The sequence below is a fragment of the Micromonospora sp. NPDC050187 genome (assembly GCF_044459745.1).
In the GTDB taxonomy this organism is placed as follows: Bacteria; Actinomycetota; Actinomycetes; order Mycobacteriales; family Micromonosporaceae; genus Micromonospora.
The window spans coordinates 393,311-446,805 of sequence record NZ_JBITJH010000003.1 but is presented as its reverse complement, the minus strand read 5'-3'; the positions used below and the strand labels follow the sequence as shown (position 1 = coordinate 446,805).

Genomic DNA, 53,495 nt, shown 5'->3' with positions numbered 1-53,495 from the left:
GGGCGCGGGCGGGGGGGGGGGGGGGGTGCGCCCCCCCCCCCCCCCCCCCCCCCCCCCGGGGGGCGCCCCCCCCCCCCCGGGGGGGGGGGGGGGGGGGCCCCCCCCCCCCCCCCCCCCCCCCCCCCGACGGGTGGTGCGCTCAGGTCAGCCGAGGCTGCCCTTCATGGCGCCGATCAGCTCACCGTTGCTGGTGTCGCCGGAGAGTTCCCAGAAGAACGCCCCGCCGAGGCCCTGGTTCTTCGCGTACGTCATCTTGCCGCCGATGGTGGCCGGGGTGTCGTAGCTCCACCAGTTGCTGCCGCACTTGGCGTACGCCGTGCCGGCGACGGTGCCGGTCGACGGGCAGGTGTTCTTGAGCACCTTGTAGTCCTCGATGCCCTGCTCGTAGGTGCCCGGCGCGGGGCCGGTGGCGGTGCCGCCCGGGGCGGCCTGGGTGACGCCGGTCCAGCCCCGGCCGTAGAAGCCGACACCGAGCAACAGCTTGTTGGACGGGATGCCCTTGCCCTTGAGTTTCTGGATCGCCGCGTCGGCGTAGAAGCCCTGCGTCGGGATGCCGTTGTACGAGTGCAGCGGCGAGTGCGGGGCGGTCGGCCCCTGTGCGTTGAACGCGCCGAAGTAGTCGTAGGCCATCACCATGATCCAGTTGAGGCTCCCGGCGGCACCGGCGTAGTCGGCGGCGTCGATCTTGCCGCCGTTGGTGCCGTCGGCGGTGATCGCGGCGGTGACCAGATTCGAGGAGCCGAACTTCGACCGCAACGCGGAGGCCACGTTCTTGAACGCGTTCGGACCGCTGTTGTCACAGGTCAGGCCGCAGGCGTTCGGGTACTCCCAGTCGATGTCGATGCCGTCGAAGACGTCCGCCCAGCGCGGGTCCTCGACCAGGTTGTAGCAGCTCTCGGCGAACGCGGCCGGGTTCTGTGCGGCCTGGGTGAAGCCGCCGGACCAGGTCCAGCCGCCGAAGGACCAGACCACCTTCAGGTGCGGGTACATCTTCTTGAGCTTGCGGAGCTGGTTGAAGCTGCCGCGCAGCGGCTGGTCCCAGGTGTCCGCCACGCCGTCCACGCTCTCCGCGGCGGTGTACGCCTTCTCGTAGTCGGCGTAGCTGTCACCGATCGTGCACCGGCCCCCGGTGGTGTTGCCGAAGGCGTACATGATGTGGGTCAGCTTGGCGGCCGAGCCGCTGGTGTGGATGTTCTTGACGTGGTAGTTCCGGCCGTAGACGCCCCACTGGGCGAAGTAGCCGACGAGCTTCTTGTCCCCGGTCGGCGGCGGCGTGGTGGGCGGCGGGGTCGTCGGGGGCGGGGTGGTCGGCGGGGCCGTGGTGGGCGGCGTGGTGGTCGGCGGCGGGGTGCCACCGCCACACGGGGCGCCGTTGATCGTGCAGTTCAGCGGGGCCTTGTACGCCCCGGTGCCGTTGTAGCCCCAGCTGAAGGTGGCGCCGGGCGCGATACCGCCGGCCCAGCTCTTCTTCACCGCGACGTACCGGTTGCCGCTGCGGGTGACGTCGGCGTCCCAGGAGCTGCTGACGCTGGTGCCGGAGGGGAGCTCGAACTCGATACGCCAGGTGCTGACCGCAGCGTCCGAACCGTTGGTGATGGTCACCCGCGTCTCGTGACCGGTGCCCCAGTCCGAGGCCTTGGTGAAGCTGGTGGTCACGCTGCCGGCGCCGAAGGCCGAGGTCATCGGGACCGCAGCGACGGTCACGGCGACCACGGCGCTGGCCCAGAGGGCCCGGCGGAGTGATCTTCTCATGCGGCGTCTCCCTAAACAGTTAGGAAACTTTCCAGATGGTGGTTGAGACGCTACTCACGCCGTCATCACTTCGTCAAGATGCGCATCTATCGATTTACATCTCGGATCCCCGCCGGTCAGCGGGGCGCGCCCGTCCCGTACGGCGTGTCGACTCGCCGTCACCCGGGGTTCACCGTTCCGGTCGGCCCGTCGCCTGCCGGCGTACGCCTACGCGGCGCTAACCTCGCCGGCATGAGCGTCTTCGACATCGAGATCAACGCCCTCGCCGGCGGTACGGCCAACCTCTCCGGCCACCGGGGGCGTGCGCTCCTCGTGGTGAACGTGGCCTCCCGCTGCGGCCTCACGCCGCAGTACGCCGGCCTGCAGAAGCTGTACGACGCCTACGCCGGACGCGGGCTGGTGGTGCTCGGGGTGCCGTGCAACCAGTTCGCCGGGCAGGAGCCGGGCACGGCCGACGAGATCGGCGACTTCTGCCGGATCTCCTACGGGGTGACCTTTCCGCTGACGGAGAAGGTCGAGGTCAACGGTCCCGGCCGGCACCCGCTGTACGCGCTGCTCACCCAGGCCACGGACACCGACGGCCACACCGGCGACATCCGCTGGAACTTCGAGAAGTTCCTCGTCGCGCCGGACGGCACGGTGGCCGCGAGGTTCGCCCCCACGGTCGAGCCGGACGCCCCGGAGCTGCACGCGGCGATCCAGCGGGTTCTGCCGGCGGCGGACTGAGCCGGGCCAACCCCTACACCCCGCCTCGACCGTGTCGAGGACTTGCCCGTCCACACTGCGGACCGAACGCCCGCACATCGGACGACCGGGAGCGCCATGAAACCGACCAGCCGGCCCATCGGCTACTGGCTACGACACCTGCACGACCTGATCGAGGCGCAGTTCGAGGCCGCCCTCGCCGAGGACCGGCTCGGCCGGCGGCACTGGCAGACCCTGCACCTGCTGCACGAGGACCCACGGACGGCCGCACAACTGGACGCCGCCCTGGCTCCGTTCGGCGCCGACGGCGGCAGCGCCGTGGACGATCTGACCCGACACGGGTGGGTGGTCCGGAGCGACGACGATCGGCTCCACCTGACCGGAGCCGGCCGGATCGCCCACACCCAGGTGGCCGCCCGGGTCGAGGCGGCCCGCGATCTGCTGATGCGCGGTCTCACCACCGAGCAGTACGTGGAGACGGTACGGGTGCTCGCGGTGATGGCCGGCAACCTGGAGTCGACCCGGCCGACACTTGCGACCCCACCGGCGACCAGCGTGGGGGCGAGTTCCCCGCCGGCGGCGACAGAGGACCGGTAGGGGTGTACCGACGCACCGGGCCCGCCGCGACGGTACGCGGCGGGCCCGGTGCGGACGAGGCTCCGGTTCAGCCCGCGACGGAGCGGAAGACCGGGTAGTTGCCGCCGGACTGGCCGGCCGCCGTCGGGTGGTACGACACACCGATGTCGAGGACGTTCAGCGCGTGCAGCCACTTGGTGCCGTAGCTGCACAGCTGGTGCCCGACAAAGGCGCTGCGCACGTCGGCGAAGCGGAAGCCGTGCGAGGTGGCCCGGCTGCGGATGATGTCGTCCACCAGGTTGATGCCCTCGTTGATCTTCGCCCGCGCGGTGTCGGTGAGCCCGACGCAGGGGGTGTTCAGCTGGTAGAAGACCGGGTAGCCGACGACCACCACCCGGGCGGAGGGGGACCGGGTCTTGATGCCGTTGTAGACGTTGTCCAGCAGTCGCGGCAGGTCGTTGCGGGCCTTGACCATGGCGGCGTCCACCGAGGCCACACACTGGCTCGTGCCGTAGAGCACGCAGGTGGTCATGATGTTGGCGAAGCCGACGTCGTTGCCACCGACCTGGACGCTGACCAGAGTGGTGGTCGACGTGAGCGCCGAGAGCTGGCTGTTGATCACGCTCGTGGTGGTGGCCCCGGAGCAGGCGACCGACTTGTAGGAGGCCGGCTTGATGTTGGCGGCGTACAGCGCGGGGTAGGCGTTGGTGCTGCGCTTGCAGCTGCCACTCTCGCTCGTGTAGCTGCCGGCACCCACGCCGGAGGCGTACGAGTCGCCGAGGGCGACGTACCGGTCGGTGGCCGCCGCCTGGGCGGGAACGGCCGTCACGATGGTGGCGCCGAGAGCCGCTGTGAGGCTCAGGGCGAGGGTTACCAAGCGGGATCTCCGCACGTCGCACACTCCCGGGGGCTAGGAGAAAGATCAGCAAGAGATAGATATCACTTAATAGCTCTGCCCGGAAGAGCAGATAGGGGTAGACGTCAATATTTTCCAAATCGGAACCCCTAGTCGAAGGTCGTCGCCACGCTGCGCGACCCTCCGCTCCCCCTGAGCCGGATTCCGGAGACGCCCCGACCGGCTTTCCGTGCCCCGCACCCGGCCGACCCTGCCCGTCCACACAGGAGGCACTACGGTCTGTTCGGCCGCGTTTCGCCGAGGAGTCGACCCACCATCCCGGTCGGGCTGGCGACCCCCGGCGACCGGGACGCGGCAGCACGTCCCCCATCCCTCTTCCAGGAGCAGCACAACGTGATCAACAAGTACGCCGGCTACTGCGCCGGGTGCCACCAGCGGGTCGAGGCCGGAGCCGGGCAGCGGCTCAACGTGGCAGGTAGCTGGAGCACCTACCACCCCGGCTGCGCACCGGCCCGGACCGCACCGCCGCGCGGCACCCACCCCGGCTGGCACGATCTGCCGCTGGTCGGCTTCGACCTGGAGGGGACGCTTCCCGCGCCGATGCGCACCCGGATCGTCTCGGCGGCGCTGACCCACCCCGACGGCACCGAGGACACCTGGCTCGTTGACCCGGGCGTGCCGATCCCACCCGACGCCACCGACCGGCACGGCATCACCGACGAGATGGTCCGGGCGAACGGCCGCCCGCCCGCCGAGGCGCTGGCGGAGATCGGCAGCGCCGTGGCGAAGCTGATCGCCGACTCGACGCCGCTGGTGGCCTTCTGCGCCTCCTACGACGTCACCGCCCTGCACACCGAACTCGCCCGGCACGGCCTGCCGTCGATCCCCTGGGAGCGGGCGATCGTCATCGACCCGTCCGTCCTGCACCGGCAGGTCGAGCCGCGCTGGTACGGCGGCCGTCAACTCGGCGACCTCTGCCCCTACTACGAGGTCGAGCCCGGCACCGCCCACGAGGCAGCCAGTGATGCCCGCGCCGCCGCCGGCCTGGCCCGCTCCATCGCCGCCCGGCACGAGCGGATCGCCCGGATGGACCCGCACGACCTGCACCGGGCCCAGATCGACTGGTACGCCGAGCAGGGCCGCGACCTCCAGCGCTACTTCGACGGCAAGGGCCTGCGCCGGACAGTGAGCCTGGAATGGCCACTGGAGACGGAAGACCGCGACTGACCATCCGTCCCGTTCACCCGGCATTTTGTCAATCTTGGACAGTTACCGTCGTATCCGAACGGCAACTGTCCAAGGTTCACCGTCAGTGCTCGAACCGGCCCGGCGGAACGCGCCCGTCCGTAGAAGCACGGTCCTACCCGTGTCGGATATCGGCCGACGGCATGGCAGCTCGTTGGTAATCTTCCTCTCCCGGCACGCGAACAGCCTTGGAGACGTTTGTGGCGACGTTCCATCAACAGCACCAGACGGTCCAGTATCAGATCAACGGTGAAACGGTGCACGTCAACGAGGGCCACCGCCGTCTGGTCGAGAAGATCGACGAGCTGATCACGCAGGTGGGTCGGGCCGAGAACGCGGACGAGCTGGTGCCGGTCATCGGCTGCCTGGAGGAGGCCCGGGCGGCGTCGGTCGACGGTGACCCGGGCCGGGCGGTCGCACTGCTGCGGCGGGCGGCGGAAGTGGCCGGTCCGGCCGCCGCCATCATGACCGGCATCTCTGCCGTGGTGCAGAGTTTCCAGTGAGCGATCCGGACGCGTACGACCTGGTCTTCGATCAGACCGGTCAACAGGTCGACCTGCAGTACAACGCAGAGGCGATCATGGTCGTCAACCACATCGCCGACGGCCGGAGCGGCAAGCGGTGTCCCCGGTGCAACGCCGCGCCGATGCGGCAGACCAGCATCGTCTGGGACGAGAACACGCGGCGGGTCGACCGGGGGACCATGGTCCTCAACTATCTCGCGCTGCGGGTGGCGCCGCCCCGACGTCCACGTGAACGGCACCACGCTTTTCCCCTCCGGTCGTATCTGCGCGGCTTCGGACTCCTGCTGGGGCTGTCACTGGTGTCGACCTTCTTCGGTCGGATGGGCGACATCGTCATGACGTTGGCGATAGCGGGTGTCGTGGGCCTGGCCATCTGGGCCGTCCGCGGATACCTCAGGTTCCGGGCCGCACGCGAGGCCGACCGGCAACGGTGGGAGAAGAACACCACCCGCTACCGGCGAGATCGGGATCGCTGGCGGCAGAGCTGGTTCTGTAGCGCCTGCGGGGCGAAGGCCGTGGAGCGGAAGCCGAACCACCGGCAGCCCGCGCACTCCGGCTCCGCGTCGACCAGCCAGCGGGGCGACGCCCCCTCCCGCCGTCCGGCCAGGCCCCGCCAGCGCAACCGGCGTCCGTCGGGTACGGACTGACCGACCGGGGCGGCCCCACGTGGTCGCCCCGGTCGGCGTGGCGGTCACGCGGCGGCCAGTTCCCTCCTCCGCGCGCCCTCCCGGCGCCGGGTCAGCAGGGCGTCCAGCGACCAGCGGCCCGCGCCCACGACCGCGATGAGCAGGAACGACCAGCAGAACAGCGCGGCGAGTTCCCCCCGGTTGTTCATCGGCAGCAGCGCGACCGGCTGGTGCACCACGAAGTAGGCGTAGGCCATCGATCCGGAACAGATCACGGCGGCGGGCCGGGCCCAGAGACCGACCAGGACGAGCAGACCCCCGACGAGCTGGATCAGTGCGGCCCACCAGTTCGGCCAGAGGCCGACCTCGAGGGCTTCGCCGCCGCCCTGGCTGCCGCCGAAGACGCCGAATATCGAGGACATACCGCGTGTCAGGAACAGCAGTCCGACAACCATGCGGAACAGGCTGATCACCGGGTGGGCAAGGCGGTTGACAGTCACGATCGTCCCTCTCCGTCGACAGGTACCTACGGGCGTTGCACGGACCGGTGCCGGCTCCGGTGGCACCAACGGATCTCCCGCCCACTCCCCCACGCCACGGGTGGCACCCGGCTGCGGCCCGGCACTACGGAAGGAGTCGACTTTTGACTGAGCAAGAAGTCCGCTAAACCCTTTATGCTCTATTGATGGCGCTAAGTCAATAGATGTCATACGGAGGGTTGCGAAGCCCGCCCCCGGGGGCAGGACGAGCGACCACGACGGGTCGGAACAGCTCCCGGTGACACGTACGAACGGAGTGGACGGAACGGTTCAACGTTCAGGACCGCGACCTCAGCGGACGCCGTCGCCGGCCGACCGTCGGCAAGTTCCGGGGCGGTCACCGGGCATCCGATGCCAGCCCGTCCGGGAACTGGGTCCTACCGACATGCCGGATTCGCTCGTTGTCACCCCACGAGCGGGCACGGGCGAGAGGGGTCAATCACCCCGACTCAGGCGGTAACCCCGACAGCGGCGCGCATACCGCCCGTGGCCGGACCGGTCCGACGAGGGTGGTGCGGCCCCGATCCCGGCACGACCACGCCAGACGAGGCAGGCGGCACGTGCGCCGGAGCCGAGGGCAGGGTCAGGTGGCCTGCGCGGCCAGCTCCCGGGCCCGGTCGCGGGCCGCTTCGAGGGCGGCGAGCAGCGCCGCCCGTACGCCGTGCTTCTCCAGCTCGCGTACGGCGGAGATGGTGGTACCGGCCGGCGAGGTGACCGCTTCGCGGAGCTTCACCGGGTGTTCGCCGGAGTCGCGCAGCATCACCGCCGACCCGATGGCGGTCTGCACGATCAGCTCGTGGGCCACCTGGCGGGGCAGGCCGAGCAGGATCCCGGCGTCGACCATCGCCTCGACCAGCAGGTAGAAGTAGGCCGGACCGGAGCCGGAGAGGGCGGTCACCGCGTCCTGCTGCGACTCGGGCACCCGGATCGTCGCGCCCAGCGGCTTGAACATCTCCTCGGCCAGGGCGAGGTGTTCCCCGGTGGCGTGCGCGCCGGCCGAGATCGCGGTCATCGCCTGGTCGACCAGGGCCGGGGTGTTCGTCATGACCCGGACGACCGGGGTGCCGGCGGGCAGCCGCCGACTGAAGAAGCCGGTGGGCAGGCCGGCGCAGAGCGAAATGACCAGCTTCCCGTCGGGGACCCTGGGGCCGATCTCGTCGAGCAGCACCCCCGCGTCCTGCGGCTTGACCGAGATCGCGAGCACCTCCGCGTCCCGCACCGCGGTCAGGTTGTCGACCACCCGAACGCCGTAGCGGGTGGCGATCTCCTCGGCGCGTTCCCGGCGCCGCGCGGTGGCCAGCAGCCGGTCGGCCGGCCAGCCCGAGCGCAGCAGCCCGGAGAGCATCAGCTCGCCGATCTTGCCCGCGCCGATCACCGCGACCGTGTGCACCCCAGTCGACATCCCGCCGTACCCCTCTCCTGTCCCGCCCGCGCCGACGGCGACGCCGTCGGGTCGCGACGACCCGGTGCGCGGGGCGGCGGACGTCGGGACGTCCGCCGCCCCACCCGGTCAGCTGCCGAAGAAGACCTCGGCCTCGGCGTACCGCTCCAGCGGCACGGTCTTCAGCTCGCGGGTGGCGTCGGCGAGCGGGACCCGGACGATGTCCGTGCTCTGCATGGCGACCATCTTGCCCCAGTCGCCCTCGTGCGCGGCGTCGATCGCGTGGAGGCCGAGCCGGGTGGCGAGCACGCGGTCGAAGGCGGTCGGGGTGCCGCCGCGCTGGATGTGGCCGAGCACGACGGTGCGGGCCTCCTTGCCGGTCTTGGCCTCGAGCTGCTCGGCCAGCCACTGGCCGATACCGCCGAGCCGGACGTGCCCGAAGGCGTCCAGCTCCTGGTTGTGCAGGACCATCTGGCCGTCGAGCGGCTGCGCGCCCTCGGCGACCACGACGATCGGGGCGTACTGGTGCTGGAAACGCTTCTCGACGTAGCCGGCGACCTGCTCGACGTCGAACTGCCGCTCCGGCAGCAGGATCACGTTGGCGCCACCGGCGAGGCCGGCGTGCAGTGCGATCCAGCCGGCGTGCCGCCCCATCACCTCGACGACCAGCGTCCGGTGGTGGCTCTCGGCCGTGGTGTGCAGCCGGTCGATCGCCTCCATGGCGATGTTGACGGCGGTGTCGAAGCCGAAGGTGTAGTCGGTGGCGCCGAGGTCGTTGTCGATGGTCTTCGGCACGCCGATGACGTTGACGTCCAGCTCGTGCAGCTTGGTGGCGACACCGAGGGTGTCCTCACCGCCGATCGCGATCAGGGCGTCGACGCCCTGCGCGGCGAGGTTCTCCTTGATCCGCTCGACACCGTTCTCGATCTTGAACGGGTTGGTGCGGGACGAGCCGAGGATGGTGCCGCCCCGGGGCAGGATGCCGCGGACCTCCGCGATGCCCAGCGGACGGGACAACCCCTCCAGCGGGCCCTTCCAGCCGTCCCGGAAGCCCACGAATTCGTGGCCGTAGCTGGCGACGCCCTTGCGGACCACCGCCCGGATAACCGCATTGAGACCGGGGCAGTCGCCACCGCCGGTGAGCACGCCGATACGCATGATCTGCTCATCCTCCTGGAGCCTCGGTAAGCCCAACAAAGCCCCAGGATATGGGTCAGATCCGACCATCGGCGCCGTTGCCGGCCCGGGGCGGGCCGTCAGAGCGCACTGTAGTCGGCACGCCTGTGCCCCGACAGCGCGCCCCGGAAGGTGTCCACCCACCGCCCCGTGCCGTTCACGGGTCAGTAACCGACCGCGCGGTTGTCGCCGGGTCGGGGCGGCCGGCCGGTCACCGCCGCCCGGGCGGCGCCGAGCAGATTGACCACCGTGCTGCCCGGCGAGTCCCAGTACTCGGCCGAGCTGGCGTGCACCCTGATCAGAGTCAGTCCGGGCGTGTCCGGCCCGTCCGGGAACCACACCCGCAGCGCGGGTTGCCAGAGCCGCTCGACGTCGGCCCGGCCGTTCTCCTCCCGCGCGGTGCCGGAGACGGAGATCCAGGTGTGTCGCCGCTGGTCGCCGAAGGCCGCGTTGACCTCCGGGTTGACCCGGATCTGCCGGACCTTGGCCGAGTCCGTCCGGGCGAAGAACCACAGGTCGCCGTCGAACTCCGCCTCCTGCAACACCATCGGGCGGCTGACCTGCCGCCCGTCGACGGCGATCGTGGTGAGCATGCAGACGCGCGCGGCGCGGATCAGTTCGGTGACCCGGTGCCGTGCCTCGGTGTCCGTGGTCGGCTGAGGACTCATGGTGGCACTCCCTCGCGTCGGTTCCACGCGGGCCGGGGTGCGGTGCCCGGCACCGGCTCGAGAACCGGTGCCCGGGACGGAACCGCCCAAACCTGTACGACGGAACCGGCGCCGGGACGACCGGAGGTCCCCGCCGGCACGAGCGGTGGGGGTCCGGTTCAGTCGCCGGTCATCGCCCGCCACCGGGCGAGGTTGTGCCGGGCGTCGACCAGCGCGTCGTGCCGGGCCGCGTCGGCGGACGGCAGCGGCGGACGGCCCCGGTCGTCCCAGAGCTGACGGAGCTCCTTGGTGAACCGGGGGATCTCCCGGGGCAGGGTGATCATCGAGCCCCAGAGCTGGGCGAGCACCACGTGGTCGTAGGCGGCGTACCACGCCCAGAGTTCGATCTGCTCGCCCGACCGGCCACGCACCGGTTCGACCAGGAAGTCGAGCAGGTCCTCCCGGATGCGCTCCCGGGACCGCCAGGCCCGGTCGGCGGGCGAGGGCAGCTTGTCGAGCACGTTGCGACGCACCCAGGGCACCGCGCGGGAGTCGTCGAACTCGGTGGAGACCGCGTAGAACTCACGGCCGTACTCGTCGACGACGCCGATCGACACGAGGTCGATGGTGCGGCCGTCCTCGATGAACTCGCAGTCGTAGAAGTAGCGGTAGACCATCCCGGTCATCCTCGCGCACCATCCCGGCGGGCCGACCGGCGGGGGCGGCGGGAGCAGGACCGCCAGCCGGCGGCACGACCCCGACGACCCGACGTCGGGAACCCGGGAGGGCAGACCCGGCGACCTGTCGCGACCGTGCGACCCCGGCGACCCGGCCCCGCGGCCGGACGGTCGGCGCGAGGGTGGTCCCGCCCCCCGCGCCGGCCGGTCGCGGCGGTCCGCGATCCGCTCCACCGCGCCCCCCGTGCGGTCGCCGCCCGACGGTGGACCTCTCCTCTCACCTTGGCATCCTTCGCAGCTCAGGATTGTCACGGAAGTGATTTCAGGGGTGTACAGCAAGCGACAGGGACGTCATGATCTGATGTGTACCGCTACCGGACGCCGAACCGGTGTCAGTTCACCTCCACCCGGGGGCTGTCAGGTTCACCCGGCTGCGAGTTGTGGTCCTTGACCGGGGAGGGGTTGGGCCGTGGAGATGCGCCTGCCGGAGCCGGGTGACGCGCTCACGGGAGTCGAGATGTTCGCCGGCCTGGAGCCGGAGGTCCGCCAGCGGGTGATCGCGGCGGCGGTACCGCGCACCTACCGCAAGGGGCAGCTGCTCTTCGTGGAGAACGACCCCGGTGAGTCCCTGATCGTGCTCCGCCGGGGCGCGGTCGCGGTGTTCCGCACCGCCCCGACCGGGGAGCGGGCCGTACTGTCGGTGATCCGACCGCCGGACGTGCTCGGCGAGGTGTCCCTGCTCGACGCCTCGACCCGGTCGGCGTCCGCCGAGGCGATCGAGGACTGCAGCGCCCTGGCGCTGTCCCGACCGGCCTTCATGGAGCTGGTGCACTCCAACCCGCGCATCCTGGACGCGGTGATGCGGTCGCTGGGCGGCCTGATCCGCCGGCTGACCGAGCAGAACGCCGACCACGTCTTCCTCGACCTGCCCGGCCGGGTGGCCAAGACGCTGGTCCGCCTGGCCGGGGAGAGCCAGGCTCCGATGATCACGATCGAGCTGAACCAGTCCCAGCTGGCGGAGATGGCCGGGGGCTCGCGGCAGAGCGTCAACCAGGCGATCGGCTCGTTCGCCAGCCGGGGTTGGCTGCGGACCGAGGGACGCCGGATCGTGGTGACCGACGTGGCGGCGCTGCGCCGCCGGGCAGGCATGGCCGACCGCTGACCGGGTCGGGGGCCACGCGTCGCCCCCGTCATCCGGTACGTGTTCCGGGAACACGGAGCCACGCTCCGCGCCGCACCCGGGCGGCTACGGGTGCCGCCCGCACGCCGGAGGCGGACACGACGGTGCCCCGCAAGCCGGGTGGCACGCGGGGCACCGTGTCGAGTGCGTCGGTCAGGGCTTCGTGCTGGTCGGCCCGACCCACTCGGTGGTCGCACCGCCGCCCGACTTCGGGACCTCGGTGACGATGCCAGCGGCCTGGAGCTCGGCCAGGGTCGCGGCGTCCACGTCGACGGTCTCCCCTGCGGCGTGGTTCACGCCGTCGCCGTCGGTCCACTCCGATTCCAGCCGGACGTACACCATGGAATTCTCCCCCTGTGTGATCGAATCTGGGCTGACTGAATGTAGCCGTTGCCGGCAACAAAGACACTGTCCGTAAGCCAACAGGCGGGTACCCGACAGCAGCTTGTTACCGGGATACTGACGGTGGACGGTCCCCGTGGGCCGTCGACGGCCACTTTCGGTCACCGCCGCGCCGACGCGACACGCCCGGCCGGCTCGCTCAGCTCGGATCGTCCCGGGAGGTTGGCATCGCCGCCCACTGTGCCCAGTGCGGCCGACCCACCGCGCCCGACGACCGCTTCTGCGGTGGCTGCGGTGCGGAACTGGCCCTCACCTGCGAACACTGCGACCGGCCGCTCGCCTCGGACGCGGCCTTCTGCACCGGATGCGGCCGGGCCCGCACGGGCCGCGACACGCATCCGGCGGTCCGGGGCGGGGGCCCCACCCCGACCGCACCGCCGCAGGAGGACCGCCGCCGGGTCAGCGTCCTTTTCGTCGACCTGATCGACTTCACCCCGTACGTCGAACAGTCCGATCCGGAACTGGTCCGCGGGTTGCAGACCGGCTTCTTCTCCGCCGCCCGCCGGGTGATCGGCCAGTACGGCGGAGTGGTGGAGAAGTACATCGGGGACGCGGTCATGGCGCTCTTCGGCGCGCCCGTCGCGACCGAGACCGACGCGCTGCGCTGCGTCCGGGCCGGACTGGAGCTGCAACGGGTGCTGGCCCGCTTCGCCCCGATCGGCGCCGACGGACTCCGCTTCCGGGTCGGGGTGGCCACCGGCGAGGCACTGGTGGACGTGGCTGCCGCGCACCACGGCGGTCAGGCCATCGTGGCCGGCGACGTGGTCAACACCGCCTCCCGTATGCAGTCGGTGGCCCCGCCCGGCGGCGTGCTGGTCTGCGGCACGACGTACGGGCTCACCCGGGGTGCGGTCCGGTACGAGCAGCAGCCGGCGGTCACCCTCAAGGGACGTTCGTCGCCGACCGAGGTGTGGCTGGCGCTCGGCGCGGCCCAGCGGCGACAGCCGGACCGGGAACCGGACGCCACCCCGCTGATCGACCGGGAACACGAACTGGGCCTGCTGGTCAACGCGCTGGACCGGGCGACCCGGGAGCGGATGCCGCAACTGGTGACCGTGTTCGGCCGGGCCGGGATCGGCAAGAGCCGACTGGTCCGGGAGCTCTACCGGCACACCCGCGCCGGCGCGGACGGGTCGCTGACCTGGCGTACCGGCCGGTGTCCGCCGTTCGGCGAGAACGTCACGTTCGCCGCGCTGGCGGACATCGTCAAGTCCGAGGCCGGCATCCTCGACACCGACCCGGCCACCGCCGCCGCGCCCCGGCTGCGGGCCGCGGTGGCCGACCTGGTCGGGCCGGGTGAGGCGGACCGGCTGGTCGACGCGCTGCGCCCGCTGGTCGGCCTGCCGGGCCCGACGCTGCCGGCCGAGGAGACCCAGTCCGCCTGGCGGCGGTTCCTGCTGGCGCTGGCCGCTCGCCGCCCCACCGTGCTGGTCTTCGAGGACCTGCACTGGGCCGACGACAAGATGCTGCGCCTGGTCGAGCTGCTCGGGGCGTCCGCGCGGGACGTGCCGCTGCTGGTGCTCTGCACCGCCCGACCGGAGCTGATCAACCGCGACCCCACCTGGGCGGGCACCATCAGCGGGTCGCTGACCATCACCCTGCCGCCGCTGCGTCCGAGCGGGATCACCTCCCTGTACGCGCACCTGTTCGGCCAGTCCGCCTTCTCCCCCGACCTGATCAACCCGCTGGTCGAGGTCGCCGACGGCAACCCGCTCTACGCCCACGAGTACGTACGGATGCTGATCGAGCAGGGCTTCCTGCGCCAGTCGGGGCGGGGTTGGCTGCTGAAGAAGCAGGACGGGCTGCCGATCCCGGACAACGTGCACGCGGTGATCGCCAACCGAGTCGACCTGCTCGACCAGGCCGACCGGGCGGTGCTGCTGGCCGCCTCGGTGGTCGGCACCCAGTTCTGGCCCGGCGCGGTGGCCGCCGCGCTCGGGCAGCCGGTCGAGGCGGTGGAGCGGGCGCTGCGCCGGCTCGGGCAGCGCGACTTCGTCGTCGAGCTGCCGGCGTCCACCATGGCCGGTCAGGCCGAGTACCAGTTCCGGCACGTGCTGGTCCGGGACGTCTGCTACCAGCGGCTGCCCCGCACCGAGCGGGTCGCCCGGCACGAGCGGACCGCCGACTGGATCGACGCGCTCGCCCGGGGGCGGGACACCGACCTGGCCGAGGTGCTGGCCAACCACCGGTGGGCGGCGCACGAGATCGCCCGTACCCTCGGGCTGGACACCCGCCGGTACGCCGCGTCGGCGCGCGAGGCGCTGCACCGGGCGGCGCGGCGGGCGTACACCCTGCACGCCCTGGACGCGGCGGCGCACCACACGACCCGGGCCCTCGGCCTCGCCGACGACGCCGACCCGTTGGGCCGGCTCCAGTTGGAGTTGCTCGGCGCGGAGATCTCGTTCTTCCGCGACGGCGCGGCGTTCCTCGACGCCGGCGGCACCGAGACGCTCACCGACCTGGCCGAACGGCTCTTCACCCACAGCGACGTCGGCTGTGCCGCACGGGCGTGGACGTTGCTCGGCCGATCGGCGTGGATCCGCACCGACCGGGACACCGCGCTGGGCCGGCTGGCCCGGGCGGTGCAGCTGTTCGAGGGGCTGCCCGACAGCGAACAGAAGGCGGACGCCTACGCCGAGCTGGGGCGGCTGCACATGCTCAACAACGAGAGCGCCGAGGCGGTGGCGGCGGCCAGCACCGCCGCCGGGATCGCCGAGCGGCTCGGCCTGGTGGAGGCCCGGGTGGACGCGCAGATCACCGCCGCCACCGCCCGCTACCAGGCCGGGGACCGGACCGGGGTGGACGAGCTGCACGCGGCGTTCGAGACCGCGCGGACGCAGCAGTTGCTCGCCCTGCCCCGGGCGATGCAGAACCTCGCCTACGTGGTCTGCGAGGAGGGCGACTGGGTCCGCTCCAACGAGCTGCTCACCGAGGCGGCGGAGCTGTCCGGCTCACCCGGGCTGACCACCGGGTACTCCGGCGAGGCGATGCGGGCGTACTTCGAGGGCGAGTTCGCCGCGCTGCTGACCGCGGCGGACGCCTTCGTGGACACCCCGACCGGCCGGTGGGACATGCAGGTACGCGGGCTCCGTGCCGGCCTGCGGATCCTACGCGACGAGCCGGTGCCGGGCGAACGGGGCGGGCCGGTGCCGGGCGAGCGGACTGGCCGTCCGGGCGGGTCGGGGCCGGTGCTGACCGCGGTCGGACCCCGGCCGCCCCGGCCGGTCGACGACGTGAGCGACGCGTTGGACACCGCCCGGCGCAGCGGGTTCCGGCGGCTGCACTGGACGACGCTGGGCATCAGCGCGCTCTGCCGGGCGCTGCAGGGGCGTACCGGTGAGGCCGGGGAACTGCTGACGGAGCTGGACGACTCGTGGTCCGCGGTGCCGGCGCTACTCAGTGGTGAGTGGATCGCGGCGGCGGCGTACGCGGCGGTGCTCTGCGGACGGGACGCGGCGGTGCGGGTACGCGGGATGCTGGAGCGGGCACCGCACCGGACCCCGTGGACCGACGCCGCCCGGCAGACCGTCACCGCGGCGCTGGCCGCGACCGACGGCGACCACGCTCGGGCCGGGCAGCTCTACGGTGCCGCGGCCGAGCTGTACGGACGGATCCCGGCGGTGACCGACCGGATGCTCGCGCTCGCGTTCGCCGCGAAGGAGCTGGAGCGGGCGGGCGACCCGGCGGGAGCGGCCACCGTGCTGGGCGAGGTACGCACGTTCGCCCTGCGCAACCGCGCCCCCGGCCTGCTCCGCCTCGGCGACCCGGACGTGCCCACCTACTCCTCCCCCACCCTCGCCTCCTGACCTCGCCCCGCCCCGAGGAACGAGGTGGGGGCGGGCGGGGCGTCAGGCGGGGACGGGGGTCGCCGGCTGGTTCTTGACCTTCTGGGCGTAGATGTCGACGTACTCGCGGCCGGAGAGTTCCATCAGCTCGTACATGATCTCGTCGGTGACCGCGCGCTCGACGAAGCGGTCACCGGCCAGGCCGGCGTACCGGGAGAAGTCGAGCGGGGCGCCGAACCGGATCCGCACCTGGGCGACCTTGGGGACGAGCTTGCCCGGGGGCTGGATCTCGTCGAGGTTGAGCATGACCACCGGCACCACCGGGGCGCCGCTCTCCAGGGCCAGCCGGGCCACGCCGGTCTTGCCCCGGTAGAGCCGGCCGTCCGGGGAGCGGGTGCCCTCCGGGTAGATGCCGGCGACCCCGCCGGACCGGAGCACCGCGAGCTGCGCGTCCAGCGCCGCCTGGGCGGCCCGGCCGCCGGAGCGGTCGATCGGCAGAGTGCCGGTGCCGACGAAGAACAACCGGGTCAGCCAGCCCTTGATCCCCTTGCCGGTGAAGTACTCCGCCTTGGCGACGAAGGTCACCCTCCGGGGGACGATCAGCGGCAGGAAGATCGAGTCCGAGAAGGAGAGGTGGTTGCTGGCCAGGATCACCGGCCCGGTGGCGGGCAGGTGCGCGAAACCCTCGACGTGAGGTCGGAAGATCAGCCTCAGCCAGGGACCGAGGATGACGTACTTCATCAGCCAGTACAGCACCGCTGTCCTTCCCGAAGGGGTCCGTGACGGCACCGCCGGAGCGTCCGGGGCGAACGCCGCGCGTCGGCCGAGGGCCCACGAACCGTCGGCCCTGAGCCTACGAACCGGAAGCCAAGCCTCACAACGCGCGCCCGGAACCAACGGGGACGGGTAGGTCACACCGGACGTCTCGCTCCCGCCGCGTGCTCGCACTTCCCGCACAAACAGACAAAAATCCATGGCCCCGACCTGCGGCGGCGTCGTTGACTTTCGGCAACGCGCCACAACGCACTCCCGGAACCGGGGGCGGACGTGTCACGATTCAGGACACGGCGTGCGGGCGGGGGCGCCGGAGGACCTGCGCCGCGAGGTGCGAGGAGGAGGACGCCGGTGTCAGCGGGTGGGGCACGCCGGGGACGGCGGGACAACGGGCTCGACGCGAGCGAGTACGCCGTGGCGGGCGACGTGGATCCACGTGTCGGTGAGCACCTGCTCGACGTGCTCGCCGCCGGCGGCATCGCCGCCTACCTGCAACCGTCGGCGGACATGAACCCGGTGACCCGGACGACCACCGTTCCCGCCCGGCCGGTCGACCGGCTCTACGTCGACCGTTCCCACCTGACCACCGCCCGGGACTACCTCACCCAGCTCAGCGACGAGGGCATCAGCGGGCAGACCCGCCCCGGCGAGCCCGACGTCGAGGCCGAGTGGGCCCGCATCGTCGCCGGCTTCCACCGTGACCCGACCCCCGGTCCCACGCCCTGGCCGGCCGCCGAGGAACTGGACGAGCCCCCGCAGACGCCGGGCGGCACGCTCGGCCGCACCGAGGAGGGGACCGCCCCGACCGTCACCGGGGTCCGTCCGCTCCCCTCCGCCACCGACTTCTCCGGCGTCTCGGTCGGCCGGCGGCACGACGAGCCGTCCCTGCTGGACGGCCTGGACACCTTCGGCGCGGACCTGCCCGACGACCCGGACGACGAGGGCGGCTACACCCCGCCGCCGCCCCCACCGCTGCCCGCGGTCTCCAAGTACGCCGTGGCCGGCGTGCTGTCCGTCATCGTGGGCTTCGTGCTCTTCCTCTTCCCGTCGGTCCTACCGGCCGACAGGGCGGTGGTGACCCTGCTCGGCTTCACCGGCATCCTCGCCGGTTTCGTCACGTTGATCTGGCGGCTGCGCCCCGGCGACCCGGAGGACCACGACCCGGACGACGGCGCGGTCGTCTGATCGGTTCCGGCCCCCTGCACGGTTCCACCGAGACGTCCGGATGACGGGACGGCCACCACCCCACTCTGGGAAGTAACAGTGGTGTAACTTACGGTCAGTAGGAATACGGCTGTAACGTCACTTCCCTCGCTGGCTGCCCGTTTCCTCCCCGCGCGGGCGGTCATCCCTCGGCAGATCGGAACGACCGAGATGCGACAGAGTTCCCTCGTGGTGGTGGCCAACCGCCTTCCCGTCGACAACAGCGTGGCGCCCGACGGCGCCTGCGAGTGGCGTCGCAGCCCCGGCGGCCTGGTGAGCGCCCTGCACCCCCTGCTGAAGCACACCCCCGCCACCTGGATCGGCTGGGCCGGCGGCACCGGTCCGGCCCCCGCCCTGCCCGACGTGGACGGCGTCCGGCTGCACACCGTTCCGCTCACCCCGGAGGACTTCCGGGACCACTACGAGGGTTTCGCGAACGCGACCCTCTGGCCGCTGTACCACGACGCGGTCGAGCAGCCCGAGCACCACCGGCGCTGGTGGGAGGCCTACCAGCGGGTCAACCGGCGGTTCGCCGAGGCCGCCGCCGCGGTGGCCGAGCCGGGCGGCGTGGTCTGGGTACAGGACTACCACCTGCAACTGGTACCCGCCCTGCTCCGCGAACTCCGCCCCGACCTGCGGATCGGCTTCTTCCTGCACGTGCCGTTCCCGCCGCCCGAGCTGTTCATGCAGCTCCCCCGCCGGGCCGAGCTGCTGCGCGGCATCCTCGGCGCGGACCTGGTCGGTTTCCAGCGTGCGCAGGCCGCGCACAACTTCGCGCAACTGGTGGCGAAGGTCTTCGGTGTGCCCGCCACCGACCGGCAGATCGAGGTGGACGGCCGCACCGTGCGGGTGGACGCCTTCCCGGTCTCCATCGACACCGCCGAGATGGCCGCGCTGGCCGCGCGGCCGGACGTGGTGGCCCGGGCCGACCGGCTCCGCAACGACCTCGGCAGCCCGGACCAGGTGATCCTGAGTGTCGACCGGATGGACTACACCAAGGGCATCGAGCACCGGCTCAAGGCGTACAGCGAGCTGATCGCCAGCGGTCACGTCAAGGTTCGGGACACGGTCATGGTGCAGGTGGCCGTGCCCAGCCGGGAGCGGGTCGGGCAGTACCAGATCCTCCGGGACCGGGTCGAACGCGAGGTCGGACGGATCAACGGCGAGTTCGGCCGGGTCGGCGAGCCGGCGATCCACTACCTCACCCAGCCCTTCGACCGGGCCGAGCTGGCCGCCCTCTACCGGATGGCGGACGTGATGGCGGTGACCCCGCTGCGGGACGGGATGAACCTGGTCGCCAAGGAGTACGTCGCCGCCCGCGTCGACGACTCCGGCACGCTGCTGCTCAGCGAGTTCGCCGGAGCGGCGGCGGAGCTGCCCGAGGCGTACCAGGTCAACCCGCACGACCTGGAGGGGCTCAAGCAGGGGCTGCTCGCGGCCCTTCAGGCCGACCCGGAGGACGCGGCGACCCGGATGCGGGCGATGCGCGAGCACCTGCACCGGTACGACATCCGCTCCTGGGTCCGCTCCTACCTCAGCACCCTGGACGAGACCGGCTCCGCGCCGCACGAGGTGACCACCGCCTGAGCGGGCCGCCCGCAGACCGTCAGACCGGCACGACGGCCGGTGCCGGCTCCTTGACCAGCCAGTCGAGGACCGCGTCGATCGGCTCCCGCCACCGCGCGTCGAGCATCAGGTCGTGCCCCATGCCGGGGAAGAGCAGCGGGGCCGAGCCGTACCGCCGGGCGGCGCGGGTCAGCGCCGCCGCCGGGACCACCCGGTCGTCCGGGCTGCCGAGCACCAGCACCGGCGGGCGGCCCACCGCCGGTTCGAGCGCGCCGGGGAAGAGCAGCCGCCACTGGGCGCGTCGACCGGCCCGACCCAGCCGGGCCAGGTGAGCGCCGGCGACGGTCTCCGGCAGCTCCGGGCTGAACAGCTGCCGCCGGTTCAGCCGCAGCCGGCCGCCCCAGAGCGCGGGGAGCGTACCGACCGGGTTACGGCGCAGCGCCGCCCCGAGCGTGCCCCAGCCCCCGAACACCGGGGCGGCCAGCACCCCGGCCCGCGCCGGGTAGCGGGCCAGCGCGTGCGCCACCACCAGGGCCCCCGCGCCGTGCCCCACCAGCACCGCCTGGCGCGGCAGCTCCGCCGCCACCTGGACCACGTCGTGGGCGTACGCCCGCAACGACGCCTCCGGCGCCGGTTCGCTGCCGCCGTGCCCGCGCAGGCTCACCGCGTACGCCGGGAAGCCCCGGGAGGCGGCGTGTTCCAGCCAGTGCTCGGCGAACGCCCACGCACCGTGACCGAAGCCCGGGACGAAGAGCAGCGGCGGTCGCCCCTGCTCCAGCTCGGGCAGCGCGCTGAGCACCTCGCGGCGGACCGGACGCACCGGCCGGGCCCACTCCCGACCCCGGATGACCCGCACCCGCCCGCCACTCAACTGGACCGCCTTCCGTTCACGACTGCGGGGCTCGCAAGCTCACTCCTCGCGCTCACCTGACCCGCCTTCCGTTCACGACTGCCGGGCTCGCAAGCTCACTCCTCGCGCTCACCGAACTGCCTCCAACTCGTTCAGGGCGCGCTGGACGGCGCGCAGGTAGTCGACGTGCCCCACCTCGAACCAGTGCCGGCTGCTGTCCTGGACCCGGCCGGAGTAGCGTTTCCCGGCCCGGGCGGCGACCGTCGCGGCGAACGCCTCCGCCCGCTCCGGGCGGTACTGGCGCAGCTGCAGCAGCCGGGCGACGAGCACCGCCTGCCAGTGCGAGATCGGGAAGAGTCCCGAGTCCGGCTGGACCAGTCCGACCACGGCGAGCGTCGGGTGGTTCCGGGGGAAGGCGTTCAGGTGGAGCGTGGGACGTCCGATCCCGGCCTCGTCGCCGAGGAGCCGCGCGTCGAGGAACTCGAAGCGGGGCAGGTAACCGGTGGCGAAGACGACCAGGTCCGGGTCGATCTGGCGGCCGTCGGTCAGCTCGACGGCGTACGGGTGGAAGCGGCGGACGTCCGGCGCGGGGGTGATCCGGCCGTGCCCGACGTAGTAGACGAGCTGGCTGTTGGCGATCGGGTGGGTCTCGTAGACCCGGTGGTCGGGCCGGGGCAGCCCGAAGCGGGTCAGGTCACCGACGGTCAGCCGCAGCGTCCGGTGGTAGAGCCACTGCCGCACGCGCAGGGGCACCCGGAGCGCGAGCAGCAGATCGTTGACCTGGTCGGCGGGGCGGCCGAGGACGTACTTCGGCGCGTACCAGTAGCCGCGCCGGGTGGAGTGCCAGCAGGTGGCGGCCTGCTGGGCGGCCTCCACCGCGATGTCGCAACCGGTGTTGCCGGCTCCCACCACCAGCACCCGCTTACCGCGCAGCTGGGCCGGGTCCTTGTACGCCGAGGCGTGCATCGTCTCGCCCCGGAACCCGGCCAGCCCCTCGTACTCCGGCAACTTCGGCGACCAGTTGTGGCCGTTGGCGACGACGACGGCGGCGTACCGGGAGGTGCGCTCCGGGCCGTAGCCGCCGGTGCTGCGGGTGGTCACGTCCCAGCGGTCCCCGGCGACCGGCTCGACCCGGATCACCTCGGTGCCGAACCAGATGTGCTGGCGCAGGTCGAAGTGGTCGGCGTACCGCTCGAAGTACGCCAGCAGCTGACTGTGGTGCGGGTAGTCCGGCCACGAGTCGGGCATCGGGAAGTCGGGGAACTGGGTGAACGGCCGCGACGAGATCAGGTGGGTGCTCGCGTAGACCGGACTGCGGTCGTGCCGCCAGTTCCACGCGCCGCCGACGCCGGTCTCCCGCTCGTAGCAGTCGACGCCGAAGCCGTGCTCCTTCAGGTTCTTCACCGTGGTCAGGCCGCTGGCCCCGGCGCCGATCACGCAGACCGTGTCACCGCGGTCGGAGACCGGACGGCCGTCGGGGGTGAGGGCGATGGTGGCTGACGGGTCGTCGGGACCGCCGTGGTCGGTGGGGGTGGACACCGGGTATCTCTCCTTGGGGACGCCGTACGCGAGCCGGGTCGCCGCCGCATCCTCTCCACTTCGGAGAGTGTTTGTCCAGCCCTGGCCGGTGACCCGGCCAGTCGGTCAGTCGGTGACCGGCAACAGCAGATCCGCCAGCACCGGGAAGTGGTCGCTGGCCCGGCGGGTCTGCGGGGTGTCGACCACGTCGTAGTCGACCACGGTGATCCGGGGGTCGACGAAGAGCGCGTCGATCCGGCGGCGCGGTTCGGCGCACGAGTAGGTGAGCCGGTCGGCCCGGTCGGCGGCGACGGCCGCGTCGGTGAACCCGTCGGCGATCGTCCGCCAGGCGGCGCCGCCCGGTCCCTCGTTGAGGTCCGCGCCGACGAGCACCGGCCACCGCGCCGCCTCGATCTCCGCTCGGAACAGGGCGGCCTGGGCGGGACGTTCCGCCGCGTCGGTCGACAGGTGGGTGCCGGACACCACGAAGCGGGCCCCGCCGACCGCGCACTCGGCGAACGCCGCGCCGCGCAGGTGCCGGCCGGGGGTGAGCGGGAACCGCTGGCAACTGGTGGCGTGCACCCGCACCCGGAGACTGGTCAGCAGCAGGTTGCCCAGCGCCGGCAGTCCACCGGCGCCCACCACCAGGCCGAACGACTCGGCCAGGGCGGCGCACTTGCTCCGCCAGCGGAACCGGCGCGGCCCCTCCTGCACGATCACCACGTCCGGCCGGGCGGCCCGGACCACCTCCGCCAGCGCGGCCGTGTCGTCCCGCTGGGTGTGGATGTTGTACGACACCACCCGCAGCGGCACGCCCCCCATCAGGACACCACCTTCCGTTCGCGACTGCGGGGCTCCGCTGCGCTGCACTCCTCGCGCTTCACCCAACCACCTTCCGTTCACGACTGCGGGGCTCCGCTGCGCTGCACTCCTCGCGCTTCACCTAGAACCGCCGGGCCAGGTCGGCGGCGCCGATGACGCCGGCGGTGTTGCCCAGCTCGGCGGGACGCACCTCGGCCACCGGGAGACGGCCCCGCTGGGCCAGCGCGTCGGCGAACGACCGCCGGGTCGGGCCGAGCAGCAGGTCACCGGCCTCGACCACGCCGCCGCCGACGACCAGCACCTGCGGATCGAGGATCTGGGCCATGTCGGCGAGACTGGTGCCCAGCCAGCGCCCGATCTGGGCGAACGCCTCGCAGGAGATCGGGTCGCCGCCCTGGGCGGCGGCGGTGACCATCGGACCGGTGATCGACTCGGCGTCCCCGCCGGCCAGCCCGAGCAGTGCGGCGGCGCGCTGCGGCTCCTGCCGGGCACCGGCGCGGGCGAAGCGGACCAGGGCGTTGCCGCTGGCGTACTGCTCGATGCAGCCGAGCCGGCCGCAGCCGCACTGGTGGCCGTCCGGGACGGTGAGCATGTGCCCCAATTCGGCGGCGATGCCGTGGGCGCCCCGGACCAGCTCTCCGCCGAGCACGATGCCACCGCCGACTCCGGTGCCGATGGTGAACATGACCATCGAGTCCTCGGCGTGCCGGGCGGCGCCGTAGCGGAACTCCGCCCAGGCGGCCACGTTGGCGTCGTTCTCCACGATCACCGGCAGGCCGACCGCGGCGCTGACGTACGCCCGCAGCGGCTCGTCCCGCCAGGCCAGATTGGGGGCGAACAGCACGGTGGAGCGGGTGGCGTCGATCCAGCCGGCCGCGCCGATACCGACCGCGCCGATCGGACGGCCGGCGGCCAGCTCGGTGACCACCTCGATGATGACGTCCCGGGTCTTGCCCACGTCCTCGGCGGGGGTGTTCCGTCGGGCCTGCGCCAGCACCCGGCCGGTGTCGTCGACCACACCGCCGGCCACCTTGGTGCCACCGACGTCGACTCCGATGGTCAGCGTCACCGCTGCCACTCCCCTCTGCTGTGCCGCCCGGCGCCGCCGGCCGGTGGCCGAGGGTCGGGATGTCGTGGGTCAGGCCCCGTCGCCTGGTGGCTCCCCGTCCGCACCGTCGGGCACCCGCGCTGCGGGCACCACGGGACCCACGGTCGGGGCTCGCGCCGGGTCCGGCCCGGCGGCGTCGACGGGCGGGGCGGCGCCGGACGGGCTCGCCGCGTCCTCCGCGCGGGTCGCGGCGGACCAGACGTCCCGCGCGGGCGCCGGCTGAGAATCATGCCCGGTACGGGTGGCCTCGCGCCACACCTGATCATCATCGGCCGGGGTCGGCCCGGGGGTCGTGGTCGCCGTGGACTCGGGGGCGAACGCCCTGAGCAGGCTGGCGACGCCGGCCGCCAGGTCGCCCGCGCCGGTGGCCAGGCGTTCGGCGAACTCGGGGCTGGGGTCGCGCAGGGCACGCATGGCCCGACAGATCGGACAGACGTCACATTCGGCCGCACCGGTGGCGAAGCCGTGCGGAGCGCGGGCCCCGGTGGTCCCGCCCGGTACGCCCCCGGCCCCGGGACGCTGACTGTGACCGAGGACACCGGCGAGCATCCCACCGAGCGGACCCCACGACCCGGTCGGCGTACCGGCCGCCGCCAGTCGCGCGGTGGCCAGCACGGTGGCCACCAACCGCTCCGCCTCCTCCCGGGCCGAACCCGGATCGGTACCTCCCACGTTCGGCTCCTCTACCCCGGCGACACCACGCCGGTCGGTTCAGCGGGTCGCACCGGATGCTTCTACCCGGTGCTTCAACTGCTTCAACGCCGTATCCATGATCATTCTTTCGGCCTTGCGGCGGAACATCCCGAGCATGCCCACGGAGAGCTCCACCTCCAGGGTGTAGGTCACCGTGGAGGTGCCGTCCGGGTTGCCGAGGACGTCGTACGAGCCACGCTGGGCGCGCTGCATCCGGGACGGGGCCACCAGGTGCCACTCGATCCGGGAGAGGTCCTCGGCGTACTCGTACGCCAGCACGTACTCGTCGGCCATGACCTGGGCGTCGATGGTGAACCGGACCTGGCTGGCGTAGCCGTCCTCGTACTCCTCGACCACCTCGACCCGGCGCACCGCCTCGGTCCACTCGGGGTAACGGGCGAAGTCACAGATGACCGCGACCACCCGGTCCGGGGGCGCGTCGATAGTGATCGACTGGGTGGAGGAGTCCGCCATGGGGGGAGGCTACCCGGCTGGGCCGGACCCCGTCCCGGTCCACCCCCGCGAACCCGGCCCACCTGGTGACCGGCGGTTGCGGGTAGGTTTCGACGAGGCCGTCCGTCTTCGCCGACGGCCCGGCCCGACCGTCCGCGAGCACGAGGAGTGCAGGTGCGCGAGTTCTCCGTCCCGCCGATCGTCACCGTCGGCGACGCGGCCAACCTCACCGACCCGGTCTGGGCGAACGCCGACGCCGCACCGGACGCGGTGCAGTTCGCCCGCCCGGTGCCGGCGGCCGACGGGACGGGCCGGACCTGGACGGACGTGACCTGCCGGCAGTTCCGTGACGAGGTGGTCGCGGTGGCCCGGGGCCTGGTCGCGGCCGGGATCACCCGTGGCTCCCGGGTCGGGCTGATGAGCCGCACCCGCTACGAGTGGACCCTGTTCGACTACGCGATCTGGGCGGCCGGCGCGGTGACCGTGCCGATCTACGAGACCTCCAGCGCCGAGCAGGCCGCCTGGATCCTGGCCGACTCCGGAGCGGTCGCCTGCGTGGTGGAGACCACCGCGCACGCCACCCTGGTCGCCGGGGTCTCCGACCGGCTGCCCGAACTCGACCGGGTCTGGCAGATCGACCTCGGGGCGGTGGACGAGCTGGTCACCCTGGGCGCGCCGGTCGACCCCCGGGAGATCGAACGGCTCCGCAAGGAGGTCCGCGCCGACGACGTCGCCACCATCATCTACACCAGCGGCACCACCGGCCGTCCCAAGGGCTGCGTGCTCACCCACCGCAACATGTACGCCGACATCGCCAACGCCGTCCCGGTGCTGCCGAACCTGTTCAACGCCGGCGCGTCGACCCTGCTCTTCCTGCCCCTGGCGCACGCCTTCGCCCGGCTCGTCCAGATCGGCGTGGTGCACGCCCGGGCCACCATGGCGCACTGCGCCGACACCACGGACCTGGTCGCGGAGTTGCAGGAGTTCCGCCCGAGCTTCGTGCTCTCGGTGCCCCGGGTCTTCGAGAAGGTCTACAACGGCGCCCGGCAGAAGGCCCAGGCCGAGGGGAAGGGCCGGATCTTCGACCGGGCCGAGGCGGTGGCGATCGCCTGGAGCGAGGCACAGGACCGGCCGGGCGGCCCGGGGCTGGGGCTGCGGGCGCAGCACGCGCTCTTCGACCGGCTGGTCTACCGGAAGCTGCGCGCCGCGCTCGGCGGTCGCTGCCGGGACGCCATCTCCGGCGGCGCCCCGCTCGGCGCCCGGCTCGGGCACTTCTTCCGCGGCGTCGGGGTGACGATCCTGGAGGGCTACGGCCTGACCGAGACCTCCCCGGCCGCCGCCGCCAACCTGCCCGACGCCACCCGGATCGGCTCGGTCGGGCGGCCCTTGCCCGGGGTCACCGTCCGCGTCGCCGACGACGGCGAGATCCTCATCGCCGGTGACCTGGTGTTCCAGGGGTACTGGCGCAACGACGAGGCGACCGCCGAGGTGCTCGCCGACGGCTGGTTCCGCAGCGGCGACCTGGGCCGGCTCGACGCCGACGGCTTCCTCAGCATCACCGGCCGCAAGAAGGAGATCATCGTGACCGCGGGCGGCAAGAACGTCGCCCCCGCGGTGCTGGAGGACCAGGTGCGCGCGCACCCGCTGGTCAGCCAGTGCGTGGTGGTCGGTGACCGGCAGCCGTTCATCGCCGCGCTGGTCACCGTCGACGAGGAGGCACTGCCGAAATGGCGGGACGCGGCCGGCCTGCCGGCCACCGCCACCGTCGACGAGCTGCGGGGGCACGAGGCGCTGCGGGCCGAGATCCAGGGTGCGGTCGACGCGGCCAACCGGACCGTTTCGAAGGCCGAGGCGATCAAGGTGTTCCGGATCCTGCCGCGCGACTTCACCGAGGCCACCGGCGAATTGACCCCGTCGCTCAAGGTGAAACGGAACGTCGTGCACGAGACGTACGCGGCCGAGATCGCCGACATCTACGCCCGCTGACTACGATCCGTCACGTGTCCGCCTCCACACCCACCCGGCCCCGGCCGCACCCGCTGGCCGTCACCGCCCGCGTGGTCATGCTCGCGCTGGTCGCCGTCCTGACCCTGATCGCCACCCGGGAGGTCGACCAGCTCTGGTGGATCGCCCTGCTGGCCCTGGCCGGCGTGCCGGCACTGCTCGCCCCGAGCGACCGGCTCCTCAACCCGCTCAGTCGCGCCGCCGAGGTGGTGGTGCTGGGCCTGGCCGCCAGCCAGGTGGCCGCGGTGGCCACCATCGGCGGCCCGATCGGTGGGCTCGGCGCCTCGGCGGTCCTGCCCTACCTGGCCGTGCCGGTCACCGTGACCGCGCTGCGGCGCCAGTTCCGCGAGGGCGCGACGCTGCTCGCGGTCACCGCGGCCACCCTGCTGCTCAGCGGGGCGTTGACGCAGGTCGGCGGGGAACGCCAGCTCGGCCAGCTCGGGTACCTCGCGGTCTGCGCCCAGTGGCTGCTGCTGGCCGGGCTCGGCCTCTACGCCGCCAGCACCCTGCACCGGGTGATGGCGGTCCGCACCGAGGTCAAACCCCAGCCCCAGCCGTACGCCGAGGCGACCCGGCTGCTGACCCAGCTGCGCGGCGTCGCCCGGCAGCTCCCCGGCGCCACCCTGGACCCGGGCGGCATCTCCGAGCACCTGCTGGAGGAGCTGCGCACGGTCACCCGGGCGGACCGGGCCGCGGTGCTCTCCGCCAGCGGCGGCGGCCGGCTCGTGGTGCTCGCCCAGGTCGGCGTGGACCGGGTGGACTGGGAGACCACGCTCGACGCCGACTCGGCGATCGCCGACGCCTGGGCCAGCCAGCAGCCGCAGACCGCCAACCGGTCGCAGGCCCGCTCGCACCGGGGCGGGGACGTCTCCGCGCTGATCGTGCCGCTGGTCGCCGGGGTCCGGACGGTGGGCCTGGTGGCGCTGGAGGCGGACGTGGCGCAGGCGTACCCGGCCCCGGTGGTGGAGAAGGTGACCGCGCTGACCCGCCCGGCGGCGTTGCGGCTGGAGGCGGCGCTCCTCTTCGACGAGGTGCGCTCGCTGGCCACCAACGAGGAGCGGCAACGCCTGGCCCGGGAGATCCACGACGGGGTCGCCCAGGAGCTGGTGATGGTCGGCTACGGCATCGACAACGCCCTGGCCACCGTGCACGACGACACCGAGGAGACCGCCGAGAGCCTGCGCACGCTGCGCGGTGAGGTGACCCGGGTGATCCAGGAGCTGCGGCTGAGCCTGTTCGAGCTGCGCAGCGAGGTGGACCGGCACGGCGGGCTGGCCGCCGCGATCGCCGAGTACGCCCGGACCGTCGGCGCCTCCGGCGGGCTGCGGGTGCACCTGTCGCTGGACGAGTCGACCGCCCGGCTGCCCGCCGCCACCGAGGCCGAGTTGCTGCGCATCGCCCAGGAGGCGGTGACCAACGCCCGCAAGCACGCCGGGGCGGCCAACCTCTGGGTCACCTGCGAGGTGGACCCCCCGTACGCGCAGATCGAAGTGTCGGATGACGGTCAGGGAATCGCCGACCAGCGTCCGGACGGCCGGTACGGCCTTGCGATCATGGCGGAGAGGGCGGAACGTATCCGGGGCCGACTGGAGATTCGTCCACGGCAACCGAGCGGCACGACGGTGGCGGTGGTTCTCGGCACCTCGCCCCGACGCGATAACGTGCGCGGTAGCGCGACCGCAGGAGAAGGGGAGTAACCCGAGGATGACCACCAGTCCGATACCGGCCACCCGTACCAAGGTCCTCCTTGTGGACGATCATGACCTGATCCGCAAGGGTCTGCGGCACGCCTTCGAGCGGGACCGCCAGTTCGAGGTGGTCGGCGAGGCCGCCACCGCCGCCGAGGGGGTCCGGCAGGCCGGCGCGCTCCAGCCCGACGTGGTGATCATGGATCTCCGCCTGCCCGACGGCAGCGGTCTGGAGGCGACCCGGGCGCTGCGCAAGTCCAGCGCCTCCATGGGCATCGTGGTGCTCACCATGTACGCCGGTGACGACCAGCTCTTCGGGGCCCTGGAGGCCGGGGCGAGCGCCTTCGTGCCGAAGACCGCGCCGGCCGACGAGGTGGTGGCCGCCGCCCGGCACGCCGCCTCCTCCCCCAGCGCCTTCACCGCCGCCGACCTGGCCGAGGCGATGAAGCGCCGGCTCGCCCCGTCCGGTCCGCAGCTCTCGCCCCGGGAGGGCCAGGTGCTGCGGCTGCTGGCCGACGGGATGAGCGTCGCCGGCATCGCCAAGCAGCTCTTCGTCAGCGAGTCCACGGCGAAGACGCACATCTCGAAGCTCTACGAGAAGCTCGGTGCCGCCAACCGCGCCCAGGCCCTGATGACCGCCCTGCGGCTGGGCCTGCTGGAGGCCCCGGACGCGCCGAAGTTCTGACGTCGCCCGTCGACCGGGAGGTCCGCGTCCACCCGAGGTGGTGGACGCGGGCCTCCCGCTCGCTTCCGGGGCGGGTTGGACATGAAGCCGATTTGACGCGCTCTGGTCACTCGGGCGGTGAACGGGCAGAATACCCGGGTGGCCCACGGGGGCGACCGTTGTCGTGTACGTGTCAAAAGGGGTAGGGCATGCGGCCGGACTGGGCACCCGACACCATCGACGTCGAGCGCCCGAGCGTCGCCCGCATGTACGACTACTACCTCGGTGGTTCGCACAACTTCGCCGCCGACCGGGCCGCCGCCGGGGCGATGATGGCCGCCGTCCCGGAGGCACCGCTGATGGCCCAGGCCAACCGGGCGTTCATGCGGCGGGCCGTGCACTTCCTGGCCGAGGCGGGCGTGCGGCAGTTCCTCGACATCGGTTCGGGCATCCCGACCGTCGGCAACGTGCACGAGGTCGCACAGCGGGTCGCGCCGGACTCCCGGGTGGTGTACGTCGACGTCGATCCGGTGGCGGTCGCCCACAGCCGGGAGATCCTCAGCAGCAACGACCAGGCCGTCGTCTTCCAGGAGGACCTGCGCCGGCCGGAGCGGATCCTGGAGCATCCCGACCTGCACGATCTGCTCGACCTCGCCGAGCCGGTCGCCCTGATGATCGTCGCCGTGCTGCACTTCGTGGCGGACGACGACCGGCCGACGGAGGTCCTGCGTACCCTCCGGGACGCCCTCCCCCCGGGCAGCTTCCTGGTCCTCTCCCAGGCCAGCGACATCGGCCAGTACGGCGACGCGCGGGCCGACGCGGAGCGGGTCTACCGCAAGACGGACAACCCGCTCTTCCTCCGTGACCGCGCCGAGCTGACCGCGTTCTTCGACGGTTTCGAGCTGGTCGAACCGGGTCTGGTGTGGGTGCCGGCGTGGCGGCCGGAGTTCCCCGAGCACGCCGAGGACGCCGCCCGGTCCGGCTTCCTGGGCGGGGTGGGGCGGCTCGGTGGATGAGCCGACCCCGGCGACGGGGTCCCGTCCGTGTCCCGGCTCCTTCGCCCGTGCCTGGGCCAGGGCGGTCTCCGGCACGAGCTACCTGCCGATGACGCAGGAGCAGCTGGAGGTCTTCCTCCAGGGGCTCACCGACCGGCTCGCCGACGCGATGCGCGCCGAGCCCTTCGAGCCACGGGTCGGGCACCAGGTGGGGATCGAACTGGTGGCCGCGCACATCGCCTCGGCCGAGGGGCTCGGCCGCACCATCGAGATCATTCAGCTCCGGCTGCTGCACGACCTCGGGCTGGTCGCCGACGACGCCGAGGACCGGCTGGCCCGGCTGCTGGCGACCGTCGCCACCGGTTACGCCCGCGCGCTGCGGGACCGGACGCTCGACGCCCAGGAGTCGCTGCGCCGGGCCGCCATGATGGCCCGGGCACAGGCCGAGCGGGCGCTCCGGGAGAGCGAGGCGCGGTTCCGGCACCAGGCCACCCACGACCCGCTGACCGGCCTGCCGAACCGCACCCTGTTCACCGAGCGTCTGGCGGCGGCGATCGACCGGCCGGGCCGCGACGGCCAGCGGGTCGGGCTCTGCTTCCTCGACCTGGACCGCTTCAAGGTCGTCAACGACACGCTCGGCCACCAGGTCGGCGACTCGCTGCTGGTCTCGGTGGGCCGGCGGCTGCACGAGGCGGTCGGTGACCATCTGGTGGCCCGGCTCGGTGGTGACGAGTTCGTGATCCTGGTGGAGCGGACCACCGGCACCGAGGACGTGGTCCGGGTCGCCGAGGCGGCGTTGCACGCGATCAACCGGCCCGCCCTGGTGGACGGGCACGAGCTGGCCGTCTCGGCCAGCATCGGCATCGTCGAACGTCCGGTCGCCGGCACCACCCCGAGCGACTTGATGCGGGCCGCCGACAGCACGCTGCACTGGGCGAAGGGGGCCGGCGGGGCCCGCTGGGAACTCTTCGACATCGACCGCAACCAGCAGGAGCTGGCCCGGTACGCGCTCTCCGCCGCCATCCCGGCCGCGCTCGAGCGGGGCGAGTTCTACCTGGACTACCAGCCCCTGACCTCGCTGCGCGACGGCAGCGTGGTCGGGGCGGAGGCGCTGGTCCGGTGGCGTCACCCCGAGTTGGGCGAGCTGCGGCCGGACCGCTTCATCGGGCTGGCCGAGGAGACCGGCCTGATCGTGCCGCTCGGCGGCTGGGTGCTCGCCGACGCGGCCCGGGAGGCGGAGGGCTGGCCGGCCGGCGGCCGGCCGCGCGCGCCGTTCGTCAGCGTCAACCTGGCCGTCCGCCAGGTGCACGGTCCGGGCCTGGTGCGGCAGGTGCGGGACCTGCTGGAAAACACCGGCCTGCCGCCGGAACGGCTCCAGCTGGAGATCACCGAGAGCGCCATGATGAGCACCACCGGGGAGCCGGTACGCGCGCTGCGGACGCTGGCCGACGCCGGCGTCCGGATCGCCATCGACGACTTCGGCACCGGGTACTCCAACCTGGCCTACCTGCGCGACCTGCCGGTGACCGAGCTGAAGGTGGCCGGGAACTTCGTCACCGGGCTGCGGGACTCCCCGACCGACCCGGCGAGCCGCACCGACGAGCGGATCCTCGCCTCCCTGGTGTCGTTGGCGCACGCGCTGGACCTCACCGTCACCGCCGAGGGGGTGGAGACGGCCGCCCAGGCCGAACGCCTACGGGCGATCGGGTGCGACGCGGCCCAGGGCTGGCACTTCGGCCGGCCGGGCCCCTCCGGGCAGATCCTCGACCTGCTGCACCGGGAACGGCAGACCACGCCGACCGTCATCGCCGCACCCCGCTGAGGCGCACCCCGCTGAGGCGCACCCCGCTGAGGCGCAACCCGGCCGGACCCGCCGCTCGGGAGCAGCCGGCGGGGGCCGACCCGGCGGTCAGCCGGCGAGCAGGGCGGCCAGGCGCTGGGCCTGGGTCTCCCAGCGCCACTCCCGCTCGACCCAGGCCCGCCCCGCCGCACCGAACTGGCGGGCCAGGTCCCGGTCGGCGAGCAGGGTCGCCACCCGGTCGGCGAGCTGCGCCACGTCCCGCCCGCGCACCACGTACCCGGTCTCGCCCTCGCGGACCGCGTCCGGCGCGCCGCCGGAGTCCCCGGCCACCACGGGCAGGCCGGTGGCGGACGCCTCCAGGTAGACGATGCCCAGCCCCTCCACGTCCAGCCCCCGGTTGCGGGTGCGACAGGGCATCGCGTACACGTCACCGGCGGCGTAGTGGGCGGGCAGCTCGGCGGCGGGGACGGTGCCGGTGAAGACCACGTCCCGCTCCACCCCCGTCTGGCGGGCGAGCTTCTCCAGGGTGCCCCGGTACGGCCCGCCGCCGACCACCAGCAGCGCGGCGTCCGGCACCCGGCGGCGGATCTCCGGCAGGGCCCGGATGAGGGTGTCCTGCCCCTTGCGCGGCACCAACCGGGAGACGCAGACCACCACCGGCCGGTCGGTCAGGCCCAGCCGCATCCGGACCGCCTCCCCGTCGACGTCCGGGTGGTACGCGTCGACGTCCACCCCGGGTGCCAGGCGCCGCAGGTCGGTGAGCCCGTGCAGGACCCGTTCGAGCCGGACCCGGGTGTAGTCGCCGAGATAGGTGACCACGTCCGCGCCCCGGCCGATGCGGCGCAGGGCCGTCCGGGCGACCGGCAACGCGGCCCAGCCGACCTCGTGCCCGTGGGTCAGGGCCAGCACCCGGCGGATCCCGGCCCGGCGGCGCAGCCCCGCAGCGAGCAGCCCGAGCGGGGCCGCCGCCCCGAACCAGACGGTGTCGCAGTCGTACCGCCGGGCCAGCGCGGCGGCCCGGCGGGCGACCAGCGGGGTGGGCAGCAGCACGCGGGTGCGTTCCCGGACCACCTCGAACGGCTGGTCGGCGTCGAACTTCTCGGCGTCCCGCCAGGTCGACGCGTAGACCACCACCGAACCGGCGGGCTGGTGCAGCGCCAGGTTGTGGACGAAGGACTGGATGCCACCGGGCCGGGGCGGGAAGTCGTTCGTGATCAGCAGCGTGCGGTTCATCGGCCGGTCTCCCTGGCATATGCGCGGGCAGCGGCCATCCGCTCCACGGTGGACGGGTGCGACGCGGAGTAGAGGTACTCCCAGCGGGGCGGATCGGGGTCGGCGAGGTTGGCTCCGGCCAGCCGGCGCTGCATCGCCTCGAACGTCACCGGGTCGCCGGTGAGCGCCATCGCGTGCGCGTCGGCCCGGACCTCGACCCGGCGGGACAGCATCGCCTGGACCGGTGTGCTCACCACCCCGACCAGGGTGACCAGCGCGAGCACCAGCGGAAACGCCCGGGGGTCCCGGATCGAGTCGACCCCGGCCAGGCGCAGCAGCCCGCCCCACGAGCCGACCAGGTAGAGGGCGACCACCGCCGCCGCCGCGCCGAGCGCGCCGGTCACCGTGCCGACCAGCACGTCCCGGTGCTTGGCATGGGACAGCTCGTGGGCGACCACACTGGTCACCTCCTGCGGGGTCGCCTCCCGCAGCAGGGTGTCGTAGACGACGATCCGGCGGGTCGGGCCGAAGCCGGAGACGTAGGCGTTGACCGCGCGGGTGCGTCGGGAGGCGTCGGCGACCAGCACGTCGCGGACCGGCACGCCGTCCCGGGCGGCCAGGTCCATCACCTCGGTGCGCAGTGGGCCGGGCTCCATCGGGGTGAACCGGTTGAAGACCGGTTCGACCAGCACCGGCAGGACGAAGGAGAGGAGCAGCACCAGCCCGGCCGCGCCGGCCGCCCCGAACGCCCACCACCAGCGCGGGGCGAGCCGGAGCACGGTGTAGAAGCCGAGCAGCGCCACCGCGCCGACGACCGCGCTGAGCGCGTACGACTTGAGCAGGTCGACCGTCCAGCCGCCCCAGCCGTTGGTGCTCATCCCGTACCGGGTGAGGACCGCCTGCCGCCAGGCGGCGAACGGAAGGGTGACCAGGTCGGCGACGAGCACCACGGCGAGCCCGCCGGCCAGCGCCTGGGCGGTCCAGTGCCCGCCGAAGGGGCGCCCGGCCAGCTCGACCAGGCGCGCGCCCAGCGGGGTGAGCCCGAGCAGGAGCGCCACCAGCAACCCGACGGTCAGGGCGGCCCAGCCGCCGGGACGCAGCGCGGCGCGGAAGTCACGGGCCCGCTCCACCTGGTCGGCGGGGAGGTCCCGCAGGGCGGCGAGCTGGTCGGCGCGGGGCGCGGGCGGGCGGCTCCACGGGACGAGCAGCGCCACGGTGAGCAGGCCGGCGGTGACCAGGACGGCGAGGGTGAGCACCGCCCAGCCACGTGGGCTCACCGGCGCACCCCGCCGAGGCCGCGTACCCGAACCATGCCGTCTCCCTCTCGCCGTGACCGCCCATCCTAGGGCCCGGCCGGAGCGGGCGGAGATCTCGGTGGAAAGTGGGCCGGACGGGTCGATCCGGCCAGGGGCCGCCGACGCGACACGACCATCCGGACACCGTCGGTGACCCGGACGCTACGCCCGGGGTGCGACAGGTCCGCGCCGGTCGCTCAGGAGCGGGCCAGCCGACGCAGCAGCGCGTCCGCGCCGAGGGGGTAGGCACCGTGCCGGCGGACGCCGTCGGCGACCTCCCGGTCGGAGGAGACCACCACCACCGGACGCCCCGGCGGCTCGGCCCGGACCAGTCGGCGGATCAGCTCGTCGGCGGTCTCCCCCTTGCGGGAGAAGAGCACCCGCACCCCGCGCGGCGTCGGGGGCAGCCCGTGCATCCGCTCCGCGCCGTCGAAGACCACGGTCACCTCGTCCCCGGTCTGCGCGGCGATCCCGCCCAGGCCGGTGATCAGCCGCTTGCGCTGCTGTTCCAGGGACATCTCGCCGAAACCGCGCTTGGTCACGTTGTAGCCGTCCACCACCAGGTGCGCCTTGGGCAGGGCGAGCAGCTGGTCCAGCCGGGCCGGGTCGTCGGTGTCCCGGGCCCGGGCGGACGGACCGGTCGGGGCAGCGGTCGGCTGGTCGGCGAAGGCGTCGGCGACGAAGTCGGCGGGGAGCCGGTCCACCGGGTCCAGCGCCAGTTCCCGGCGCAGGCCGACGGCCGCCTGGCCGATCGTCTCCAGCAGCAGCCAGAGCTTCGCGTCGTCGACCGACCGGGCCTCCTTGGCGCTGGCCCGGGCGACCCCGGCGACGGCCTCCGCCTCGGCCAGCCGGTTCCGGACCCGGCGCAGCTCGGCGTCGGCGTCCGCGGCGGCCCGGGTGGCCCGGCCGCGTTCGGTGGCGAGCAGCTCGTTGGCCCGGCGTTCCCGGGTCTGGGTCTCGCGCAGCGTACGGGTCAGCATCCGGTGCTCCTCGCGGAGCTGGCCCAGCTCGTCGCGGACCCGGGCCAGCTCGTCGCGGAGCTTCTCCGCCTCCACCCGGGCCACGGCCCGGTCGTGTTCGGCCCGGGTGGCCCGCTGTTCGGCCTCGCGGACCAGTTCGGCGACGACCGCGCTGTCCGCCTCGGCACGCACCGCCGCGCCGCTGGCGTCGACCAGGTCACGCCAGCCCGTCGGCCGGGCGAGGTACGCCAGCGCGGCCACCTCGACCGGATCGGCGGCGGCCGGGGCCGTCCCCTCGACGACGGCGGCACCGAGGTCGCCGGCGTCGGCGAGCACCCGGGCGGTGACCCGCTGCCGGAACAGCGGATCAGCGGTGAGCTGGGCGGCGATGGCCGGTGCGCCGAGCCGGGCACGGCGGTTGGGGGCGAACTTGGCCACCCGGCGCAGCGGCACGGGAACCTCGTCGGCCGGCAGGCCGGGCAGCACCGCCGCGGTGAGCGCGACGATCCGCTGCCGGACCGGCTCGGGCAGCACCGGCTCGGGTTCGGGCCCCTCCGGCCCGGTCGCCGGGTCCTTAACCGCCGGTGCGGGGCTTCCCGCCTCCGGCGTGGGCGCAGCCGTGTGCTCGCCACCACCGATGGCGTCGACCCCCGTGGCGACCGCCCCCGGGTCGGGGGTCAGGTCGTCGTACGGCTCGGTGAGGGGCATGTGGCAAGTCTCCCACCGCGAGCGGGCCCACCGCCCGGTGAGTGAGCCGATCTCTCATCCTAGTCGCGTGGTAACGCCCGGGGCACGTGTTGCGGGAGTGTCGGACCGGGGCACTACCGTGCCGAGGCGTGACCGCAGGGGAATACGTGCAGGAGACGCTGGCCGGGCTGGGTCCGGCCGGCGAGGGGATGGATCCCGATCTCCCGCTGCACGCGGTGACCTTCGTCGTGGTCGACCTGGAGACCACCGGCGGCGCGCCGGACGGCGGTGGGATCACCGAGATCGGCGCGGTGAAGGTCCGTGGCGGCGAGGAGCTGGGCGTGCTCGGCACACTCGTCAACCCCGGGCAGCCGATTCCCCCGTTCATCACCGTCCTCACCGGCATCACCGAGGCGATGCTGCTGCCGGCGCCCCCGATCGAGGCGGTGCTGCCGAGCTTCCTCGAGTTCCTCGCCGACGCGGTGCTGGTCGCCCACAACGCTCCGTACGATGTCGGGTTCCTCAAGGCCGCCTGCGCGAAGCACGGCCACCGCTGGCCCAACCCCCGGGTGCTCGACACCGCCGCGCTCGCCCGGCGGGTGCTCACCCGGGACGAGGTGCCCAACCGCAAGCTGGGCACGCTGGCCGCGTACTTCCGCACCGCCACCCAGCCGAACCACCGGGCGCTGGACGACGCCCGGGCGACGGTGGACGTGCTGCACGGGCTGATCGGCCGGCTCGGCGGGCACCGGGTGCACACCCTCGGCGAGGCGATCGAGTTCGCCCGGGCGGTCACCCCCACCCAGCGCCGCAAGCGCTACCTCGCCGACGGGCTGCCCAAGGCCCCCGGGGTCTACATCTTCCGGGCCGCCGACGACCGGCCGCTCTACGTCGGCACCTCCGGCGACATCGCCACCCGGGTGCGCAGCTACTTCACCGCCGCCGAGAAGCGGGCCCGGATGTCGGAGATGCTGGCCGCCGCCGAGCGGGTGGAGGCGGTCGAGTGCGCCCATCCCCTGGAGGCCGAGGTGCGCGAGCTGCGGCTGATCGCCGCGCACGCCCCGCCGTACAACCGGCGGTCGAAGTTCCCCGAGCGGATGCTGTGGCTCAAGCTCACCGACGGGCCGTACCCACGCCTGTCGGTGGTCCGGGAGATCGGCCCGGCCGACGTGGCCTACCTGGGGCCGTTCGGCTCCCGCCGGGCGGCGGAGCTGGCGGCGGCGGGGTTCCACGACGCGCTGCCGCTGCGCCAGTGCACCCACCGGCTCTCGCTGCGCACGGTGACGCCGGCCTGCGCGCTGGCCGAGCTGGGTCGCTGCCCGGCGCCCTGCGAGCACCGCATCACCCCCGAGGAGTACGACCACCGCGCGGCGGCGCCGTTCCGCTCCGCCACCGCCGCCGACCCGCAGCCGGTGGTGGACGCGCTGCTGGCCCGGATCGACACGCTCGCCGGGGCCCAGCGGTACGAGGAGGCGGCGGTGGTCCGCTCGCGGCTGGCGGCGGTGCTCCGGGCGACCGTACGCATGCAGCGGCTGGCCGGGCTGACCCGGATCGCCGAGCTGGCCGCCGCCCACCCCGCACCCGGCGGCGGCTGGGAGCTGGCCCTGGTGCGGCACGGCCGGCTCGCCGGAGCCGGGGTCTCCCCGCCTGACGTCCACCCGCGACCGACGTTGGATGTGATCCGCGCCACTGCCGAGACGGTGCCACCCGGGCACGGCCCGGTCCCCGCGGCCACCGCCGAGGAGACCGAGCGCATCCTGTCCTGGTTGGAGCGACCGGAGACCAGGCTGGTGCAGTCCTCCGCCGGTTGGTCCTCTCCGGTGGCCGGTGCGGCCCGGTTCCGGGCCCTGCTGGCGAAGGCGGATCAGGCGGTGTCGGTCCAACTCTCGACCGAACGCCCATGAGCAAGTAACCGATCGGATGACGTCACCTCACATAGGCTGTTGGAGAAGTGCAGTCCTGCCCGATTCGTGGGCCTGCTCCCGGTTGCCGGATCCGGCGACCGTGGGGCCGGGGTGAGGAGGTGTCCCAGGTGGACGTCGACGCCGGACACGGCGCCGCCCTGGGGGGCGCCCTTCCCACACCCGCCGCCGAGCTGCCGCTGGCCCGCCGACTGCGGTCCCTGCTCTCCTGGCCGACCACCGACAACGACCCGGTCAACCCGCTGGTCCGGGCACACCGCGGCATCCACCCCAGCGCCGACACGGCGGTGCTGCGCAAGGCGTACTCGATCGCGGAGAACATGCACCGCGGCCAGTTCCGCAAGAGCGGCGAGCCGTACATCACCCACCCGTTGGCCGTCGCGGAGATCTGCGCCGACCTCGGCATGGACACCACCACGCTGGTCGCCGCGCTGTTGCACGACACCGTGGAGGACACCCGCTACACCCTCCAGGCGCTCGCCGAGGACTTCGGTCCCGAGGTGGCGCACCTGGTCGACGGGGTGACCAAGTTCGACAAGGCGTTCTACGGCAAGGCCGCCGAGGCGGAGACCACCCGCAAGATGATCATCGCGGCCGGCAAGGACGTCCGGGTGCTCATCATCAAGCTGGCCGACCGGCTGCACAACATGCGCACCCTCGGCGTCCGCTCGGCGGCGTCCCGCAACCGGATCGCCACCAAGACCCTCGACGTGCTGGTGCCGCTCTGCGACCGGCTGGGCATCCAGGCCCTCAAACGGGAGCTGGACGACGTGGTGCTGCTGCACCTCCAGCCGGAGGAGCACACCCGCATCCAGCGCCACCTGCACGACCGGCCGGGCTGGGACGCGTACCTGCGCGAGGTGGTCGCCCGGACCCGGGTGGCACTGCGCCGCAGCAAGGTGGACGCCACGGTCGCCCCCCGCCCGCGTCACCTGTACTCGATCTGGAAGGACACCGTGGCCCGAGGCCACAGCGTCCCGTTCGACCTGCCCCGGATCGCGATCGTGGTGGACGGCCCGGCCACCGACTGTTACGCGGCGCTCGGCGCGGTGCACGGGCTCTGGCGGCCGGTGCCGGGCCGGTTCAAGGACTTCATCGCCTCCCCGAAGAACAACCTCTACCGCTCGCTGCACACCACGGTGCGCGGCCCGCAGGACCGCACGGTCGAGGTGCTGATCCGCACCGAGGAGATGCACCGCCTGGCCGAGTACGGCGTCGCCGCCGACTTCCGCTTCCCCCGCACCGACGGGACGGCGGTGCGCGCCCGCCAGCTGGACTGGCTGCGCCGGGTGCTCGACTGGGAGCAGGACGCCCCCGACCCGAACCAGTTCCTCCACTCGCTGCGCTGCGACCTCGCCGAGGCCCAGATCCAGGTCTTCGCCGAGGGGCGCCAGATCGTGCTGCCGGCCGGTGCCACGCCGGTCGACCTCGCGTACGAGCTGGGCACCGAACGGGGTGACCGATGTCTCGCCGCGAAGATCAACGGCCGGCTCGCGCCGCTGTCGTCCGAACTCGACGAGGGCGACGTGGTGGAGATCTTCACCGAGACCGACGACCACGGCTTCGACGCGCTGGCCGCTCCCCGGGGGCCCCGCCGCGAGTGGCTCGACTTCGTCAAGTCGCCGCACGCCCAGATGCAGATCAACCGGTGGTTCGCCGAGCACACCGAACCCGGCATCTCGATCGCCGACAAGGTCCGCCTGGGCCGGGCCACCATCGGGCTGGCGCTGCGCCGGCACGACCGGGGCCTGGCCAGCGACCTGCCGCTGCTGCGGCTCTCCGAGGAGCTCGGCTACCCCGACCTGGAGACGATGCTGGTCGCCGTCTTCGACCGGGTGCTCGACCCGGACACCGTGGTCACGCAGCTCATCGACCTGGTCGACCACCGACAGTGAGGGGTTCCCCTCCCCCGGTGGTCCGACCGGCCCGCCCGGGCCACTAACCTGGGGTCATGATCCCCCGCTCCCGAGCGGTCGTTCGGGCCGTCGTCTACCGGACCTTCTACCGCCTGCCGGTCTCCCTGCGCCGTCGGCTGGTCCGGCTGGCCGTGCCGAAGTACATCGTCGGCGCGGTCACCCTGGTCCGGGACGCCGAGGCGGAGGGCGCGGGTCGGCTGCTGCTGCTGCGCCAGCCCCCCGGCCACAGTTGGACCCTCCCCGCCGGACTGCTGCGCAAGGGCGAGGCCCCGGTGGTGGGCGCGGCCCGCGAGCTGGCCGAGGAGTCCGGGATCCGGCTCTCCCCCGAGCAGTTGCGCCCCGCCGTGCCGAACGCCGTGGTCCACGCCCTCGGCTGGGTGGACGTGGTGTTCGAGGCGGAGGTGCCGGCGTCGAGGACCGAGCTGGTGGTCGACGGCGCGGAGGTCTTCGAGGCCGCCTGGCACCCGCTGGACGACCTGCCCCGGCTGAGCCGGGCCACCGCCCGGCTGCTCGGGTACTACGGCATCGGTCCACTGGCCGGGCAGGTCCCGCCCGACGGCCAGCGCCCGCCGGAGGCACAGGAACCGCCGGAGGGACAGCGTCCGCAGGAGGGACAGGAGCAGCCGGACGGGCGGCCGGCGGCGTGACCACCGCCGGAGAGATCTGCGCGGTGGTCCTCGCCGCCGGGGAGGGCACCCGGCTGCGCCCGCTGACCGAACGCGTACCCAAGGCGCTCTGCCCGGTGGGCAACGTCCCGCTGCTGGACCGGGCCCTGGCCCGGGTGGCCGGCCTCGGCCTGACCGGCCCGGACACGGTGGCGGTGAACGCCTGCTACCTCGGCGGGCAGGTGGTCGACCGGGTCGGCTCCCGCGCCCACCTCTCGGTCGAGCCGGGCGACCCACTCGGTACGGCCGGCGGGATCGGCAACCTGCGGGACTGGATCGCCGGCCGGGGCGTGCTGGTCGGCAACGCCGACGCCTACCTGGCCGACCCGGACATCGCACCCGGTCCGGACGTCGCCGCCCTGCTCGACGGCTGGGACGGTGAGACCGTCCGCCTGCTCGGCCAGCCGGCACCCGACCCCGGTGAGCCGGGCACCTTCAGCGGCCACCGGTTCATCGGCTTCTCCCTGCTGCCCTGGCGGCGGGTCCGCGACCTGCCGCCGACCTTCGGCGACCTGGTCCGGACCGTCTGGCGGCCGGCCGAGGCGGCCGGGGCGCTGGAGGTGGTGCCGTTCGCCGGCACCTTCTACGACACCGGCACCCCCGGCGACTACCTCGCCGCGAACCTGCACGCCGCAGGGGACGGCAACCTGGTCGACCCGGCCGCCACGGTGACCGGCGACTGCACGCAGTCGGTGGTCGGGGCGGGCGCGGTGGTGGCCGGCACGGTGGCCCGCTCGGTGGTCTGGCCCGGCGCGACCGTCCGCCCCGACGAGCGGTTGCACAGGGTGATCCGGGCCGGCGACGGCCTCACCGTCACCACCCCCCGCTGACCCGCCCGAGTCGCACGCGCCCACACCCGCCCGAGTCGCACGCGCTCGCTCACGCATGGCTGATGTGTGGCTGATGTGGTAGCAGGGGTCCCCTGTTACCGCTTTTTGCCGTGCAGGGGTCCCCTGCTACCACGCCAGCCCGGTGCGGTACGGGCGGCGGGATGTCGTCGTCCGGCTGGCGGAGTCCGGGAAGTCGCCAGCCACTAGCATGAGCCTGACGTCGACGAACGGAGAGATCGCCCGTGATCACCGCCATCGTGTTGATCGATTGCGCCACCGACGCGATCCCCGAGGTGGCCGAGGCGCTGGCCGCCCTGCCCGGGGTCAGCGAGGTCTACTCGGTGGCCGGTCACGTGGACCTCATCGCCATGGTCCGGGTACGCGAGTTCGAGCAGATCGCCCAGGTGATCGCTGGTCGCATCTCCAAGGTCCCCGGTGTGATCAACACCGAGTCGCACATCGCCTTCCGGGCGTACTCCCAGCACGACCTGGAGGAGGCGTTCGCGATCGGGCTGGCCAACGCCGACTGAGGCCGCTACCGGCCGGTTCGCTCGGTCGGGGTGGGGCACGGGCGCACCGGTACGCGGTGGGTATCGGATCTCCGGCGGACACACGTACGCCGGCCCACCCGGAGGTGGACCGGCGTACGTGCCGTGATCAGCTACCGGTCGGAGCCGGCGTCTCGGTGACGCCGCCCTGACCCGGGCCGGTGGTGCCGCCCGGAGCCGGCGTGGTGGCCGTACCACCCGGGGCGGGCGGTGAACCCGGCCCGGTCACCGACGGGGCCGGCGCGGGGGTCCCGCTACCACCCGGCCCCGGGGTGCCGCTGGCGCTGACCTGCGGCACCGGCACGCCCAGTTCCTCCGCCAGCGTCACCAACTCGTCGTAGTGCGCCTGGAGCACCGGCAGGGCGTCCTGGGCCAGCTGCACCACCGACTGCTCGGAGCCCTGCGAGATCTCCGTCTGGGTGGCCTGGATGGCCTGGACGTGCCCGGCCAGTTCGGCGGTCACCCACTGCCGGTCGAACTCGGCACCGTCGACGTTGTTCAGCTGGTCCACCACGGCCTGCTGGTCAGCAGTCGGCTCGGCCGGCAGGTCCACCCCGAGCTGCTGCGCCGTGTCCTGCACGGTCTGGTCGAGCTGGGTGTGGTCGGTCACGAACTTGGCGCCCAGATCCTTGACGCCCTGGTTCTGCCCCTTCTGCTGGGCCAGCTCACCGGTGACGATCTCGGCCAGGTTGACCTGGTGGATCGCCTGCAGGTACTGCCGGTCCTGGGTCGACGGCTGGGCCTGTGCCTCGGCTGCGGCGGCCGGCGCCAGCCCGACCAGCGTCAGGGCGGCCACCACCCCGAGCCGTTTGATACCCAACATGTTTCCTCCCCGTGGTCGTTGGACCGCACGGATACCCGGCTGGCCGGGTTTAACCCCCGACACCGCAGGGGCCCGACCGGACACGGGCGGAAACGGGCGTGGCGCCCGCCGGTGATCCGGCGGGCGCCACGGGTGCTGCGGTTGGGACGAGGATCAGTGGCGGCTCGGGCCGCTGCCGATCTCCTCCCGCTCCGGGCGGGCCTCCACGGGCGGGTGCCCCGGGGAGACCGGCGCCTCGACCGGCTTCTCGATCGGGTAGAAGAAGCCCTTGATGGCCGGGCCCAGCGCGCCGAGCCGGTTCATCTTCTTCGGCACCACCCAGCCGACGTACTCCAGCTCGCCGTGGCCGTGGCCGTCCACCGCGCTGAGCGGCTGGTGGACCTCCTCGAACCGGCCGTCCGGCAGCCGCCGGATGATGCCGGTCTCCACACCGTGCGCGAGGACCTCGCGGTCGTGCTGCTGGAGACCGAGGCAGATCCGGTACGTGACGTAGTACGCCAGCGGCGGCAGGATCAGCAGGCCGATCCGGCCGGCCCAGGTCATCGCGTTCAGGCTGATCAGGAACTTGTCCGCGATCACGTCGTTGGCGCCGGAGAGCGTCAGGACGAGGTAGAAGGCGATGGCCATCGCGCCGAGGCCGGTGCGGTGCGGGACGTCCCGGGGCCGCTGGAGCAGGTTGTGCGCCCGGTAGTCCTTGAGCTGGCGGGCCTCGACGAACGGATAGAACATCGACAGACCCACCAGGATGCCCGGTAGCACCACCGTCGGCCAGAACAGCGGTGGAATGACGTAGCCGTCGCCGATCGGGATGTTGATCTCCCAGGCGGGCATCAGTCGGGTCGAGCCGTCGAGGAACATGACGTACCAGTCCGGCTGGCTCGCCGCCGACACCACCCACGCCTCGTACGGGCCGAACAGCCAGATCGGGTTGATCTGGAACAGACCGCCCATCAGCGCGATGACGCCGAAGACGACCATGAAGAAGCCGCCCTGCTTGAGCGCGTAGCGCGGGAACATCCGCTCGCCGACCACGTTGTCGTTGGTCCGGCCGGGGCCGGGCCACTGGGTGTGCTTCTGCTTGAAGACCAGGCCGACGTGGGCGCCGATCAGCGCCACCAGCAGGCCGGGGATCAGCAGCACGTGGGCGATGTAGAACCGGCTGATGATGATGTCACCGGGGAACTCGCCACCGAAGATCGACGAGGTGACCCAGGAGCCGATCACCGGGATGGAGAGCATGATCGCCGAGGCGATCCGCAGACCGGTGCCGGAGAGGCCGTCGTCCGGGAGCGAGTAGCCGGTGAAGCCGGCCAGGAAGCCCACCCAGAAGAGCAGCGAGCCGATGATCCAGTTGGTCTCACGCGGCTTGCGGAACGCGCCGGTGAAGAAGACCCGGAGCATGTGCACCACGATCGCGGCCATGAACAGCAGGGCCGACCAGTGGTGCATCTGCCGCATGATCAGGCCGCCCCGGACGTCGAACGAGATGTCCAGGCTGGAGGCGTAGGCCGCGGACATCGGCGTGCCGCGCAGCGGCGCGTAGCTGCCGTTGTAGATGACCTCGGTGAGCGCGGGCTCGAAGAAGAAGGTCAGGAAGACACCGGTCAGCAGCAGGACGATGAACGAGAAGAGCGCGATCTCGCCCAGGAGGAAGGACCAGTGGTCGGGGAAGACCTTGTTGAGCACCCGGCGCAGCGGGGTCGACACAGCGAACCGGTCGTCAACTCCGGCAGCGGCCTTTCCCGGCACCGCTGCCATGTCAAACTTTCGGCGCTTCATGGCCGCTCCCAGAAGTCGGGCCCGACGGTCTCGGTGTAGTCGGACTTTGCCACGAAGAAGCCCTCGCCGTCCACCTCGATCGGCAGCTGCGGCAGGCGGCGGCTGGCCGGACCGAAGATGGGGCGGGCGTTGTCGGTGATCAGGAACTGCGACTGGTGGCAGGGGCAGAGCAGCCGGTTGGTCTGCTGCTCGTAGAGGCTGGCCGGGCAGCCCGCGTGCGTGCAGATCTTGGAGTACGCGGCGTAGTTGCCCCACATGTAGCCACCGTGGCCGACCCGCTCGTTGGCCTCCCGCGCCTCGACGGCGTCGGACTCCCGCAGGTGGATCAGCAGGGTCACCGAATCGGCGTGCTTGTTGCTCACCCCGTGCTCGATGCCCGGGAAGACGGTGATCTGACCACCGGCGCTGATGTCCGCCGGGCGGACCGGCCGGCCGTCCTCCCGGACCAGCCGGATCTTCTCGCCACCCTCGCCCGGCGTGAAGCCGGTGGTGAACATCTGGTTGTTCTCGTGCGGCTGCTTGATCAGACCACCGACCAGCGGCGCGGCGGCGACCGCACCGACCGGCGCGAGGCCGGCCAGCAGCGAGATGCCCAGCAGCGGGCGACGCTTCACGCCCAGCTCGTCGGCGACGAAGAGCATGGTCTGCCCGGTGATCTTGCGACCCTCCTGGTCCACCTCGCCCTCGTGCCGGTCCTGGATGGCGACCTCCTTGGGCAGCAGCTTCTTGCCCCAGGTGAGGATGCCGAAGCCGATGCCGAGCAGGGCCACGCCGAGCGTCAGGCCGAGCAGCGGGGTGTAGAGCTTGTCCCCGCCGTGGCCCGGCTCGTACTGCCAGGGCCACCAGATGTAGACGACCAGGAAGGCGGTCGCGGCGAGGCCGGTCAGCAGGAAGAAGGAGGCGACCAGGCGGGTGGTGCGGCGCTCGGCCTTGCTGCCCGGGACGAACTGCGGCTCGTAGTGGACGATCTCGATGTCGTCCCGGCGCAGCCCCTCCTGGACGACGTCGAACCGGGTCAGCTCCGGGTCGTCCAGGTCGATCGGCTCCCGAGCCGACTTCTCGGTGTGCGTGCTCATGCCGTCACCTCGCTACGGGCGGTGCCGAGCGCGGGCACCGCGGCGCTGAATCCAACGATTCGCTCGGTCACGACTTGCCCGCGATCCACAGGCTGGCGAAGACGAGCGCGACGATGCCGACCAGGAAGATGGCCACGCCCTCGGTGGAGGGACCGTAGCGGCCCAGGTTGAACCCACCCGGGTCCTGGTCGTTCTTCAGGGTCTCCTGGATGTAGGCGATGATGTCCGCCTTCTGCTCCGGGGTGATCTGGTTGTCGCCGAACACCGGCATGTTCTGCGGGCCGCTGAGCATCGCGGCGTAGATCTGCCGGTCCGTGGCGGGGTGGAGGCTCGGCGCGTACTTCCCGGAGGAGAGCGCACCGCCGCCACCGCCGAAGGCGTGGCACTGCGAGCAGTTGATCCGGAAGAGTTCACCACCGGTGGCGAGGTTGGCGTCCGCGCGTAGGTCGCCCTCGGGGACCTCCGGGCCGCCACCGAGCTCCTGGATGTACTGGGCGAGCTGGCGGGTCTGCTCGTCGGTGAAGACCGGAGTCTTCCGCTCCGCCTGGGCCTCCTGCCGGGCCATCGGCATCCGGCCCGAGCTGACCTGGAACTCGACCGAGGCGGCGCCGACACCGATGAGGCTCGGCCCGCGCCCCTCGACGCCCTGCGCGTTACGGCCGTGGCAGCTCACACAGCTCACGTCGAACAGCGCCTTGCCCTCGGCGGCGGCACCCGTGAGCGGCGGGTTGTCCTGCGCCTGGGCACCCGGGGCGAAGACGGCGTAGGCACCGCCGGCCAGCATGAGCGCGGCGATCAGCCGGACTGCGGCACCCAGCCGGCGGCGGCCCCTGCTGGGTGCCACGGACCGCTGGCGGCGCAGCCGCGCGAGCAGGCCGCGTCGGCGGTCGTTGTCAGAAGTCATGACCTGTGTCCTTAACCGGTTAGACCTTGTGTCTCGGGGACGGAGCGGCGCCGCGGCGCCAAGATCACTGAAGCCAGTAGATCATGGCGTAGAGCCCGATCCACACGACATCGACGAAGTGCCAGTAGTACGACACGACGATCGCCGACGTGGCCTGGGCCGGGGTGAACCGGCCCATGGTGGTGCGGATCATGAAGATGACGAAGGCCACCAGACCGCCGGCCACGTGCAGGCCGTGGAACCCGGTGGTCAGGTAGAACATGGACCCGTACCCGTCCGCGTTGATCTTGACGCCGTGGTGGATCAGCTCGCGGTACTCGTTGAGCTGGCCGAGGACGAAGATCAGGCCCATCACGAAGGTGATCGTGAACCAGCGCCGGAGCGCGTGCACGTCGCCCTTCTCCGCGGCGAACACGCCGAGCTGGCAGGTCACCGAAGACGCCACCAGGATCAGAGTGAAGGTCGTCGCGTACGGGATGTTCAGCACCTCGGTGTGCTTCTCCCACTGCTCCGGCGCCGCCGCGCGGATGGAGAAGTACATCGCGAACAGCGCCGCGAAGAACATGAGCTCGCTGGAGAGCCAGACGATCGTTCCGACACTGACCATGTTGGGTCGGGTCAGGGAATGGATCCGGCTCTTGTCAATGGCTGGGGCCGCAGTCACGCGGTCATTATTGCGCCCGATCAGGCCCGGCGAGCATCGGGGTGGCATAACGGTCGTTCCGGCGGGCCGACGGAGGGCGTCCGGTTCGCCTGGCCTAGCCTGAAAAGCGTGTGGTACCTCGATCCGATCATGACCGCCGCCCCGGCCGCCGGAGCGGGACCCGCGCTCGCCGCCGAGCCGCCGCCGCCGTTCGAGATCACCCGGGTGTTCACCGAGACCCAGCTGGACTCCTGGCTGGCGGTCGGTCTGGTCCTGACCGCCGGTCTCTACCTCTACGGCGTGCACCGGCTGCGGCTGCGCGGCGACCGGTGGCCGGTCGCCCGGACGGTCTTCTTCCTCGGGCCGGGGCTGGGCGGCATCGCCTCGGTCACGGTCAGCGGACTGCACGCGTACGACACCGCGCTCTTCTCGGTGCACATGGTGCAGCACATGGTGCTCTCGATGATCGCGCCGATCTTCCTCGCGCTCGGCGCCCCGGTCACCCTCGCGCTGCGCACCCTGCCCAAGCGTCCGCGCCAACGGCTGGTGGCGGTGGTGCACAGCCGGGTCGCCCGGATCTACACCTTCCCGCTGGTCGCCTTCACGATCTTCGTGGTCAACCCGTTCGTGCTCTACTTCACCGATCTCTACCGGTACACCCTGGAGCACGTCTGGGCGCACGAGGTGGTGCACGCGCACTTCATCATGACCGGCTGCGTGTTCTTCTGGCCGATGCTCGGCCTCGACCCGATCCCGAACCGCTGGCCGTACCCGGGCCGGGCGCTGCTGATGCTGCTGTCGGTGCCGTTCCACACCGTGCTCGGGCTCACCATCATGCAGAGCAGCACGCTGTTCGGCGGCGACTGGTACCCGTCGCTCGACCTCGCCTGGTCGGACCCGTGGAACGACCAGGTCGTGGCCGGCGGCATCGTCTGGGCCGGCGGCGAGTTCGTCAGCATCACCATGCTGGCGGTCCTGGTGGTGCAGTGGGTCCGCCAGTCCGAGCGGGAGGCCCGTCGGATCGACCGCGACCTGGACCGCCAGGAGGCCCGGCAACGCGCCGCCGGCACCCCGGCCTGACCGGGGCGCCGGCCGCCGTGGGCACCGACGCCGACCGACCCGACCCGACCGGTACGATCAGCGAGCAGCTACGACGTGGGAGCCAAGCCAGCGATGAGCGATCGTCTTTACACCGTCCTGCTCTACAGCGACGACCCGCAGGTGCGTGACCGGATGCGGCTCGCCGTGGGCACCCGTCCCGCCGCCGACCTGCGCGTCGAGTTCACCGAGGCGGCCAGCTACGACGAGTGCATCCGGCTGGTCGACGACTACGAGATCGACCTGATGATCCTCGACGGCGAGGCCACCCCGGCCGGGGGCATCGGCATCGCCCGCCAGGTCAAGGACGACCGGGCCGACGCTCCCCCGACCTGCGTGGTGATCGCCCGTGCCGCCGACCGCTGGCTGGCCGCGTACGCCGAGGTCGACGCCACCCTGGTGCACCCGCTGGACCCGGTGACCACCGGTTCCACCGTCGCCGAGCTGCTGCGTCGGCACGCCGGCGCCGGCCGCGCCGCCTGAGGCGGACGCTCCACCTCCACGGTCCGGGCCCGCCCGGGTCCGCGATCGTCCGGCCCGGTCCGTCACCGTCGACACCGGTGCCGTCACCCGCATCCCACGTCTGCTCGGGAGGCCCATCATGGGCGATCGGACCTGGCCGCACCTGCTCGCCTCGCTGCTACGCGGCGAGGAACTCCCCACCGCCGACACCGCGTGGGCGATGGGCGAGATCATGACCGGCGCGGCCACACCGATCCAGATCGCCGCCTTCGCCGTGGGGTTGCGGGCCAAGGGCGAGACCCCGACCGAGTTGGCCGGCCTGGTCGAGGCGATGCTCGGCAACGCGGTCCCCGTCGAGCTTCCCGAGGCGGTCCGGGCCACCGCCCTCGACGTGGTCGGCACCGGCGGTGACCTCGCCCACACGGTCAACATCTCCACCATGGCGGCGCTGGTGGTGGCCGGGGCCGGGGTCCGGGTGGTCAAACACGGCAACCGGGCGGCCTCCTCCTCCTGCGGCACGGCCGACGTGCTGGAGTTCCTCGGCGTCCCGCTGGACCTCGACCCGGCCGGGGTCATCCGCTGCGTCACCGAGGCCGGCATCGGCTTCTGCTTCGCCGCCCGGTTCCACCCGGGCATGCGGCACGCCGGCCCGGTCCGCCGCGAGATCGGCGTGCCGACCTTCTTCAACTTCCTCGGTCCGCTGACCAACCCGGCCCGGCCGCGTGCCGGCGCGGTCGGCTGCTTCGACCTGCGGATGGCGCCGGTGATGGCCGCCGTCTTCGCTGCCCGGGGCGACTCGGCCCTGGTGATGCGGGGCGAGGACGGACTGGACGAGTTCAGCACCGCCGCCCCCACGCGCTTCTGGGTGGCCCAGCAGGGCACCGTCAGAGAGGCGCTGCTGGACGCGACCGACCTCGGGGTACCCCGGGCCACCCTGGCCGACCTCCGGGGCGCTGACACGGCGTACAACGGCGATGTCGTCCGGCGACTGCTCGCCGGCGAGCGGGGACCGGTACGCGACGCGGTGCTGGTCAACGCCGCCGCCGCGCTCGCCACCCAGGGTCCGCTCGACGGCGACCTGCTGACCGCCGTGCGGGCCGGGCTGGACCGGGCCGCCGAGTCGATCGACTCCGGCGCGGCGGCGCGGACGCTCGACCGCTGGATCGAGGTGGCCCGCTCGGTCTGAACGGCGGAGATCGACGGCTCCCCGGCCAAGTCGCCGGACTTGGTTGTCGGTCGGTCCCCGGACTCGTCGTCGGCCGGTCTCCGGACGGGGTTGTCGGACCCGCGTGCCAAACTACAGCCGAGTAGTTTTCGCTGCTGCCGTGCCGGGCGGTCGAGGTTCCCGGCACGGGCCGTCCGGGCCGACCGGCGGCCCGCCCGCCGGCAGCCCGCACAGAGAGGAAACGCCCGTGTCGGAGCGCGAGCTGTACTGCGACAGCTGCCAGGGCGTCCAACTGTTCGAGGTCCCGCCCTGTGGGGACGGGCACGGGGCGGACTGCCCCGAATTGAGCTGCACCGGCTGCGGCACGGCGGTGTTGATCGCCACGTTCCGGTTCGACCCCACCCGGCTGGCCGACCGCCGCCCGTCGCGGCGCGGCCACCGTCGGGCCGCCTGACCGGGCACGCCCGCGACCGGTCCTCGTTCCGTCAGGATCGTCCCGCCGGCCGGAACATCCACACGACGAAGGCCGCCTTCCCGAACGGGAGGCGGCCTTCGTCGTGGTCGGGACGACGCCGGTCAGTGCTCGGCGGTGCGCCGGGTGCCGGTGTAGTACTCGAAGAGCAGGCCCGAAACAGCCAGCACGACCGCCACCAGGCCGAGGGCGATCAGCCAGTACTGCCAGATCACGAGGCCGAAGCCGGCGGTGGCGGCGGCGAGCGCCAGCCCGAACGGCCAGTAGCTGCCGGGGCTGAAGAAGCCGACCTCGCCGGCACCGTCGGCGATCTCACCGTCGGCGCGGTCCTCCGGACGCAGGTCGATCCGACGGGCGACGAACCAGAAGAACCCGCCGCACATCGCGCAGAGCGCGAACGACAGCAGCAGGGCGACGGTGCCGACCCACTCGACGTGGCCGGTCTCACCGGCCGTCCAGACGCCGTAGAGGACGCTGACGGCGAGCAGGAACGCCGCGATGATGGAGAAGATCTTCCACTCGGTCCTCATGCCCGCCCCCTCAGCGTCCCGCGTCGGCCGGCGTGCCGGCCGCGTTGTTGAAGTTGCTGTCGGTACGCCGGGTCTCGAACGGCCGGGTGGTCGTCGCGTACGGGTCCTCGCCGATGGACTGGAGCGCCTCCTGGGTCGACCGGCCGTCCCGCTTGGCGGCGAGGAACTGGTCGTACTCCTCCGGCGACACGACCCGCAGCTCGAAGTTCATGAAGGCGTGGTAGCTGCCGCACAGCTCGGCGCAGCGGCCCACGTACGCGCCCTCGGTCACCAGCTCGGAGATCTCGAACTCGTTGCGGATCTTGCCGGGGAAGACGTCCCGCTTGAAGAGCAGCTCCGGCACCCAGAAGGAGTGGATGACGTCCTTGCTGGTCTCCTCGAACCGGATGGACCGGTTGGTCGGCAGCACCAGCACCGGGATGACCTCGCTGGTGCCGAGGACCGACGCGACGGTGTTCGCGTCCTTGCCCAGGCCGTCCCGGTAGTTGAACTGCCAGTTCCACTTGAACGCGACGATCTCGACCACCACGTCCGGGTTCGCCGTGCGCTTCTCCACGTCGGTCTGCACGACCGCGGTGTAGTAGAAGAGCACCGAGACGATCAGGATCGGGGCGATCGTGTACAGGAACTCCATCGGCATGTTGAACCGGGTCTGCACCGGCAGCTCGTTGCCGCGCTTGCGGTACCGGATGATGCACCAGAAGATCAGGCCCCAGACGAAGATCCCGACCGCGAGCGCCGCGATGCAGGACGCGATCCAGAGGTCGTACATCCGTCGGGACTCGGCCGAGATGCCGCCCTGCGGCCAGCCGAAACCGTCGAACGCCGCACCGACGTCACACCCCGTGAGCAGGACCAGAGTCGCCCCTGCGCCGAGACCGAGACCGGCGAGCCGCCCGGCACCCCGTCCCCGGCGCCCACCGGCTCCCGGGGAAGCGCTGTGCCGTACGGCCGTCGGCCGTACCTCCGAACTCCTTGCGACCACCTGGTCCTGCCTCCCTAGCGCGCCGCGGTGTCTGGCCCGGTTCCGCCGGCCCGGCCGGTGGATTGACAGCACCGGCGGCAAAGGCGTCACCGACGGTCGCAGATTACTCGACCATGACGGACCGGAATGCCCTGGGGTCGCGTGTCCGCCCCGGTCGAGGGATCGCGAACACCCACCGCGCGCTACGTTGGCACCCGTGAGCGCTCCCCCGGTCTACCTGGACGCGGCCACCGCCACCCCGTTGCACCCGGTGGCCCGACAGGCGCTGGCCGCCGCCCTGGCCGACGGCTGGGCCGACCCCGGTCGGCTCTACGCGCAGGCCCGCCGGGCCCGCCAACTCCTCGACGCGGCGCGGGCCGCCGCCGCCGAGACCCTCGGGGTACGCCCCGACGAGCTCTCCTTCACCGCCAACGGCACCACGGCGGCGCACGGCGCGGTGCTGGGCGGGTTGGCCGCCCGACGACGGGTCGGCGCGGTGCTCGTGCACTCGGCGATCGAACACTCCGCCGTCCTGCACGCCGCCGAGCGGCACACCGCCGACGGCGGTCAGGCGGTGTCCGTACCGGTCGACCGGTCGGGCCGACTCGACCTCGACGTGTGGGCGACGGCGGTCCGGGCGCCGGGAGTCGCCTGGGCCAGCCTGATCGCGGCCAGCCACGAGGTGGGCACCGTGCAGCCGGTCGCCGAGGCCGCCGTCGCCTGCGCCGGGTCGGGGGTGCCGCTGCACGTCGACGCCGCCCAGATGGTCGGGCGGGCCCCCGTGCCCACCGGCTGGTCGGTGCTGACCGCCAGCGCCCACAAGTGGGGCGGCCCGTCCGGCGTGGGACTGCTGGTGGTCCGCAAGGGCACCCGCTGGGAGTCGCCCTGGCCGGCCGACGAGGGGGAGTCGGGGCGTACGCCGGGGTCGTTGAACCTGCCGGCGGTGGTCGCGGCGGCGGCGAGCCTGCGCGCGGCGGCGGCCGACGCGGCGTCCGAGGCCGCCCGGCTCACGCCGCTGGTGGAGCGGATCCGGGCCCGGGTCGCGGCGGACGTGCCGGACGTCGAGGTGGTGGGTGACCCGGTGGACCGTCTCCCCCACCTGGTGACCTTCTCCTGCCTCTACGTCGACGGCGAGGCGCTGCTGCACGCGCTGGACCGACGGGGCTTCGCCGTGTCCTCCGGCTCGTCGTGCACGGCGTCGACGCTGCGACCGTCGCACGTGCTGGAGGCGATGGGGGTGCTCTCGCACGGCAACGTCCGGGTCAGCCTGCACCGGGAGACCACCGAGGCGGACGTCGAACGGTTCCTGGCCGAGCTGCCGGGAATCGTCGCCGA

At 72.8% G+C, this 53,495-nt stretch carries 48 protein-coding genes and 1 pseudogene (1 of these 49 cut by a window edge); 24 read left to right on the top strand and 25 right to left on the bottom strand.

Translation table 11 applies throughout. From position 1 onward, the window contains the following. Positions 1 to 144 precede the first annotated feature (144 nt). Positions 145 to 1,752: a glycosyl hydrolase family 18 protein gene (locus tag ACIBJE_RS07815; RefSeq protein ID WP_396744512.1), complete on the bottom strand. Its 1,608-nt coding sequence runs from the start codon at positions 1,750 to 1,752 to the stop codon at positions 145 to 147. A gap of 231 nt (positions 1,753 to 1,983) precedes the next feature. Between ACIBJE_RS07815 and ACIBJE_RS07810 the strand changes: the two genes are divergently transcribed. After that, positions 1,984 to 2,478 (top strand): glutathione peroxidase, encoded by a 495-nt coding sequence (locus ACIBJE_RS07810; protein ID WP_396744509.1) that lies wholly within the window; start codon positions 1,984 to 1,986, stop codon positions 2,476 to 2,478. 96 nt (positions 2,479 to 2,574) lie between these two features. After that, positions 2,575 to 3,054, top strand: coding sequence for a MarR family winged helix-turn-helix transcriptional regulator (locus tag ACIBJE_RS07805; protein WP_396744506.1), 480 nt, complete (start codon positions 2,575 to 2,577; stop codon positions 3,052 to 3,054). Between the two features lie 67 nt (positions 3,055 to 3,121). Here ACIBJE_RS07805 and ACIBJE_RS07800 read toward each other — a convergent pair whose 3' ends face one another. Next, the gene (locus tag ACIBJE_RS07800; RefSeq protein WP_396744503.1) at positions 3,122 to 3,925 is read right to left on the bottom strand and encodes an SGNH/GDSL hydrolase family protein; all 804 of its coding nucleotides are present in this window, start codon (positions 3,923 to 3,925) and stop codon (positions 3,122 to 3,124) included. A gap of 357 nt (positions 3,926 to 4,282) precedes the next feature. Between ACIBJE_RS07800 and ACIBJE_RS07795 the strand changes: the two genes are divergently transcribed. The 3 genes from ACIBJE_RS07795 (at position 4,283) to ACIBJE_RS07785 (ending at position 6,305) form a co-directional block, all read left to right on the top strand. Beyond that, on the top strand, positions 4,283 to 5,116 hold the full coding sequence (locus tag ACIBJE_RS07795) for an exonuclease domain-containing protein (protein ID WP_396744500.1): 834 nt from the start codon (positions 4,283 to 4,285) through the stop codon (positions 5,114 to 5,116). A gap of 218 nt (positions 5,117 to 5,334) precedes the next feature. After that, positions 5,335 to 5,637 carry a hypothetical protein gene (locus tag ACIBJE_RS07790; RefSeq protein WP_396744497.1) on the top strand — a complete coding sequence of 101 codons (303 nt, stop codon included), beginning with the start codon at positions 5,335 to 5,337 and terminating at the stop codon, positions 5,635 to 5,637. Further along, entirely contained in the window at positions 5,634 to 6,305 is a 672-nt protein-coding gene (locus tag ACIBJE_RS07785) for a hypothetical protein (protein WP_396744494.1), read from the top strand. Before ACIBJE_RS07790 ends, ACIBJE_RS07785 begins: the two co-directional genes overlap by 4 nt. Positions 6,306 to 6,349: 44 nt before the next feature. Here ACIBJE_RS07785 and ACIBJE_RS07780 read toward each other — a convergent pair whose 3' ends face one another. The 5 genes from ACIBJE_RS07780 to ACIBJE_RS07760 form a co-directional block, all read right to left on the bottom strand. After that, the gene (locus ACIBJE_RS07780) at positions 6,350 to 6,739 is read right to left on the bottom strand and encodes a DoxX family protein (RefSeq protein ID WP_396744608.1); all 390 of its coding nucleotides are present in this window, start codon (positions 6,737 to 6,739) and stop codon (positions 6,350 to 6,352) included. 667 nt (positions 6,740 to 7,406) lie between these two features. Then, positions 7,407 to 8,225, bottom strand: a complete 819-nt coding sequence (gene proC / locus ACIBJE_RS07775) for a pyrroline-5-carboxylate reductase (RefSeq protein ID WP_396744491.1) — start codon at positions 8,223 to 8,225, stop codon at positions 7,407 to 7,409. Positions 8,226 to 8,333: 108 nt separating this feature from the next. Next, positions 8,334 to 9,362, bottom strand: a complete 1,029-nt coding sequence (locus ACIBJE_RS07770) for a 6-phosphofructokinase (RefSeq protein WP_396744488.1) — start codon at positions 9,360 to 9,362, stop codon at positions 8,334 to 8,336. A 182-nt stretch (positions 9,363 to 9,544) separates the two neighbouring features. Further along, positions 9,545 to 10,048, bottom strand: a complete 504-nt coding sequence (locus ACIBJE_RS07765) for a pyridoxamine 5'-phosphate oxidase family protein (protein ID WP_396744485.1) — start codon at positions 10,046 to 10,048, stop codon at positions 9,545 to 9,547. 158 nt (positions 10,049 to 10,206) lie between these two features. Beyond that, complete coding sequence (locus ACIBJE_RS07760; protein WP_396744605.1) at positions 10,207 to 10,704, bottom strand: polyadenylate-specific 3'-exoribonuclease AS; 498 nt, start codon at positions 10,702 to 10,704, stop codon at positions 10,207 to 10,209. A gap of 469 nt (positions 10,705 to 11,173) precedes the next feature. Between ACIBJE_RS07760 and ACIBJE_RS07755 the strand changes: the two genes are divergently transcribed. Next, complete coding sequence (locus ACIBJE_RS07755) at positions 11,174 to 11,866, top strand: Crp/Fnr family transcriptional regulator (RefSeq protein WP_145836300.1); 693 nt, start codon at positions 11,174 to 11,176, stop codon at positions 11,864 to 11,866. Positions 11,867 to 12,037: 171 nt separating this feature from the next. Here the strand turns inward: ACIBJE_RS07755 and ACIBJE_RS07750 are convergent, their stop codons facing one another. Continuing rightward, a complete protein-coding gene (locus ACIBJE_RS07750; protein ID WP_396744481.1) occupies positions 12,038 to 12,226 on the bottom strand; it encodes a hypothetical protein in 189 nt (62 codons plus the stop codon). A gap of 227 nt (positions 12,227 to 12,453) precedes the next feature. Here ACIBJE_RS07750 and ACIBJE_RS07745 point away from each other — a divergent pair, with 227 nt between their 5' ends. After that, positions 12,454 to 16,092 carry an AAA family ATPase gene (locus tag ACIBJE_RS07745; protein WP_396744602.1) on the top strand — a complete coding sequence of 1,213 codons (3,639 nt, stop codon included), beginning with the start codon at positions 12,454 to 12,456 and terminating at the stop codon, positions 16,090 to 16,092. Positions 16,093 to 16,134: 42 nt separating this feature from the next. Here ACIBJE_RS07745 and ACIBJE_RS07740 read toward each other — a convergent pair whose 3' ends face one another. Then, a complete protein-coding gene (locus ACIBJE_RS07740) occupies positions 16,135 to 16,827 on the bottom strand; it encodes a lysophospholipid acyltransferase family protein (protein ID WP_396744478.1) in 693 nt (230 codons plus the stop codon). A 369-nt stretch (positions 16,828 to 17,196) separates the two neighbouring features. Here ACIBJE_RS07740 and ACIBJE_RS07735 point away from each other — a divergent pair, with 369 nt between their 5' ends. Then, on the top strand, positions 17,197 to 18,030 hold the full coding sequence (locus ACIBJE_RS07735) for a DUF308 domain-containing protein (protein WP_396744475.1): 834 nt from the start codon (positions 17,197 to 17,199) through the stop codon (positions 18,028 to 18,030). A 189-nt stretch (positions 18,031 to 18,219) separates the two neighbouring features. Further along, entirely contained in the window at positions 18,220 to 19,635 is a 1,416-nt protein-coding gene (locus ACIBJE_RS07730; RefSeq protein WP_396744472.1) for a trehalose-6-phosphate synthase, read from the top strand. A 19-nt stretch (positions 19,636 to 19,654) separates the two neighbouring features. On the opposite strand, the gene ACIBJE_RS07725 is transcribed toward ACIBJE_RS07730, so the two are convergent. The 6 genes from ACIBJE_RS07725 to ACIBJE_RS07700 all read right to left on the bottom strand — a co-directional run bounded on the left by ACIBJE_RS07725 (position 19,655) and on the right by ACIBJE_RS07700 (position 25,079). After that, positions 19,655 to 20,485, bottom strand: a complete 831-nt coding sequence (locus tag ACIBJE_RS07725; RefSeq protein ID WP_396744469.1) for an alpha/beta hydrolase — start codon at positions 20,483 to 20,485, stop codon at positions 19,655 to 19,657. A gap of 108 nt (positions 20,486 to 20,593) precedes the next feature. Then, positions 20,594 to 22,003: a flavin-containing monooxygenase gene (locus ACIBJE_RS07720; protein WP_396744466.1), complete on the bottom strand. Its 1,410-nt coding sequence runs from the start codon at positions 22,001 to 22,003 to the stop codon at positions 20,594 to 20,596. Positions 22,004 to 22,108: 105 nt separating this feature from the next. Further along, entirely contained in the window at positions 22,109 to 22,804 is a 696-nt protein-coding gene (locus ACIBJE_RS07715) for an endonuclease/exonuclease/phosphatase family protein (protein WP_396744463.1), read from the bottom strand. Positions 22,805 to 22,925: 121 nt separating this feature from the next. Next, positions 22,926 to 23,873 (bottom strand): ROK family glucokinase, encoded by a 948-nt coding sequence (locus tag ACIBJE_RS07710; RefSeq protein ID WP_396744460.1) that lies wholly within the window; start codon positions 23,871 to 23,873, stop codon positions 22,926 to 22,928. Between the two features lie 69 nt (positions 23,874 to 23,942). Beyond that, positions 23,943 to 24,584 carry a hypothetical protein gene (locus ACIBJE_RS07705; protein ID WP_396744458.1) on the bottom strand — a complete coding sequence of 214 codons (642 nt, stop codon included), beginning with the start codon at positions 24,582 to 24,584 and terminating at the stop codon, positions 23,943 to 23,945. 39 nt (positions 24,585 to 24,623) lie between these two features. After that, a complete protein-coding gene (locus tag ACIBJE_RS07700; RefSeq protein WP_396744455.1) occupies positions 24,624 to 25,079 on the bottom strand; it encodes an SRPBCC family protein in 456 nt (151 codons plus the stop codon). Positions 25,080 to 25,232: 153 nt separating this feature from the next. Between ACIBJE_RS07700 and ACIBJE_RS07695 the strand changes: the two genes are divergently transcribed. The 5 genes from ACIBJE_RS07695 (at position 25,233) to ACIBJE_RS07675 (ending at position 32,231) form a co-directional block, all read left to right on the top strand. Beyond that, positions 25,233 to 27,044 (top strand): AMP-dependent synthetase/ligase, encoded by a 1,812-nt coding sequence (locus ACIBJE_RS07695; protein WP_396744452.1) that lies wholly within the window; start codon positions 25,233 to 25,235, stop codon positions 27,042 to 27,044. Between the two features lie 14 nt (positions 27,045 to 27,058). After that, the gene (locus ACIBJE_RS07690; RefSeq protein ID WP_396744449.1) at positions 27,059 to 28,759 is read left to right on the top strand and encodes a GAF domain-containing sensor histidine kinase; all 1,701 of its coding nucleotides are present in this window, start codon (positions 27,059 to 27,061) and stop codon (positions 28,757 to 28,759) included. 7 nt (positions 28,760 to 28,766) lie between these two features. After that, positions 28,767 to 29,435, top strand: coding sequence for a response regulator transcription factor (locus tag ACIBJE_RS07685; RefSeq protein ID WP_030337723.1), 669 nt, complete (start codon positions 28,767 to 28,769; stop codon positions 29,433 to 29,435). 188 nt (positions 29,436 to 29,623) lie between these two features. Then, complete coding sequence (locus tag ACIBJE_RS07680) at positions 29,624 to 30,430, top strand: SAM-dependent methyltransferase (protein WP_396744447.1); 807 nt, start codon at positions 29,624 to 29,626, stop codon at positions 30,428 to 30,430. 88 nt (positions 30,431 to 30,518) lie between these two features. Continuing rightward, positions 30,519 to 32,231, top strand: a complete 1,713-nt coding sequence (locus tag ACIBJE_RS07675; protein WP_396744444.1) for a putative bifunctional diguanylate cyclase/phosphodiesterase — start codon at positions 30,519 to 30,521, stop codon at positions 32,229 to 32,231. Positions 32,232 to 32,318: 87 nt separating this feature from the next. Here ACIBJE_RS07675 and ACIBJE_RS07670 read toward each other — a convergent pair whose 3' ends face one another. From ACIBJE_RS07670 to ACIBJE_RS07660, 3 genes are all read right to left on the bottom strand, one after another. Continuing rightward, the gene (locus tag ACIBJE_RS07670; RefSeq protein ID WP_396744441.1) at positions 32,319 to 33,443 is read right to left on the bottom strand and encodes a glycosyltransferase family 4 protein; all 1,125 of its coding nucleotides are present in this window, start codon (positions 33,441 to 33,443) and stop codon (positions 32,319 to 32,321) included. Next, positions 33,440 to 34,699 (bottom strand): M48 family metallopeptidase, encoded by a 1,260-nt coding sequence (locus tag ACIBJE_RS07665; RefSeq protein WP_396744439.1) that lies wholly within the window; start codon positions 34,697 to 34,699, stop codon positions 33,440 to 33,442. The genes ACIBJE_RS07670 and ACIBJE_RS07665 overlap by 4 nt, the downstream gene beginning before the upstream one ends. Positions 34,700 to 34,914: 215 nt before the next feature. Further along, positions 34,915 to 36,384: an NYN domain-containing protein gene (locus tag ACIBJE_RS07660; protein ID WP_396744436.1), complete on the bottom strand. Its 1,470-nt coding sequence runs from the start codon at positions 36,382 to 36,384 to the stop codon at positions 34,915 to 34,917. A 128-nt stretch (positions 36,385 to 36,512) separates the two neighbouring features. Here ACIBJE_RS07660 and ACIBJE_RS07655 point away from each other — a divergent pair, with 128 nt between their 5' ends. From ACIBJE_RS07655 to ACIBJE_RS07635, 5 genes and pseudogenes are all read left to right on the top strand, one after another. Continuing rightward, positions 36,513 to 38,267, top strand: a complete 1,755-nt coding sequence (locus ACIBJE_RS07655; protein ID WP_396744430.1) for a DEDD exonuclease domain-containing protein — start codon at positions 36,513 to 36,515, stop codon at positions 38,265 to 38,267. 128 nt (positions 38,268 to 38,395) lie between these two features. Beyond that, positions 38,396 to 40,180 carry a RelA/SpoT family protein gene (locus tag ACIBJE_RS07650; RefSeq protein ID WP_396744599.1) on the top strand — a complete coding sequence of 595 codons (1,785 nt, stop codon included), beginning with the start codon at positions 38,396 to 38,398 and terminating at the stop codon, positions 40,178 to 40,180. Positions 40,181 to 40,236: 56 nt separating this feature from the next. Then, positions 40,237 to 40,755: pseudogene (locus tag ACIBJE_RS07645) on the top strand (NUDIX hydrolase); the annotation flags it as partial. 89 nt (positions 40,756 to 40,844) lie between these two features. Further along, the gene (locus ACIBJE_RS07640; RefSeq protein ID WP_396744427.1) at positions 40,845 to 41,696 is read left to right on the top strand and encodes an NDP-sugar synthase; all 852 of its coding nucleotides are present in this window, start codon (positions 40,845 to 40,847) and stop codon (positions 41,694 to 41,696) included. 242 nt (positions 41,697 to 41,938) lie between these two features. Continuing rightward, positions 41,939 to 42,226, top strand: a complete 288-nt coding sequence (locus ACIBJE_RS07635) for an Lrp/AsnC family transcriptional regulator (protein WP_088982823.1) — start codon at positions 41,939 to 41,941, stop codon at positions 42,224 to 42,226. 127 nt (positions 42,227 to 42,353) lie between these two features. On the opposite strand, the gene ACIBJE_RS07630 is transcribed toward ACIBJE_RS07635, so the two are convergent. From ACIBJE_RS07630 to ACIBJE_RS07610, 5 genes are all read right to left on the bottom strand, one after another. Next, a complete protein-coding gene (locus ACIBJE_RS07630; RefSeq protein ID WP_396744423.1) occupies positions 42,354 to 43,067 on the bottom strand; it encodes a DUF4142 domain-containing protein in 714 nt (237 codons plus the stop codon). 153 nt (positions 43,068 to 43,220) lie between these two features. Further along, positions 43,221 to 44,846, bottom strand: coding sequence for a cytochrome bc complex cytochrome b subunit (locus tag ACIBJE_RS07625; RefSeq protein WP_396744420.1), 1,626 nt, complete (start codon positions 44,844 to 44,846; stop codon positions 43,221 to 43,223). Then, the gene (locus ACIBJE_RS07620; protein WP_396744417.1) at positions 44,843 to 45,922 is read right to left on the bottom strand and encodes a ubiquinol-cytochrome c reductase iron-sulfur subunit; all 1,080 of its coding nucleotides are present in this window, start codon (positions 45,920 to 45,922) and stop codon (positions 44,843 to 44,845) included. Before ACIBJE_RS07620 ends, ACIBJE_RS07625 begins: the two co-directional genes overlap by 4 nt. Positions 45,923 to 45,989: 67 nt before the next feature. Further along, on the bottom strand, positions 45,990 to 46,826 hold the full coding sequence (locus ACIBJE_RS07615; RefSeq protein ID WP_358040665.1) for a cytochrome c: 837 nt from the start codon (positions 46,824 to 46,826) through the stop codon (positions 45,990 to 45,992). A 64-nt stretch (positions 46,827 to 46,890) separates the two neighbouring features. After that, positions 46,891 to 47,490, bottom strand: coding sequence for a heme-copper oxidase subunit III (locus ACIBJE_RS07610; protein ID WP_396744414.1), 600 nt, complete (start codon positions 47,488 to 47,490; stop codon positions 46,891 to 46,893). Positions 47,491 to 47,619: 129 nt separating this feature from the next. On the opposite strand from ACIBJE_RS07610, the gene ACIBJE_RS07605 reads away from it, so the two are divergent. From ACIBJE_RS07605 to ACIBJE_RS07590, 4 genes are all read left to right on the top strand, one after another. Beyond that, positions 47,620 to 48,549, top strand: coding sequence for a cytochrome c oxidase assembly protein (locus ACIBJE_RS07605; RefSeq protein WP_396744596.1), 930 nt, complete (start codon positions 47,620 to 47,622; stop codon positions 48,547 to 48,549). Between the two features lie 93 nt (positions 48,550 to 48,642). Further along, positions 48,643 to 49,050, top strand: a complete 408-nt coding sequence (locus ACIBJE_RS07600; protein ID WP_396744411.1) for a hypothetical protein — start codon at positions 48,643 to 48,645, stop codon at positions 49,048 to 49,050. A 118-nt stretch (positions 49,051 to 49,168) separates the two neighbouring features. Continuing rightward, the gene (trpD, locus tag ACIBJE_RS07595) at positions 49,169 to 50,215 is read left to right on the top strand and encodes an anthranilate phosphoribosyltransferase (RefSeq protein ID WP_396744409.1); all 1,047 of its coding nucleotides are present in this window, start codon (positions 49,169 to 49,171) and stop codon (positions 50,213 to 50,215) included. Between the two features lie 226 nt (positions 50,216 to 50,441). Further along, positions 50,442 to 50,648 carry a hypothetical protein gene (locus tag ACIBJE_RS07590; protein ID WP_396744406.1) on the top strand — a complete coding sequence of 69 codons (207 nt, stop codon included), beginning with the start codon at positions 50,442 to 50,444 and terminating at the stop codon, positions 50,646 to 50,648. A 122-nt stretch (positions 50,649 to 50,770) separates the two neighbouring features. On the opposite strand, the gene ACIBJE_RS07585 is transcribed toward ACIBJE_RS07590, so the two are convergent. Continuing rightward, positions 50,771 to 51,196 carry a cytochrome c oxidase subunit 4 gene (locus ACIBJE_RS07585; RefSeq protein ID WP_396744403.1) on the bottom strand — a complete coding sequence of 142 codons (426 nt, stop codon included), beginning with the start codon at positions 51,194 to 51,196 and terminating at the stop codon, positions 50,771 to 50,773. 10 nt (positions 51,197 to 51,206) lie between these two features. Continuing rightward, positions 51,207 to 52,181 (bottom strand): cytochrome c oxidase subunit II, encoded by a 975-nt coding sequence (gene coxB, locus ACIBJE_RS07580; protein ID WP_396744400.1) that lies wholly within the window; start codon positions 52,179 to 52,181, stop codon positions 51,207 to 51,209. 196 nt (positions 52,182 to 52,377) lie between these two features. Between coxB and ACIBJE_RS07575 the strand changes: the two genes are divergently transcribed. Further along, positions 52,378 to 53,495, top strand: the 5' portion of a protein-coding gene (locus ACIBJE_RS07575) for a cysteine desulfurase family protein (protein WP_396744397.1). It continues 34 nt past the right edge of the window; 1,118 of the gene's 1,152 nt are visible here — the first part of the coding sequence; its start codon is at positions 52,378 to 52,380; its stop codon lies beyond the right edge, outside the window.

Excerpts from the sequence above, each read along its gene's own strand:
- ACIBJE_RS07675 (WP_396744444.1), top strand. The coding sequence starts at position 30,519 with ATGACGCAGGAGCAGCTGGAGGTCTTCCTCCAGGGGCTCACCGACCGG.
- ACIBJE_RS07750 (WP_396744481.1), bottom strand. The coding sequence starts at position 12,226 with ATGGTGTACGTCCGGCTGGAATCGGAGTGGACCGACGGCGACGGCGTG.
- ACIBJE_RS07770 (WP_396744488.1), bottom strand. The coding sequence starts at position 9,362 with ATGCGTATCGGCGTGCTCACCGGCGGTGGCGACTGCCCCGGTCTCAAT.
- ACIBJE_RS07685 (WP_030337723.1), top strand. The coding sequence starts at position 28,767 with ATGACCACCAGTCCGATACCGGCCACCCGTACCAAGGTCCTCCTTGTG.
- trpD (WP_396744409.1), top strand. The coding sequence starts at position 49,169 with ATGGGCGATCGGACCTGGCCGCACCTGCTCGCCTCGCTGCTACGCGGC.
- ACIBJE_RS07810 (WP_396744509.1), top strand. The coding sequence starts at position 1,984 with ATGAGCGTCTTCGACATCGAGATCAACGCCCTCGCCGGCGGTACGGCC.
- ACIBJE_RS07630 (WP_396744423.1), bottom strand. The coding sequence starts at position 43,067 with ATGTTGGGTATCAAACGGCTCGGGGTGGTGGCCGCCCTGACGCTGGTC.
- ACIBJE_RS07660 (WP_396744436.1), bottom strand. The coding sequence starts at position 36,384 with ATGCCCCTCACCGAGCCGTACGACGACCTGACCCCCGACCCGGGGGCG.
- ACIBJE_RS07780 (WP_396744608.1), bottom strand. The coding sequence starts at position 6,739 with ATGGTTGTCGGACTGCTGTTCCTGACACGCGGTATGTCCTCGATATTC.
- proC (WP_396744491.1), bottom strand. The coding sequence starts at position 8,225 with ATGTCGACTGGGGTGCACACGGTCGCGGTGATCGGCGCGGGCAAGATC.
- ACIBJE_RS07605 (WP_396744596.1), top strand. The coding sequence starts at position 47,620 with ATGACCGCCGCCCCGGCCGCCGGAGCGGGACCCGCGCTCGCCGCCGAG.
- ACIBJE_RS07765 (WP_396744485.1), bottom strand. The coding sequence starts at position 10,048 with ATGAGTCCTCAGCCGACCACGGACACCGAGGCACGGCACCGGGTCACC.
- ACIBJE_RS07700 (WP_396744455.1), bottom strand. The coding sequence starts at position 25,079 with ATGGCGGACTCCTCCACCCAGTCGATCACTATCGACGCGCCCCCGGAC.
- ACIBJE_RS07615 (WP_358040665.1), bottom strand. The coding sequence starts at position 46,826 with ATGACTTCTGACAACGACCGCCGACGCGGCCTGCTCGCGCGGCTGCGC.
- ACIBJE_RS07670 (WP_396744441.1), bottom strand. The coding sequence starts at position 33,443 with ATGAACCGCACGCTGCTGATCACGAACGACTTCCCGCCCCGGCCCGGT.
- ACIBJE_RS07600 (WP_396744411.1), top strand. The coding sequence starts at position 48,643 with ATGAGCGATCGTCTTTACACCGTCCTGCTCTACAGCGACGACCCGCAG.
- ACIBJE_RS07730 (WP_396744472.1), top strand. The coding sequence starts at position 18,220 with ATGCGACAGAGTTCCCTCGTGGTGGTGGCCAACCGCCTTCCCGTCGAC.
- ACIBJE_RS07760 (WP_396744605.1), bottom strand. The coding sequence starts at position 10,704 with ATGGTCTACCGCTACTTCTACGACTGCGAGTTCATCGAGGACGGCCGC.
- ACIBJE_RS07715 (WP_396744463.1), bottom strand. The coding sequence starts at position 22,804 with ATGGGGGGCGTGCCGCTGCGGGTGGTGTCGTACAACATCCACACCCAG.
- ACIBJE_RS07625 (WP_396744420.1), bottom strand. The coding sequence starts at position 44,846 with ATGAAGCGCCGAAAGTTTGACATGGCAGCGGTGCCGGGAAAGGCCGCT.
- ACIBJE_RS07680 (WP_396744447.1), top strand. The coding sequence starts at position 29,624 with ATGCGGCCGGACTGGGCACCCGACACCATCGACGTCGAGCGCCCGAGC.
- ACIBJE_RS07585 (WP_396744403.1), bottom strand. The coding sequence starts at position 51,196 with ATGAGGACCGAGTGGAAGATCTTCTCCATCATCGCGGCGTTCCTGCTC.
- ACIBJE_RS07620 (WP_396744417.1), bottom strand. The coding sequence starts at position 45,922 with ATGAGCACGCACACCGAGAAGTCGGCTCGGGAGCCGATCGACCTGGAC.
- ACIBJE_RS07815 (WP_396744512.1), bottom strand. The coding sequence starts at position 1,752 with ATGAGAAGATCACTCCGCCGGGCCCTCTGGGCCAGCGCCGTGGTCGCC.
- ACIBJE_RS07805 (WP_396744506.1), top strand. The coding sequence starts at position 2,575 with ATGAAACCGACCAGCCGGCCCATCGGCTACTGGCTACGACACCTGCAC.